The sequence below is a fragment of the Citrobacter sp. RHB25-C09 genome (genome assembly GCF_013836145.1).
Lineage (GTDB): Bacteria > Pseudomonadota > Gammaproteobacteria > Enterobacterales > Enterobacteriaceae > Citrobacter_A.
This window is the reverse complement of record NZ_CP057483.1, coordinates 2,647,472-2,704,643: the sequence shown is the minus strand read 5'-3', so window position 1 is coordinate 2,704,643 and position 57,172 is coordinate 2,647,472. Positions and strand designations below refer to the sequence as shown.

Below are 57,172 nucleotides of genomic sequence, written 5' to 3'. Positions count from 1 at the left end.
AAAAAGGAGAGAGTTCGGTAGACATCGACCGGATTAATCATCAGCGGGTGAATGTTGAGGCTATCAACTTCAGCCTGCCTGAGGGGAGGGGGTAAAAATGCGACCATTCCTGGCGAAACAGGCGCATACTTAAGATTATGGCTACTGCATTTTTTATCCGAGCGGCGTAGCATCTGTACCAAAGCCATGCCATTCCCCCGGGAATAATTCGAACTGGCTAAAACGAGTCAAAGCGCTATAATTCAGCAACCATTTTACAGGTGGATGAAATAATGATTAATTTGAAAGCAGTTATTCCGGTAGCGGGTTTGGGTATGCATATGTTGCCTGCCACCAAGGCAATTCCCAAAGAGATGCTGCCGATCGTCGACAAGCCGATGATTCAGTATATCGTCGACGAAATTGTGGCTGCAGGGATCAAAGAAATCCTTCTGGTAACTCATGCGTCCAAGAACGCCGTTGAGAACCACTTCGACACCTCCTATGAATTAGAGTCACTTCTCGAGCAGCGCGTTAAACGCCAACTGCTGGCGGAAGTGCAGTCCATTTGCCCTCCGGGCGTAACCATCATGAACGTGCGTCAGGCACAGCCGCTGGGTCTGGGCCATTCCATTCTTTGCGCTCGTCCTGTGATTGGCGATAATCCGTTTGTGGTTGTACTACCGGATATTATTATCGACACCGCCAGCGCTGATCCACTGCGCTATAACCTTGCCGCGATGGTGGCCCGCTTCGAAGAAACAGGGCGCAGTCAGGTTCTGGCGAAACGCATGCCAGGGGATCTCTCTGAGTATTCAGTTATTCAGACTAAAGAGCCGCTGGATAATGAAGGTAAAGTCAGCCGTATCATCGAGTTCATTGAAAAACCGGACCAGCCGCAGACGCTTGATTCCGATCTGATGGCGGTAGGGCGCTATGTCCTCTCCGCAGATATCTGGGCAGAGCTGGAAAGAACTGAGCCCGGTGCCTGGGGTCGCATCCAGTTGACAGATGCCATTGCCGCACTGGCGAAGAAACAGTCCGTTGACGCGATGCTGATGACCGGCGACAGCTATGACTGTGGTAAAAAAATGGGTTATATGCAGGCATTTGTGAAGTACGGACTGCGCAACCTGAAAGAAGGCGCTAAGTTCCGTAAAAGTATAGAGAAGATGCTTGGCGAGTAAGCTGAAAAAACGCCCAGTTTGATAAGCGTTAGTAAGATTAACGGCAGTTAACATTCGCGACAGTGATGTCGATAATACGAGAATGTTACTGCCGTTTTTGCATTTTAAAGAAAATCATTTTATTTCAATAAGTTAAAGAAAAAATTTTAGTGTGTATTTTGAAGGATTTCTTCTTGTTTCTGACATCAATTGGTAAGACAATTAGTATTTGAGTTTCGAGGCTTTGCGAAAGATTGCAGAGCTCAACACGCCTATGGATGATCGCAGTGCACTGGTAGCTGATGAGCCAGGGGCGGTAGCGTGTCCGAATGTGTATAATTTCTATTCTTAATCGGCAGCAAAATACCGATCTTGATACGTCATCTGGAATTATAAAGTGAAAATACTTGTTACTGGTGGTGCTGGTTTTATTGGATCTGCAGTAGTTCGAAATATTATAAATAATACTCAGGATAGCGTAGTTAATATCGATAAATTAACCTACGCCGGAAATCTTGAATCATTAAATGATATCGCTAATAGCGATCGCTATTATTTCGAACATGCTGATATTTGCGATTCCGGCGCAATGAAACGCATCTTTGAGACGCATAAGCCTGATGCGGTCATGCATCTTGCAGCAGAAAGTCATGTCGATCGATCCATTAGCGGCCCTGCCGCCTTTATTGAAACCAATATTGTGGGAACATACTGCCTCCTTGAAGCTGCACGCCAGTATTGGTTGACACTTGATAGTAATAAAAAAAGCGCTTTCCGCTTTCATCATATCTCTACAGATGAAGTATATGGAGATTTACCGCATCCGGACGAAGTAAAGTTAGGAGATAATCTTCCTCTCTTCACAGAAAGCACGGCTTATGCGCCTAGCAGCCCTTATTCAGCATCTAAAGCCTCAAGTGACCATCTTGTTCGCGCCTGGTTACGCACCTATGGCCTGCCGACGATCGTGACTAACTGCTCTAATAACTATGGCCCTTATCATTTCCCTGAGAAATTGATTCCGTTAGTTATTCTGAATGCTCTTGATGGTAAACCACTGCCAATTTATGGCAAAGGCGATCAGATCCGTGACTGGCTATATGTTGAAGACCACGCTCGGGCATTATATACCGTGGTGACAAAAGGGACTCCTGGTGAGACCTATAATATCGGCGGGCATAACGAGAAGAAAAATCTCGATGTCGTGCATACGATTTGCGATTTGCTGGATGAAATTGTCCCTAAAGCAGGTTCGTATCGCAGTCAAATCACCTATGTGGCCGACCGCCCCGGTCATGACCGTCGCTATGCTATTGATGCAGATAAAATCAGTCGTGAACTTGGTTGGAAACCCCAGGAAACGTTTGAGTCAGGTATCCGTAAAACGGTGGAATGGTATTTAGCCAATACCCACTGGGTCGAAAATATTAAAAGTGGCGCTTATCAAACCTGGATCGAGCAGAATTATGGGGAACGCAAGTAATGAACATTCTTCTGTTCGGTAAGACAGGGCAGGTAGGCTGGGAACTACAACGCGCATTAGCCCCATTGGGCAATCTCGTTGCTCTTGATGTTCATTCAACAGATTATTGTGGTGATTTTAGCAACCCGGAAGGTATTGCTGAAACTGTGCGACGTATCCGGCCTGATGTGATTGTTAACGCAGCAGCCCATACCGCAGTTGATAAAGCAGAGTCAGAAGTGGCATTGGCAGAACTGCTAAACGCAACAAGTGTTGAAGCCATTGCTAAAGCGGCAGCGGAAATCAATGCGTGGGTAATCCATTATTCCACGGATTATGTATTCCCTGGCTCTGGTGAGACACCCTGGCGCGAAACAGACGCAACTGCGCCACTGAATGTGTATGGAGCAACGAAACTTGCTGGTGAAAATGCGCTAAAAACGCATTGTGCCAAGCATTTAATCTTTCGTACCAGTTGGGTCTATGCAGGAAAGGGTAACAATTTCGCTAAGACGATGCTTCGCCTGGCAAAAGAACGTACTGAATTATCTGTCATCAATGATCAATATGGTGCACCTACTGGGGCGGAATTATTGGCTGATTGTACGGCGCACGCTATTCGTGTTGCGCTGAAAGATCCTGAAGTCGCTGGTCTTTACCATTTAGTCGCGGGTGGTACAACAACGTGGTATGACTATGCATCTCTGGTTTTTGATGAAGCCAGAAAGGCTGGTATTGAATTGAAGCTAAACAAGCTTAATGCCGTACCGGCAAGCGCATACGTGACGCCGGCACAACGTCCTGGCAACTCCCGGATGAATACAGAGAAATTCCAAAAGAATTTTGATTTGCTGTTGCCCCATTGGGAGAAAGGCGTAAAACGCATGCTGACAGAGTTGTTCACCACGACAGCAATTTGACACTCATATTAATGCCCGTGATAGGGCATTTTGTACTTAAAGAGATGATGTAATGAAAACGCGTAAAGGGATTATTCTGGCTGGCGGCTCTGGCACTCGTCTTTACCCTGTCACAATGGCAGTGAGTAAACAACTGTTGCCTATTTACGACAAGCCAATGATTTACTATCCACTCTCAACGCTTATGCTGGCCGGGATTAGGGATATCCTCATCATTAGTACCCCTCAGGACACTCCGCGCTTTGAACAATTGTTAGGAGATGGAAGCCAGTGGGGCTTAAATTTGCACTATAAAGTACAACCGAGTCCGGATGGTTTGGCACAAGCGTTTATTATCGGTGAGGAATTTATCGGTAATGATGATTGCGCTTTAGTTCTTGGCGATAACATCTTTTATGGTCATGATTTACCGAAGTTAATGGACACTGCCGTTAATAAAGAAAGCGGTGCGACAGTGTTTGCATATCATGTTAATGATCCTGAACGTTACGGCGTCGTTGAATTTGACAAGAGCGGGACAGCAATTAGCCTGGAAGAGAAACCACTGGAACCCAAAAGCAACTATGCGGTAACCGGTCTCTATTTTTACGACAACAGCGTTGTCGAGATGGCAAAAAACCTTAAGCCTTCTGCACGTGGTGAACTGGAAATCACAGATATTAACCGTATCTATATGGAGCAAGGACGTCTCTCTGTTGCCATGATGGGACGCGGTTATGCGTGGCTGGATACAGGGACGCATCAGAGCTTAATTGAGGCAAGCAATTTCATTTCAACAATTGAAGAGCGTCAGGGACTTAAGGTCTCCTGCCCAGAAGAAATAGCGTACCGTAAAGGTTTTATCAATGCAGAACAGGTTAAGTTGCTAGCTGAACCATTAAAAAAGAATGCCTATGGTCAATATTTGCTGAAAATGGTTAAAGGTTATTAATCGATGAATATTATAAGAACTGATATTCCAGATGTAATGATTATTGAGCCGAAGGTTTTTGGCGATGAACGTGGTTTTTTTTATGAAAGCTACAATCAAAAAGTTTTTGAGGAAGCAGTAGGTCGCAAAGTCGATTTCGTCCAGGACAATCATTCTAAGTCTGCTAAAGGCGTGCTCCGAGGCTTGCATTATCAGTTGGATCCCTTCGCGCAGGGGAAATTAGTTCGCTGTGTCGTTGGTGAGGTCTTTGATGTAGCCGTTGATATTCGAAAATCTTCCCCGACTTTTGGTCATTGGGTAGGCATTACTCTCTCCGCCGAAAACAAACGCCAACTTTGGATACCTGAAGGTTTTGCGCATGGGTTTCAGGTCCTGAGCGAAAGTGCTGAATTCCTTTATAAAACAACAAACTATTATAATCCAAAGAGCGAGATGGGCATTTTATGGAATGACCCCGATTTACAAATATCATGGCACGAGACGGGGAATGTTATCCTCTCGGAAAAAGATAAAATTTTGCCTTTGTTTAGCAGTCTTAGATAAGATTCAATGAAAATTCAATCAGTTAAAAGCGGTTTTATATGGAGCGCGATTGATCGTATTTTTACACAGGTAGTACAACTGAGTGTCATGCTGGTCTTAGCCAGGAGGCTAGGGCCAGAGGCGTTTGGCCTGGTTGGAATGTTAGCTATCTTCATTGCCCTCAGCCAGGTCTTTGTGGATAGTGGATTTAGCTCAGCGATTATCAGGAAAACCGACAGGAGTGAATCAGATTACTCGACGGTATTTATCTTTAACGGACTAATAGCGCTCCTGTGTTATGGCATTTTATGGATAACAGCACCGCTAATTGCCGAATTTTATAATAAGCCTGAGTTAAATTCCCTAGCCCGTTGGCTGGGTTTAGTTGTACCAATAAATTCATTGGGTGTAGTGCAAAGAGTAAGACTCAGTGTTTCACTCAATTTCAAAGCACAAGCAAAAGCATCAATAACTGCAGCCATGATAAGTGGTTTTTGTGCTATTATTTTAGCCTATCATTATAATTTTGGTGTCTGGGCTTTAGTATCTCAGACATTAATGCTTTCAATTATAAATGTAGTACTATTGAATGCCTTAGACCCGTGGTTGCCTAAGACAGGGTTTTCGGTAGATTCATTTAAGACACTTTTTAGTTTCGGATATAAATTATTACTCTCTTCATTGTTAGAGTCATTATATGCAAACATTTATCCGCTGATAATCGGCAAATGGTATGATGCAACCCGGTTAGGTTATTACACACAAGCAAATCAGTTATCAAGTGTTCCAGCAATGACCATGACAAACATTATACAACGTGTGTCATACCCAATGTTAAGTAATATACAACATAATATTCAAGAGCTTGAGAAGAAATATCTTAACATTATTCGTATATCTTGCCTTATTGTCTTTCCGGCAATGACAGTACTGTCAATTGTTGCTACACCGTTATTAGTTATTCTGGTGGGAGAAAAGTGGCAACCAGCAGGAGTGATGGTGTCGATACTATGTGCTGGATATTTACTGTATCCATTGCATGCAATAAATCTTAACTTACTTCAGGTCAAAGGGAGATCTGACTTATTTCTTAAGATCGAAATCATTAAGAAAATAATAACTACTATTATTTTGCTAATTACCTTGCCGCATGGTGTTACAGCACTATGTTATGGGATAGCGATCAATTCTTATTGCGCTCTCTTAATAAATTTATACTATACAGGAAAATTATCTAGCATTGGTTTTAGTGTTCAGTTGAGAGCATTGTTGCCGTCATGGTTGATAAGTGTATTTTTTATCTCAATACAAATTTTTATCAGCGATGAAGAATTACATTTAATAAATGTCATTACTCTTTTATGTGCCTTTGTTTTTATTTACATAATATATTTAGCTATTTATCAAAAAGAAAATATTAAAGCTATTATGTCTTTAAGAAAAGCATAGGTTCTGAATATTTAAATTATTGTCAGGAGTCATAATGTCAAAGCAAATTCCAGTAACAAAACCATTTTTACCTGAGCTGAATGAATTCGTGCCTTACCTTGAAAAAATCTGGGAAAATCAGTGGCTGACTAACAATGGTCCGTTCCATCAGCAACTCGAAGCAGAATTATGCAAGTATCTTGGGGTAAAATACATATCCTTATTTAACAATGCGACTATTGCGTTAGTTACTGCTCTGCAAGCCTTGCGGATTTCAGGTGAAGTTATCACTACGCCTTATTCATTCGTAGCAACAAGTCATTCGATCATCTGGAATTCGCTGAAGCCTGTTTTTGTTGATATTGATGAAAAAAATTTCAATATTGATCCAGAGAAAATTGAACAGGCAATAACTCCAGAGACTACTGCGATTATGCCAGTGCATTGTTACGGTAATCCATGTGATGTAGAGCGTATTCAGAAAATCGCTGATAACTATGGCTTACGTGTCATCTATGATGCAGCGCACGCATTTGGTATTAATTACAAGGGTGATAGTCTGCTGAATTTTGGCGACTTATCCATTCTAAGTTTCCATGCGACGAAAGTTTTCAATACTTTTGAAGGTGGCGCTATCATTTGCCATGACATCAAAACTAAAGAGAGAATCGATAGATTAAAAAACTTTGGTATCGCTGATGAAGTCACCGTCACCGCACCAGGTATAAATGGTAAAATGAGTGAAGTGAATGCCGCATTTGGGTTACTTCAATTAAAACATATTTCTGAAGCGATGACCGAACGCCATAAAATTGATACAAGATACCGTCGTGAACTTGCTGGCGTAAAGGGTATTAAAATTCCCGAATTATCCTCTCATTCGAATAGTAATCACTCCTATTTTCCAGTCATTGTCGAAGATGATTATCCAAAGTCCAGGGACGAACTTTACGCACATCTGAAGAATCATGGCGTATTATCCAGGAGATATTTCTATCCGTTAATCAGTAATATGCCAATGTATCGTGGAATAAAATCTTCTGCTGTACTGAATTTGCAAGTGGCAAACCATATTTCTGATCGCATACTTTGTCTGCCAATTTTTGCAAGTATGACCTCCGAAGAGCAAGATACTGTTATCGGTTTACTCAGAGGTTAATATGGGTTGCTATACCGATGCAGAACTTAAATCTTTAGGCTTTAAGGTATTAGGGAAAAATATCAAGGTTTCCAATAAGGCTTCATTTTATAATGCAGAAAATATTACTCTTGGGGATAATGTAAGAATAGATGATTTCTGTGTTTTGTCAGCCGGTTCTGGAGGTATAGAAGTTGGTAAAAACGTTCATATTGCAGTGTTCTCTTCACTGATTGGGGCTGGACGCATTGTTGTATCGGACTACTGTAATATCTCTTCTCGAGTATCTATTTACTCAAGTAGTGATGATTATTCTGGTGCGTTTATGTCTAACCCAACGATTCCCCCTGAATATACTAACGTTTATTCCGCGCCTGTATTACTTAAAGAGCATGTTCTCATTGGTTCTGGCAGTATCATTTTGCCTGGAATTACACTTGAAAAAGGCGTTGCGGTTGGCGCCTTATCTCTTGTGAAGAATGATATGCCTGAATTTGTAATATGTGCAGGTCAGCCCGCGAAAATTATTAAATCTCGGAAACGAGAACTCCTGAGTTTGCAGATGAAAATGAAAGCAAATGGCTAGTCTGAAAACCTTACATGTCGTTCCGGATGACAAATTTTCGAACATGGTCTTTCGTGATTTCGAAAGATTTGGAAAAAATAATAAGTATATTTGTTTTGACCAAACTGAAGACTTTAAATATATCAAGGGCTGGAAACCTGATCAGATACGGAAAAGAGAGCTAAATGCCTATATCCACAAACATGATATAAGCATAGTTATATTTCATTCTCTATTAGATAAATTTATCGTCACTACATTGCCCCGCAATCTTGTCGTTGTCTGGTGCGGATGGGGTTATGATTATTATCCATACCTACTCTCTACATATTATCCTCAGGGAATGATACTTCAACACACCAAGTCGGTGTTCGACGCAAGCCGTAAGAAAAAAAATATCACTGTAATGAACTTTTTGAGCGGGAGTTTTAGAGTTGCAAGGAGAAGTATTTTAAATAAAATCTATTCTCCTCAACGTATTACTGCCTGTATTGACTACTTTGTACCTGTAATTAACACCGAGTATGAACTTGTTTGTGAAGCTAACTCATGGTTTACATGCGAATATTTATCATGGAGTTATGGTACCTTAGAAGAAGACTACGCCACATGTAACGCTAGTGCTATTCACTCAGGTAATATACTTGTTGGCAACAGCGCAACCCCGGAAAATAATCATATTGAGGCATTTGAGTTTATTCATTCAAATGTTGATTGGCAGTCGCGAAAAATTTACTGCCCGTTGAGTTATGGCGATCTAAATTATGCTGAAAGCATAAAGGATGCTGGAATGAAGTTATTTGGGAATAACTTCATTCCATTAATGACTTTCTTGGGAAAATACGAATATAACGAAATATTATCATCTTGTGACTTGCTAATATTTAATCACATCAGGCAGCAAGCTTTAGGAAATATTATTTCGGGTCTTGCAATGGAGAAGGTGATTCTGCTTAACAAAAGGAATCCTCTATGCAGATGGCTAAATGAAAATAATATCAGTTACCTGACTCTGGATCAGGAAATCAATGCGGAAACTTTATCAATTATTGATAAAGCTAGTAACAAGAAAGAAATTTTAAGAGTTTGGTCAAAATCAGCGATTGCCGAGAAAACGCAAAAGCTAGTTGAGATAACTCACGATGCGGCAATGCGAAAGAAATAAAATCATGGAGACTGGAATGAATTTATCTGATAAGAAAATTGCTATTATTGGCCTGGGTTACGTGGGTTTACCATTGGCAGTTGAATTTGGAAAGTTATATGAAACAACTGGCTTTGATATCAATGATAATCGTGTTAATGAGCTGAAGAAATTTGTTGACGTCACAAAAGAATGTTCTTCCGAAGAACTCCAGGAAGCAGCCAAACTTACATTTACGACAGAGTTAGAAGATATCAAAGATGCTGATATCTACATTGTAACCGTACCAACTCCCGTAGACAGACATTTCAAACCTGATCTAACACCGTTGATTAAAGCAAGCCAAATGTTAGGCAAGGTAATCGTACCTGGGAATATAGTTATTTATGAGTCAACAGTATATCCAGGAGCGACCGAAGATGATTGTATCCCTGAAATAGAAAAAGTCTCCGGTCTTAAATATAATAAAGATTTCTTTGCTGGATACAGTCCAGAGAGAATTAATCCCGGGGATAAAGTTAATCGGTTAACGACAATTAAAAAAGTAACTTCAGGATCAACTGAGGAAATCGCAAAAGTTGTTGATGCACTTTATAAATCAATCATTCAAGCTGGAACTTTCCCTGCCGCATCCATACGAGTAGCAGAAGCGGCAAAGGTAATTGAAAATACCCAGCGAGATGTAAACATTGCATTGATGAACGAGTTTGCCATGATGTTCAATAAGATGAACATTAATACTTATGACGTTCTTGAGGCCGCTGGAACTAAATGGAATTTTATAAAGCTTCAGCCTGGTTTAGTGGGCGGGCATTGCATTGGAGTTGATCCGTACTATCTTTTACAAAAAGCGAATGAATATAATTATGCGCCTGATATGATGCGCTCTGCACGTGAAATAAACAACAGTATGGCTGGCTTTGTTTGTTCACAAATTATTGATAATATGGCAATGAATTCAATAGATGTTCCAAGATCAAAATTGCTCATTCTAGGGGCATCTTTTAAAGAAGATTGTCCTGATATAAGAAATACAAAGGTAGTTGAGCTTGTAAAAGCACTTCAGAAATATAATATCACCGTTGATATTTATGATCCTCTGATTGATGCCGATGAGTTCTTCGAAGAATATAATATTAATGTGCTTTCTTCTAAAACAGATGATATCTATGATGTCGTTGCTTTGATTGTTCCTCATAAAACATTCTTAAATGATAAGTCTTTGATCGAGAATATCAAACCTAATGGATTTGTCTATGATTTGAAATCAAAACTTGATGATTCCAATGGTATTAAGATAGTTACGCTGTAAGTTTTGTGATGCTATTCTTAGCAAAGAATAGCATCATTTTTTTGAGAGTTAAGATGATTAACATACTTTATATTCCTTATCGGGATCTGTATTTCTGGCAAGAATTTGGTTCTGCTGTTCGCGATCTCCAATTTCTTGAGATATTATCAGGTTTTGACGCAGTGAATGACATCACTGTGTTAAATAGGCCGGTCAGCATTTACGAAAGAGTTTTAAACAAAAGAACTAAAGTTAACAATTATCCGAATGTTAATGTTATTGATAAAACAAGCTTTGACTTGTTTGGTCCACTCAAAAAAAGAGCATGGACGGTAAATTGCTATACAAATAGCGTAAATGAATTTCTCAATAATTATTTGCGTGATCCTCATGCCTTACCACTACTCGTTATAGACTTTACACCTATGGCTATTATTCCAGTCGTCCAGGATAAGAAAGTCTATTACTGGTATGATATGATTGATAATTTTACAAAACATAATTGCTATAGCCCGCAAGATAAAAAATTTGTTGATGATAAATATAAATACGTAGCTGAGCATTACGATTTTTTGACTTCAGTAACTGATGTGGCTGGTAAAGCAATTACTAAGTATAATAATATTGAATCAGCAGTCATTACAAATGGTGTGTTTACTAGTCGATTTTCAGATAATGCTTCGAGTGTTATCCCTGGAAATTCGCTTTTCGATTTTGGATTCGTCGGATTTATAACGGATAAATTTGATGTGGAATTTATTCGAAAACTCGTGAGAAATTATTCTGTTGTGGTTTATGGTGAAGCCTATAATAAATCAATCGTTGATGAACTGTCTGCTTTAGGCGTAGTATTTCGTGGGAAATTTAAGTACTCAGAATTACCCAAGCTGATAAGTACTTTTAAAATCGGGCTTTTAACATATTTGTTGGAAAAAAGTCATGATGGCTCACCCCTTAAAATGTACGAATATCTGAAAAACGATAAGCCTTGTATCACATCTATTGATTATGAATTTTCATGTGAGTACGTTGTGAATTATAACTCTTCTGAAAATTTGCATGAAGACATAATGCATTTGCTCAAATGCTCGGGTGATAGCAATATTCATCAGACTTTACTAGCTGATAGTTTTCTGAAGTATAAAATATCATCCGCATTTGATCAGTTTCTAAAACGGCTAAATTAAATGGTAACCGTTCAAAAGATATACAGCTCGATTTTTCTTACGTGCTTTTTTATTTCGATAGCGGCTCCTATATTTCCGGGGGCAACTGGCGGAATGATGTATCATGTGTTGCTCATAAGTCTTTTGCCCGCAGTAATGTTACCGTGGGTGCTTAAGATGAAGATGCAATTTCTTTTAAGCTTTTTATTATCGATTTTTATTGTTTTGGTAATGACATGCGCTGCATTAGCAAATGAGGATGGCGTTAATATAGCCTCTTTTTCATCCTCATTGAAAATATTCTATTTTGGAATATATGTTTTAATGGGTTATGCGTATGTAACTTGTTCGAATCGTAGCGTGGAATTGTTTTATAATACATACTTTTGGTTAATTATGGTGTGTATTATTGTTGGTCTTATAGAGCTTACGGTACCCTCGATAAGTTACCTGCTCTATAAAAGAGAATCAATGGAAATTCTTGACGATAAGCTATCCTCTATCTTTAACACGACTTATCACCTGGCCTTTTTTCTTTTTTTTGGTTATTTATATTACCTTCAGGCTTTTGTTTCTTCCTTGCAGAATTCCAAAGGTAAATTGTTGCCTTGTTTTATAATGCTAATGGCGATAATATCTGTGATTCTCCTGACTCAAAGTCGCATGTTTGTAATGATGGCTGCGCTGATTGCGGTTTTTCTTTTCTGTGTTCTTATGCTGAAAAGGATAAATAAGCCCAACGTATTATTATCATTAACTGTAGTCGTCATTGTAGTTTGTGGGACCGTTATTGCTTTTTGGGATTCATTTTCAGCCAAATTCTATTATATTGTCTACGGCATAGATTTTTTATTGTCAGGTCAACTGGATTTTTCTGGAGATGGGATTGGTTCATTTAATACAAGAATTAACCAAATCATTTTTAGTATCGACCAAATACATAACAACCCATTTGTAGGTGTGGGGTCTGGTAAAGACATCTATCTTGAATCGTTGTACGCATATCTGCTTTATAAATACGCCGTTCCGGGATTAGTGTTTTATTTTGTTGCACTATACTTTCTAGTCAAAAAAATCAATAGCATTCTCCGTATGCGAATTTCGCTCAAAGAAGATGTTTTCTTTAAAGCATCTTATTGGTTCTTTTTATTATCGCCGCTTTATTTTTTAAGTGGCCCCTTATTTGAAGTTCCAAAGTTATCTTTGTTCTTTTTTGTATTAATTGGCATGGTTTATGGCTATGACAAATTGGAAAAATCAAATGGAAAAAATGACTAAGCCTAAATATGCAGTTGTCGGTGTCGTGGGTGTGCCAGCAAATTATGGTGGATTTGAAACATTAGTTGAAAATTTGGTATCTACCAGGGATAAGTCAATGAATGAGAATGCCGAAAAAGATTTTTTGGTTTTTTGTTCAAGTAAAGCATACGACCAAAAATTAAATTCGTATAAAAATGCAAAGCTAGCATATATACCAGTAAATGCTAACGGTATTCATAGTATTATTTATGATATCTTGTGTTTGATAATGTGTATTTTCTATCGACCTGCAACGATATTAGTACTGGGTGTTTCTGGCGCAATCTTCCTTCCGATGCTTAGACTGTTTTATCGGGGCAAGGTAGTCACAAACATTGATGGGCTGGAATGGCGGCGTGCAAAGTGGGGTAAGTTTGCAAAACGATTCCTAAAATTATCTGAAAGCATCGCTGTTAAGTATTCTGATGTTGTGATTTCTGATAATAAAGCTATTGCGGATTATGTGCGAGAGGAATATAGCAAAGAAAGTCAAGTTATTGCTTATGGTGGTGATCATGCGATTTCTGATTCCATCAACGATATTGAAGTAAAAGACTTTGCTTTTGCATTATGTCGCATTGAGCCAGAGAATAATGTCCATCTTATACTCGAGTCTTTCTCTCAAACAAACACCAAATTAACGTTTGTTGGTAACTGGAATTCTAGTGAATACGGGAAACTGTTGAAAAAGAAATATTCAACCTTCGATAATATCACTATTCTTGACCCAATTTACGATATTAATGCACTTTCTGTCCTCCGTAGCGAATGTCGTTTTTATGTTCATGGTCACTCAGCTGGAGGCACGAATCCCTCGTTGGTTGAAATGATGCATTTTTCCAAACCAATATTATGCTTTGACTGTGCGTATAATCGTGCAACAACTGAAGATCAGGCACTCTACTTTCAGGATGTTAACTCTCTTATTCAGATCATTTCTAATTCCCACTTCCCTGACGATATCGGCCAAAAAATGCTTGAAATTGCAACCAGACGCTATCAATGGAGCATTGTACGGCAGCAGTATCTGGATGCTATGAACTGAGTATCAGATATAAGTACATTTAAATGCTATCTATACACTGAGCTCATGAGTTAACATCTTCACCACATATCAAGCCGCGTATACGTCACGCGGTGACCACACCTGACAGGAGTATGTAATGTCCAAGCAACAGATCGGCGTCGTCGGTATGGCAGTGATGGGGCGCAACCTGGCGCTCAACATCGAAAGCCGTGGTTATACCGTCTCCGTTTTCAACCGCTCCCGTGAAAAGACCGAAGAAGTGATTGCCGAGAATCCAGGTAAGAAACTGGTTCCCTACTACACGGTTAAAGAGTTTGTTGAGTCCCTCGAAACGCCTCGCCGTATCCTGCTAATGGTGAAAGCGGGTGCGGGCACAGATGCTGCTATCGACTCGCTGAAGCCATACCTTGATAAGGGTGACATCATCATTGATGGTGGTAATACGTTCTTCCAGGACACTATCCGCCGTAATCGCGAGCTTTCTGCAGAAGGCTTTAACTTCATTGGGACGGGTGTCTCTGGCGGTGAAGAGGGGGCGCTAAAAGGGCCTTCTATCATGCCTGGTGGCCAGAAAGAAGCTTACGAACTGGTTGCGCCGATTCTGACGAAAATTGCCGCCGTTGCTGAAGACGGTGAACCGTGTGTGACCTATATTGGCGCAGATGGCGCAGGTCACTATGTGAAGATGGTTCACAACGGCATTGAATACGGCGACATGCAGCTCATTGCTGAAGCCTATTCCTTGCTGAAAGGTGGTCTTAACCTGAGCAATGAAGAACTGGCGAGCACGTTTACCGAGTGGAATAATGGTGAGCTGAGCAGCTATCTGATCGACATCACCAAAGACATCTTTACCAAAAAAGATGAAGAAGGTAAGTATCTCGTTGACGTTATTCTTGATGAGGCTGCCAACAAAGGCACCGGTAAGTGGACCAGCCAGAGCTCTCTGGACCTCGGCGAGCCGCTTTCCCTGATCACTGAATCCGTATTTGCGCGTTACATCTCCTCTCTGAAAGACCAGCGTGTTGCCGCGTCAAAAGTGCTGTCCGGCCCTAAAGCACAGCCAGCTGGTGACAAGAAGGCATTTATTGAGAAGGTTCGTCGCGCACTGTACCTCGGTAAAATCGTTTCTTATGCACAGGGCTTCTCACAGCTGCGCGCGGCATCTGATGAGTACAACTGGGATCTGAACTACGGTGAAATTGCGAAAATCTTCCGTGCGGGTTGCATTATTCGCGCCCAGTTCTTGCAGAAGATTACGGATGCCTACGCTCAGAATGCGGGCATTGCCAACCTTCTGCTGGATCCTTACTTCAAGAATATCGCTGATGAGTATCAGCAGGCGCTTCGTGATGTTGTCGCTTATGCGGTACAAAATGGTATCCCTGTACCGACATTCTCTGCAGCAGTCGCTTACTATGATAGCTATCGTGCGGCAGTTCTCCCTGCGAACCTGATCCAGGCGCAGCGTGACTACTTTGGTGCCCATACTTATAAACGTACTGATAAAGAAGGTGTTTTCCATACCGAATGGTTGGATTAATCCTTACTAAAACAATGAAAGCCCGGTTTTTTAACCGGGCTTTTTTTTATCCAAATTCTTATTGCTTTATTTTCATTGCTTAATATTAATTTAATATTGATTCGTTATCTTGCTAAAGAAAATCTGAATTGTTTTTACCTTCGTTGACCCGTATAAGCTGAAGAGTTAAAACTTTCATTTCTTATCAGGATGTAAAACATCATGATTCATAATTAAGTTAATTCTGAGAGCGTGAAATGAAAATCACCATTTCCGGTACTGGATATGTTGGCTTATCAAACGGCCTTCTAATCGCACAGCACCATGATGTCATCGCATTAGACATCGTACCAACACGTGTCGCAATGCTGAACGATCGGATATCTCCTATTGTTGATAAAGAAATTCAGCAATATCTCCAGTCAGATGGAATTAAATTCAGAGCAACGTTAGATAAAAACATTGCCTATGAAAATGCTGATTACGTCATTATCGCAACACCGACCGATTATGATCCTCATACCAATTATTTCAATACCTCAAGCGTTGAATCCGTCATACAGGATGTGCTGGACATTAACCCTCATGCGGTGATGGTCATCAAATCCACAGTGCCTGTCGGCTTTACCGCGGCAATGAGCGAAAAATTTAACACAAATAATATTATTTTCTCCCCCGAGTTTTTGCGAGAAGGAAAGGCGCTTTATGACAATTTGCATCCTTCCCGTATCGTCATTGGCGAGCGTTCCGAAAGAGCCGAGCGTTTTGCCGCGCTACTACAGGAAGGAGCGATAAAGCAAGAGATTCCTACACTGTTTACAGATTCGACCGAAGCAGAAGCCATTAAGTTGTTCGCGAATACTTACCTGGCAATGCGTGTTGCTTATTTTAATGAACTGGATAGTTACGCAGAAACGCTAGGTTTAAATACTCGCCAGATTATCGAAGGTGTCTGTCTGGATCCACGTATTGGCAATCACTATAACAATCCCTCATTTGGTTATGGTGGTTACTGTCTACCAAAGGATACCAAACAGTTGCTGGCGAATTACCAATCAGTACCAAACAACATTATTTCTGCGATTGTTGATGCCAACCGTACGCGCAAAGATTTTATTGCGGATGCGATTCTCGCAAAAAAACCGAAAGTTGTCGGGATTTACCGTCTTATTATGAAAAGCGGTTCGGATAACTTCCGCGCTTCCTCTATTCAAGGAATCATGAAACGCATTAAAGCAAAAGGCGTCGAAGTGGTAATTTATGAACCCGTCATGGAGGAAAAGACCTTTTTTAATTCACGAATTGAAAACAACCTGAATCAGTTTAAGCAACAAGCGGATGTCATTATTTCTAACCGCATGGCCGAAGAGTTACAGGATGTGGCCGAGAAAGTGTATACCCGCGACCTTTTTGGCAGCGATTAATTTGCCTTAAGCGGAATAGGGGAAGGGACTCCCAGGCTAAGCTATTAAAAAACCGTATATATCATGATAATTATATCAATTTTCCTATGGCATTAATCTTGATTATGGATACACTGTTGCGAGCGTAAGTCTTTTCTTAGTTAGGGTAGTGATGATAGTGGAAAATAATAGTGTATCCGTGCGTAACAACGACCCGGAACAGATTGATTTGATTGATGTTGTAATTCAGTTATGGCGCGGCAAGGCTACTATTGTTCTCAGTGTTGTTGTCGCTGTTCTGTTGGCTGTGGGTTATCTGACTGTAGCGAAAGAAAAATGGACTTCCACAGCAATAGTCACGCAACCTGATGCCGGTCAGTTAGCCAGTTATACTAACGCAATGAGTGTTTTATTTGGTTCAGAAGCGCCAAAAGTTAACGATGTCCAGGAAAGTGTCATTGGTCGCTTCAGTTCAGCTTTTTCCGCACTGTCTGAGACCCTGGATAACCAGGAAGAGCCCGAGAAATTAACCATCGATCCGTCAGTGAAGGGGCAACTACTACCATTAAAAGTGACCTATACCTCCACCACGGCGGAAGCAGCGCAGAAAACGCTGGCCCAGTACATTCAGAAAATTGACCAGGAAGTGGCGAAAGAGATCAATGTTGACCTTGCAAGAAGCATCTCTACGCGGGCGGCAGGTTTAGAACAATCCCTTGAAGCACAGGAAAAGGTTGCTAAAGAGCAGAAAGCACTCCGCATCGCGCAGATAAATGAGGCGCTGAAGATCGCTGAACAGTCTGGTATTAAACTGCCGCAGGTTCAGCAAGCCGATCAGGTCTCCCAGGACACCATGTTTATGCTGGGTAGTGACGCGCTCTCTTCAATTGTGAATAACGAAGCGACGCGCCCGTTAACCTTTTCAGACGATTACTACCTGACGCGTCAGAATCTGTTGGCCGTTAAAGCGTTGAAAGTGGTGCCAGACAGTATTCACTCTTACCGCTACGTCATGAAACCGACACTGCCGATTCGTCGCGACAGCCCGAAAAAGGCGATTGTCCTGGTGCTGGCGGTACTGCTGGGTGGGATAATTGGCGCGGGAGTGGTGCTGGGTCGTAACGCATTACGAGGCTACAGGCCGAAAGCGCAGTAATATGCATACATTGCGGGTGAGGTGGAAAACTCCTTAGCCGGTCTACAAATAACCGGGCTGTGTTTGCCCGGTTTTTTTACGCCTGAAGATCACTGATGGCGCTTGCGTAAATTCTCGATAACCGTTGTCAGATCGAGGTCCTGATCCTGCAACAGGATCAGCAGATGGTACATCAGATCCGAAGCTTCATTCGTCAGCTCAAAGCGGTCATGTACCGTTGCCGCCAGCGCGGTTTCAACACCTTCCTCTCCGACCTTTTGCGCAATGCGTTTGGTGCCGCTGGCATACAGTTTCGCAGTGTAAGAACTGGCCGGATCCGCCGTTTTGCGTTCTGCTAAAAGCTGTTCCAGTTGGTACAGAAACAGCCACTGGTGGCTGGTTTCACCAAAACAGCTACTGGTGCCTTTGTGGCAGGTAGGGCCGACAGGGTTCACCAGCGCCAGTAGCGTGTCGTTATCGCAGTCGGGGGCGATACTTACAACATTGAGAAAGTTTCCGGACGTCTCGCCTTTTGCCCAGAGGCGCTGTTTGGTGCGTGAATAAAAGGTGACTTTGCCGGTTTCAATGGTTTGCTCCAGCGCCTGGGGGTTCATATACCCCAACATCAACACTTCACCCGATACCGCATGCTGTACGACGACCGGCATGAGTCCGTCAGTTTTTTCCCAGTCCAGTTCGCGGCATTGTTGCTTGGTTAACATATCCTGATCTCCACGCCCTGTGTTGCCAGGTACGCTTTTAATTCGCCAATATTGATAATTTGCTTATGGAAGACTGACGCTGCCAGCGCGCCGTCGACGTCGGCATTGCGGAACGCTTCCAGGAAGTGTTCCATGGTGCCTGCACCACCGGAGGCAATCAGCGGTACGCGGCATACGTCACGTACTTTTTTTAATTGCGCCAGGTCGTAGCCGTTACGCACGCCGTCCTGGTTCATCATGTTAAGGACAATTTCCCCGGCACCGCGTTTCTGCACTTCCTGCACCCACTCCAGCGTTTCCCAGGTGGTGACGCGGGTACGACTTTCATCTCCGGTATATTGATTTACATGATATTTGCCGGTTTCGGCGTCATACCAGGTATCAATACCGACCACAATGCACTGTACGCCAAAGCGGTCTGCCAGACGGGTAATCAGCGTCGGATCGGCGAGCGCAGGTGAGTTTATGGATATTTTATCGGCGCCGAAGGAGAGAATTTTTGCTGCATCGTCGATCGATTTAATTCCACCCGCCACACAGAACGGAATGTCGATAACTTCCGCAACGCGGGACACCCAGCTTTTATCCACAACGCGACCGTCGCTGGAGGCGGTAATATCGTAGAACACCAGCTCGTCAGCGCCTTCATCAGCGTAGCGTTTAGCCAGCGGGACGATATCGCCGATGATTTCGTGATTACGAAACTGCACGCCTTTGACAACCTGTCCATCGCGAACGTCGAGGCAAGGGATTATGCGTTTTGCCAGCATTGGATTGCCTCCGTAACGGTGAATTTACCTTCCAGCAGCGCACGACCGACGATCACGCCGCGCACGCCAGTACCGCGCAAGGCGGCGACATCATCAATCCCACCAATACCGCCGGACGACTGAAAGGCGACCTGCGGATATTTTGCGCACACTTCTTCATATAAAGAGACGTTAGAGCCAGCCAGCGTGCCATCACGTGAGATATCGGTACAGAGCACATGCTTCAAACCGACCGGGAGATATGTCTCGACCAGTTCTTCAAGCGATACGCCGGAATCTTCTTGCCAGCCGCTGACCGCGACCTGTTTGTTACCGGTTTCATCAATGCGAACATCCAGTGCCAATACCAGTGCATCTGCGCCAAAACGTTCGAACCAGCGCTTCACTACCTCTGGTGATTTTACTGCAGTGGAGCCTACTACCACACGGGCAACTCCTGCCGCCAGTAATGCAGCAACATCCTCTTCGGTACGCACACCGCCGCCGACCTGCACAGGTACGTTGACGCCTGATACGAGGGTTTTAATCAGCGGGATCTGACGTTTCGCCGGATCTTTGGCGCCGGTTAAATCCACCAGATGTAATACTTCAGCGCCCTGGGCTGCGTAATCCTGTAAACGCGGCAGTGGATCGGTTCCATAATCACGTTGTTTGGCGTAATCACCCTGATGGAGACGCACCACGGTGCCGTCGATTAAATCTAAAGCGGGAATAATCATCACATCTCCAGAAAATTTTTCAGCAACTGTGCGCCAGCAGCACCTGAGCGTTCCGGATGGAACTGAACGCCAAAGAAATTATCTTTTTGCACGGCGGCGGTGAACGGTTCACCGTAATGACACTGCGCGATAGTCCACGGGTTTACCGGCATAGCATAGCTATGGACAAAGTAAAAATAAGCGCCGTCTTCAATACCCCGGAACAGTCGGTTCCCGGCCTGAGGGTAGACGCGGTTCCAGCCCATATGCGGTAGCGGCAGAGCAAAGTCAGTCATCTTCGGCACATCTTGCTCGATGATCCCTAGCAGATCGACACCGTGGGTTTCTTCACTGCGCCGTCCCAGAATCTGCATACCGAGGCAGATGCCCAGCACCGGCTGGGTACAGGCTTTAATCAGATCGATCAGCTCACGTTCACGCAGTTGGTCCATTGCCGCCTGCGCGGTGCCGACGCCAGGCAGGAAGAGCTTGTCAGCGCGCAGCACCACATCCGGGTCGCGGCTGACGACGGGGTCATACCCATGGCGCGCCACGGCGGACTTCACCGAATTCAAGTTGGCGCAGCCCGTATCCAGAATCACCACGTTCATCACAGCACTCCTTTGGAGGAGGGAAGGGTGTCACCCTCGACGCGAATCGCCTGACGCAGTGTACGGCCAAAGGCTTTAAACAGGCTTTCGACGCGGTGATGATCGTTCTTACCCTTGGTTTTCAGGTGTAGCGTCACGCCCATGGTGTAGCTGAGAGAGCGGAAGAAATGTTCGATCATCTCTGTGCTCAGATCGCCGACGCGTTGATAGGTAAACTCAGCACGGTATTCGAGGTGCGGACGACCGGAGATGTCGAGCGCACAGCGCGCTAGGCATTCGTCCATCGGCAGGACGAATCCAAATCGGCTGATGCCCCGCTTATCGCCGAGCGCTAGCTTCAGGGCTTCGCCCAGCGCCAGCCCGGTATCTTCAACGGTGTGGTGATCGTCGATATAAAGATCGCCTTTTACCGTTATCTCCATGCGAAAACCGCCGTGGGTGGCAATCTGGTCCAGCATATGATCGAAGAAGCCGACGCCGGTGTTAATTTTGCTGCCGCCTTCGCGGTCGAGCCACACCTTGACGTCAATCTGCGTCTCTTTGGTATTACGCTCAACGTGGGCGTAGCGATCGCGTTTGGTGAGCTGTTCGGCAATCGCCGTCCAGTTCAGCGTCTCGCGGTTGTAACGTAGCCCGGTAATACCCATATTTTCGGCAAGCTGGATATCCGTTGCGCGGTCGCCAATCACGTAGCTGTTAGCCTTATCCAGCGCCTGTTCTGCCAGGTAACCCTCAACCAGTTTGATTTTCGGCTTGCGACACTCGCATTCGTCTGCAGGCAGGTGCGGGCAGATCAGCACGTCATCAAACAGAACACCCTGAGAGGTGAAAATCTGCATCATCAGGTTATGCGGGCCGTCAAAGTCCGCCTGTGGGAAGCTCTGGGTACCCAGTCCGTCCTGGTTGGTGATCATGACCAGCTTAAAGCCCGCTTTTTGCAGTTTTAGCAGCACGGGGACAACATCCGGCTCGAAGGCGAGCTTATCAAAGCGGTCTACCTGAAAATCGCTCGGCGGCTCGGAAATCAGGGTTCCATCACGGTCGATAAAGAGATACTTCTGGCTCATACTTGCTCCGCACGTAAAGCGTCAATGACGCGCTGGCTTTCTTCACGGGTTCCGACAGTAATCCGCAGACAGCCGCTTAAAGAGGGTTGCTTGTTCTGATCACGTAAGATAATGCCCTGATCCCACAAAGATTTAAATACACTGCTTGAGGCGGTAAAGCGCGCCAGGATGTAATTCGTTTCGGAATTAAAAACCTGCTCAACACAGGGGATATCCTGAAGCGCTTTAACCAGAGACTGGCGCTCAACGAGAATTTGCGCCACGCGTTCGCGCATCGCATTAATACCCTGCGGGCTGAGCGCCTGGGCAGCAATGTCGGCGACAGGTGTGGAAAGTGGGTAGGGGGCGATCACCTTCAGCAGCAGGTTAATCACCTCTTCATTTGCCAACGTAAATCCACAGCGCAGTCCGGCCAGCGCAAAGGCTTTTGACAGCGTACGCAAGACCACCAGGTGCGGATACTCAGACAACCAGCCAACCAGTGTCGCCTGTGGGCAAAATTCGATATAGGCTTCATCAGCGACGACGATCGCTTTACCGCGCGTCAGCTCCAGCAACGTGCGCAGGTCCTGCGGGTTGATGAGCTGTCCGGTTGGGTTGTTCGGGCTGCATACATATACTACTTTCACGCCATCCAGCTTGTCGGAAATACCCTGCATATCAAGCTGCCAGTCGGCAAGCGTGGGGACAGTGCGACATTCAACGCCGATGGTTTCGGCACTGACGCTGTACATGCCGTAGGTTGGTGGGCAGAAAAGTATCGCGTCTTTACCCGGTTCGCAGAAGGCGCGAACGAGGAGTTCGATGCCTTCATCTGCACCACGACTTACCAGCACCTGCTCTGGCTTAACGCCCGCATACCGGGCGTAGTTTTCAATCACGGCTTTTGGCTGGCATTCCGGATAACGATTGAGCGTTTGTTGTGTCAGTTGAAATTCGACCGCAGTCGGGAATTCGTTGGCGTTTAACCAGACGTCGCCATTGCCACCCAACCGACGGGCAGACTGGTACGGCGTCAGTATGCGGACGTTTTCACGGGCCAGGTCGGTGACGCTGAACATCTTTTCAGTGCTCATGCTTGCTCCTTAAGGGCGTTTACGCGCAGGGTAACGGCATTTTTGTGAGCGGTCAGGCGTTCGGCCGCCGCCAGCGTTTCAATCGTCGAAGCCAGAGCGGAAAACCCCTCGCGGGACAGCTCCTGTACGGTCATTCGCTTCTGGAAGTCCGCCAGTCCAAGGCTGGAGCAGGTCGCCGTATAACCATAGGTCGGCAGCACGTGGTTTGTACCGGATGCATAATCACCCGCGGACTCCGGTGACCAGTCACCGAGAAATACCGATCCGGCGCTGGTTATACCATCCACCAAATCGCGTGCGTTACGGGTCTGAATAATCAGGTGCTCCGGACCGTACTGGTTAGAGATCTCAACACATTGAGCCAGATCGCGAGTGACAATCAGACGGCTGGCGCTCAGTGCCTGACGCGCCGTCTCCGCACGCGGCAGCTCAGCCAGCTGGCGTTCCACGGCTTCTGCTACCCGGCGGGCGATGTCTGCATCCGGTGTTAATAAAATCACCTGTGAATCCGGGCCATGCTCCGCCTGAGAAAGCAGGTCAGAGGCAACGAAATCTGGCGTTGCGCCGCTGTCGGCAATCACCAGCACTTCGGACGGTCCGGCTGGCATATCGATCGCCGCGCCGTCGAGACGCTGGCTGACCTGACGCTTTGCTTCAGTGACAAATGCATTACCCGGTCCGAATATTTTATCCACTTTGGGAACCGACTCGCTGCCAAACGCCAGTGCAGCAATCGCCTGAGCGCCGCCGACGTTAAAGACTTCCTGCACCCCACAAAGCTGTGCGGCATAGAGAATTTCATCGGCAATTGGCGGGGGGGAACAGAGCACCACTTTTTGACACCCGGCAATACGCGCCGGTGTGGCGAGCATCAGAACCGTAGAAAAGAGTGGGGCCGATCCGCCAGGGATATACAAACCTACGGATGAGACCGGCCGCGTGACCTGCTGGCAGCGCACGCCGGGCTGGGTTTCCACATCCACTGTGGGTAGCTTTTGCGCGTTGTGGAACGTCTCGATATTCTTTACCGCGACGGCCATGGCCTGTTTGAGTTCGTCGCTCAGTCGTGCGCTGGCTGCTGCAATTTCCTCTGTGGAAACCTTTAACGCAGCGACGTTCGTGTTATCAAACTTCGCGCTGTACTCGCGCAGGGCATCATCGCCGCGCGCTTTAACATTGTCGAGGATCTCCCTTACGGTGCGGGTAATGCTGTCCGAGGCGGAAATCGCCGGGCGCATCAGTAATTCACTTTGCTGCTCTACGGTACAGCTATTCCAGTCGATAATGGTGTTAAAGCTCATAATCGTCTTCCTTTTTTGCCGGGCGGCACATTGTTTATCCGGCCTACGGGTCTTGTAGGCCCGGTAAGCTAAGCGCCACCGGGCAGCATAAGTGGAATTATTCCATCATCTTCTCAATTGGCAGCACCAGAATAGAGCTTGCCCCGAGCGCTTTGAGTTTTTCCATGGTTTCCCAGAACAGAGTTTCGGAGCTGACCATGTGCATCGCCACACGCTGTTGATCGCCTGCCAGTGGCAGAATTGTCGGGCGCTCGGCGCCGGGCAGCAGGGCAATCACTTCTTCCAGACGCTCGCTCGGTGCATGCATCATGATGTATTTCGATTCGCGCGCCTGAATAACGCCCTGAATGCGGGTTAACAGTTTGTCGACAAGCTGCTGCTTGGCGTCGGCCATTTCGCCATCGCGTTGGATCAGACAGGCTTTGGAACGGTAGATAACTTCCACTTCGCGCAGGCCGTTGGCTTCAAGCGTAGCGCCTGTGGATACGAGATCGCAGATTGCATCCGCCAGACCAGCGCGCGGGGCAACTTCAACGGAACCATTAAGCAGACAGGATTTAAAAGAAACGCCTTTCTGGTCAAGATAGCGCTTTAGCAGATGCGGATAAGAGGTGGCGATGCGTTTGCCATCAAGCGCGGACGGGCCATCCCACGCTTCATCCACCGGCGTTGCCAGCGAGAGGCGGCAGCCGCCAAAGTCAAGACGACGCAGAGTGAAATAGCGCGGATCTTCGCCCTGAGCGCGACGGTTTAGTAGCTCTTCTTCCAGCACGTTTTCCCCGATAATCCCGAGGTCTACCACGCCGTCCATCACCAGACCGGGGATATCGTCGTCACGCACGCGCAGAATATCAATCGGCATGTTCTCTGCCATCGCAATCAGGCGCTGAGTGTGTAAATTGATTTTAATACCGCAGCGGGCCAGCAGTTCGCGTGAATCATCACTTAAACGGCCTGATTTCTGAATAGCTATGCGTAAACGGGTGTTATCTAACATTCTCTTTTCCTCATTATCCTGTCTGAACCGAACTGAAACGCGCACCAAAAAAAAGCCCCCGGAAGATGATCTTCCGGGGGCTTTCTCATGCGTTCATGCACCACTGGAAGATCTGAATGTCTTCCAGCACACATCGCCTGAAAGACTAGTCAGGATGATGGTGATGATGGTGGTTAAATTGAACGCGTGTCATAATTTTCTCGATGAATGCTTATTCATTTGATGACTGTTAACCTAAACCACTTTAGCGTCTTAAAGCAAGCGCTTTTTTTGTTTCGTATTTATAGTATGAATTGTTAGTAATAATATGCAGGCGTAACCTTATATAAACAGAACCGGAGTCAGGAGAAAACGGATGAAGAAGGTCGCAATTGTCGGTTTAGGTTGGTTGGGCATGCCGTTGGCAATGTCTCTCACCGCGCGAGGCTGGCAGGTGACGGGCAGCAAAACCACACTGGATGGCGTGGAGGCGGCTCGCATGAGCGGGATTGAGGGTTACCCATTGCGCCTTGAACCGGAACTGGTTTGTGAAGCGGACGATCTCGAAGCGCTGATGGATGTGGATGCGCTGGTGATTACGCTTCCCGCACGCCGAAGTGGCCCCGGAGAAGATTTTTATCTACAGGCCATGCAGGAACTGGTAGATAGCGCGTTGGCGTATCGTGTTCCGCGCATTATTTTTACCAGCTCAACATCGGTTTACGGCGATGTTCAGGGCACGGTGAAAGAGGGTACGCCCCGCAATCCGGTCACAGCCAGTGGGCGCGTATTAAAAGAGCTGGAGGACTGGTTGCACAACCTTCCGGGAACCTCGGTTGATATTTTGCGTCTGGCGGGTCTTGTCGGTCCTGGTCGTCATCCTGGACGCTTCTTCGCGGGGAAAACCGCGCCTGACGGCGAACATGGCGTGAATCTGGTTCATCTTGAAGATGTGATTGCCGCTATCACGCTTTTGTTACAGGCACCGAAAGGGGGACACATCTATAATATATGTGCGCCTGTACATCCCGCACGTAACGTCTTCTATCCGCAGATGGCGCGTCTGCTGGGTATGGAACCGCCTCAGTTTCGCGACGCGCCGGATAACGGCAAAGGTAAAATCATTGATGGTAGCCGGATTTGCAATGAACTTGGGTTTGAATACCAGTATCCCGATCCGCTGGTGATGCCATTGGAATAACGCATTCCGCCAGCAGGGCGTCGCCATACATCGCAAGGGGGCGAGTATGAAACCACTGCTGGATGTTCTCATCATTCTCGATGCCCTGGATAAAGAGGGCAGCTTCGCGGCGGCGTCGGCAAAACTGTACAAGACGCCCTCTGCGCTCAGCTATACCGTTCACCGTCTCGAAAGCGATCTCAATATTCAAATTCTCGATCGTAGCGGCCATCGCGCTCGCTTCACACGTACGGGACAAATGCTGCTGGAAAAAGGTCGGGAAGTGCTGCATACCGTGAGGGAGCTGGAAAAGCAGGCCGTCAAACTTCATCAGGGGTGGGAAAATGAACTGGTTATTGGCGTCGACGACACCTTCCCATTTTCACTACTCGCCCCCCTCATTGAATCTTTTTATCAGCATCACAGCGTTACGCGTCTGAAATTCATTAACGGTGTGCTGGGAGGATCGTGGGATGCGTTGACCCAGGGCAACGCCGACATCATCGTGGGTGCAATGCATGAACCGCCAGCATCGAGTGAGTACGGTTTTGTGCAACTGGGCTTTCTTGAACAGGTTTTTGCCGTCGCTTCCCATCATCCTCTGGCGCTTGAGAACGAACCGTTAAGTCGTAGCGTCATTAAGCGCTACCGCGCCATTGTGGTTGGCGATACTGCTCATCCCGCACATGCCTCAGGCTCGCAACTCCTGGATGACCAGGAAGCGATAACGGTTTTTGACTTTAAAACCAAGCTGGAACTGCAAATTAATGGGCTGGGATGCGGTTATCTGCCTCGCTACCTGGCACAACGTTTTCTGGACAGCGGGGCGCTGATCGAGAAAAAAGTGGCGGCACAGACGTTCTACGAGCCGGTCTGGATCGGCTGGAATGAACAGACTGCGGGCCTGGCCTGCGCCTGGTGGCGAGATGCCATTTTAGCAAATAATGCTATCGCCGGAGTCTATGAAAAAGCCTGCGCTGCCAAATCAAACGGTTAAGAAAAAATTTTTAATGACAGGGCTTTCATTCTCTTGTCATTTCTCCCCATTTTAGGGACAATGCGCCGCTTGCAAAAAATGACATTAACCGACGTTTTAATACGCGTCGGTTATTTTTTTGCATCAAACCGATCATTCATACAAAGAGGCCGGGCTTCGTACCGGATAGATATTTACCAAAAACCGACAGTTGTTGTCGCTGAGGAATCCTGAAAATGGGGCAATTTTTTGCTTACGCGACGGTGTTCGCCGTAAAGGGGAATGACCATGTCGCATAACGTTACTCCAAAAACCTCTCGCGTGGAATTACGTAAAACGCTTACGTTGATTCCGGTTGTCATGATGGGCCTGGCCTATATGCAGCCGATGACGCTGTTCGATACGTTTGGTATCGTGTCAGGTCTTACTGATGGTCACGTTGCAACGGCTTATGCCTTTGCACTGGTCGCTATTCTTTTTACTGCGCTGAGCTACGGTAAACTGGTACGTCGTTTCCCGTCCGCTGGCTCTGCGTATACCTATGCTCAGAAATCCATTAGCCCGACAGTTGGCTTTATGGTGGGCTGGTCATCTCTGCTGGACTATCTGTTCATGCCGATGATCAACATCCTGCTGGCAAAAATTTACTTTGAAGCCCTGGTACCGTCCGTGCCGTCGTGGATCTTTGTTGTGGCGCTGGTGGCCTTTATGACCATCTCTAACCTGCGCAGCATCAAGACCGTGGCGAACTTCAACACCCTGATTGTTATTCTGCAGATGGGGATTGTTGCGGTGATTGTGGGTCTGATCATTTACGGCGTTTCGCACGGTGAAGGCGCTGGTACACTGGTTAGCTCTCGTCCGTTCTGGTCTGAAGGCGCTCATGTTGTACCGATGATCACCGGTGCGACCATTTTGTGCTTCTCATTCCTCGGCTTCGACGGTATTTCTTCTCTGTCTGAAGAAACCAAAGACGCAGAGCGCGTGATTCCGAAAGCGATCTTCCTGACCGCACTGATTGGTGGGTTGATCTTTATCGGGGCGTCGTACTTCCTGCAGCTGTATTTCCCGGATATCTCGCGTTTTAAAGAGCCGGATGCGTCGCAGCCTGAAATCATGCTGTACGTTGCGGGTAAAACCTTCCAGTGGGGCGTGCTGATTTTCTCCAGCGTGACCGTACTGGCATCCGGTATGGCCGCCCATGCAGGCGTTTCTCGTCTGATGTACGTCATGGGCCGTGACGGCGTTTTCCCGACGCGCTTCTTCGGTTACATTCATCCGAAATGGCGTACTCCGGCATGGAACGTGCTGTTGGTTGGCGCTATTGCTCTGCTGGCGATCAACTTTGACCTGGTGACAGCGACTGCGCTAATCAACTTCGGTGCGCTGGTGGCGTTTACCTTCGTGAACCTGTCTGTTATTTCACAGTTCTGGATCCGCGAAAAACGTAACAAGACGCTGAAAGACCACTTCAATTACCTGATTCTGCCGGTATGTGGCGCGCTGACGGTAGGCGCACTGTGGATCAACCTGGAAGAGAGCTCAATGGTCCTGGGTCTGATCTGGGCAGGTATCGGTCTGGTCTATCTGGCTTGCGTAACCAAAAGCTTCCGCAACCCGGTGCCACAGTACGAAGACGTCGCGTAATGACTTGCCGGGGGGCACTAACGCTTACCCGGCCTAAAAACGACAAACCCGTAGGCTCGCGTAAGCGAAGCGCCATCGGGCAAAAAAAACCGGAGACCATCGCCTCCGGTTTTTTTATATCTCACATTCAGACTATCTCTTGCGCGTACTGGAACAGGGCTTTTAGCAATGCCTGCTTCTCCGCATCCCCTTGATACTCGTTATAAAGTTGTTCAAGTTCTTCGGCGTAGCGTTGCAAATACTCTGGGGTAAAGACCTGACGACGGTGTTCAAGCCAGCGCTGTTGTTCCGCCTCATCCAACGTTCCCGGGAAGTTACGCGCCCGATAGTTGAATAACAGCTTTTCGATACGCGGATCGGCAAACGTGATATCCAGTGCTGGCAGATTCTGCGGCGTCGTTTCAAGAATAATTTTCATCGCCGCGCGGTCCGCGTCGCTGAAAAAGCCGTTATAGAGCTGGGCGTCCACATTATCCGACGGCGTAAACGGCTCCGCCTCTGCAAATATAGCGACGACTTTGTCGCGAACCTGCGGGTTTGCACGCAGAACTTTCAGATTATCAAGGCACTGCTGGCGATTGATCCCCAGCCGCTCGGCATCTTCCGGACGCAGGGTATTCCCCGGTGCCAGTACCGGGCATTTATTGATATGCACCAGTTTCACCGGTACCGCTGCGTTATCGCCAAGGTCAGCTTTGGCGGTATAGAGGCGCTGGCGCAGCGTGTCGCTATCAAGTTCGAGTAGGGGGGAGATGTCACCGGCAAGGTCTACCATAATGACCGCGTTACGATTCTCCGGATGCCAGGCCAGCGGCGCAACCCAACTGGTATTGCCACGCCATGCACCAAACATGCCGGAGATATGCACCAGCGGCTTCATCTGCGGTACGTCGATCAGCGCCGCCAGCTTATGCTTGTTACGGTGGCTGAAGAGATAGTCAAAAAGACGCGGCTGCCGTGACTTGACCAACTGCGCCATCGCAATGGTGGCATAGACATCTGCCATGGCATCGTGAGCGTTGCTGTGTTCAATCCCGTTGGCTTTAGTCAGGTGCTCAAGGCGAAAACTGGGTAATCCGTCGTCATTTTCCGGCCAGTTGATGCCTTCCGGTCGCAACGCGTAGCAGGCGCGCATCACGTCCAGCAGATCCCAGCGCGAATTGTCATGCTGCCAGCTCCAGGCGTAAGGATCGTAGAAATTACGGTACAACAGGTTACGCGTCACTTCATCGTCGAAACGCACGTTGTTATAACCGATGATGCAGGTCTTCGGGACGGTAAACAGCGCATGGATGCGCGCGGCAAACGCCGCTTCGTTTTCACCTTTCTCTCGTGCTTCCTGTGGGGTGATGCCGGTGACCATTACGGCTCCCGGTTGCGGGAGATAGTCGTCCGCAGGTTTGCAGTAAAACACTTCCGGTTCGCCAGTGATGTTGAAATCGCTGTCGGTTCGGATGGCAGCAAACTGCGCAGGTCTGTCGAGCGCCGGATGAGTGCCGAAGGTTTCGTAATCGTGGAAGAGAAAGGTGGGATGCTGCTTGCCGTCATTCATAAATTAAATTGATTCCCTGACTTCTGTTTTGTGCGCGGCCTGATGACACAGAGTACCAAAGTTCAACATGGTTATCAGCACAGTGGGCTTAGAGAAGTGAATAAACCCGCAGATTATGATTTAGGAAGCCTGGGTGGAGCCCTAAGTAACTCAATCACGTCACATTTCCTTGCAATTAATCCCTGCTTGTTTATCAGAATTTCCGTAAAAAGGACGGCTCTTTTGAAACGTCCGAGGATATGCTGTTGAAACGCCGTCTGTTTATTGCTGCTTCTTTACTCGCTGTATATATTTCCCCTGCATTCTCTGCCACAACCGTAAGCTTCGCGCCTTCTTCTCCCGACATCGAAGCCGGCTCGTGGGTGCTTATGGACTACACGACGGGGCAGATCCTGACCGCCGGAAATGAACATCAGCAGCGTAACCCGGCAAGTCTGACGAAGCTTATGACTGGCTATGTCGTTGATCGGGCGATTGACAGTCATCGTATCTCGCCGGATGACATCGTGACGGTGGGGCGCGATGCCTGGGCAAAAGACAACCCTGTCTTTGTCGGATCCTCACTGATGTTTCTTAAGCAAGGTGACCGCGTTTCGGTGCGCGATTTAAGCCGGGGGCTGATCGTCGATTCGGGCAACGATGCCTGCGTGGCGCTGGCGGACTATATTGCCGGTGGTCAACCTCAGTTTGTCGGCATGATGAACCACTATGTTAAGACGCTCAATTTACAGGACACGCATTTTGAGACGGTTCACGGTCTGGATGCCCCAGGACAGCACAGTTCTGCTTATGACCTGGCAGTGCTTTCACGCGCCATTATTCATGGTGAGCCTGAGTTCTATCACATGTACAGCGAGAAAAGTCTCACCTGGAACGGGATCACCCAGCATAACCGTAATGGCTTGCTGTGGGATAAAACCTTGAATGTGGATGGCCTGAAAACCGGGCATACATCTGGCGCGGGCTTTAACCTGATTGCCTCAGCAGTGGACGGTCAGCGTCGTCTTATCGCTGTGGTGATGGGGGCAAACAGCCCAAAGGGACGCGAAGAGCAGGCACGGAAGCTACTGCATTGGGGACAACAAAATTTCGATACGGTGCAGATTCTGCGTCGTGGGAAACAGGTGGGTACGGAGCGTATCTGGTTCGGTGACAAAGAGAAAATTGCACTCGGCACCGGCCAGGATTTCTGGATGGCACTGCCTAAAGCAGAAGTTGCTAATATCAAAGCGAAATATGTATTGGATAAGCAGGGGTTGGACGCGCCAATTGCAGCAAATCAGCGGGTTGGGGAAATAGAACTCTACGACCGCGATAAGCTCGTTGCTCACTGGCCATTGGTTACCCTCGAAGCGGTGGGGAAAGGTGGTGTATTCTCGCGTCTCAGCGACTTTTTCCACCATAAAGTGTAGCGATAACTGGCAGGAGGATGGCAGGATTTTGGTTCTGCTCACATAATAGTCACAATTTTCTTGTGACTGTTATGTAGCGTTATTACACTGTATATAAATACAGTGTAATAACGGAGGCTATATGAATTACGAGATCAAACTTACCGACAAGCGCACCGTTGCCGGTTTCCATCTGGTGGGTCCCTGGGAGCAGAAAGTTAAGCAGGGTTTTGAGCAACTCATGCTGTGGGTAGACAATAAGCAAGTTGTCACGCATGAATGGATCGCGGTTTATTACGATAATCCAGAAGAAGTTCCTGCAGAAAAACTGCGCTGTGGTACGGTTGTGACAGTTCCGGCTGATTTTAAGATCCCGGAAAACAGCGAAGGCGTCATCCTGACTGAAATTGAAGGCGGGCAGTGTGCAACGGCAGTGGCACGCGTTGAAAATTATGATTTTTCGACCCCGTGGTATCAGTTTTTCAATGTCCTGATGAAGGACAAAGACTGGGAGATGGCCTGTAAGCCCTGCTACGAAGTCTACCTGAATGATGGCGCAAAAGACGGGTACTGGGATATTGAGATGTGTGTACCGGTACGTCCAGTAACGAAGTAAGCTATAAACCAGGCGGACTGGCACTGAGAGGCTACGCTTAGTGAGAAGTCCTGTCCGCTACGGTGAATTTTTTCAGTGTAAAAGCGGGTACAATCCATTTTTGTCATTTTGTGACGGAGTGCCGGAGTGCGTGCCGACAAATCACTGACCCCATTCGAAATCCGCCTGTATCGCCATTACCGTATTGTGCATGGCATTCGCATTGCGCTGGCGTTTATTCTGACCTTTTTGCTCGTTCGCTTGCTTTCTATTCCGGAAGGGACGTGGCCCTTGATAACGCTGGTGGTGATCATGGGCCCCATCTCGTTTTGGGGAAACGTGATGTCTCGCGCCCTGGAGCGAATAGGCGGCACTATACTCGGTTCCGTACTTGGGTTGGTGGCGCTTTGGCTGGAGCTATTTTCTTTACCGTTGATGTTAATCTGGTGTGCTGCTGCAATGTACCTCTGTGGCTGGCTCGCGTTGGGCAAAAAACCGTATCAGGCACTGTTGCTTGGCGTTACGCTGGCCGTGGTTGTTGGGGCACCCGCGGGGGACATGAACACAGCACTGTGGCGGGCCGGGGATGTGATTATCGGCTCACTGCTCGCCATGCTATTTACCGGAATCTGGCCGCAACGTGCGTTTATCCACTGGCGTATTCAACTGGCGCAATGTGTCACCGCGTATAACCGTGTCTATCAGGCCGCGCTGTCGCCGAATTTACTGGAAAAACCCCATCTGGACAAATATCTGCACCAGCTGTTAAGCGATGTAGTAAAGATGCGCGCACTTATTGCACCTGCAAGCAAAGAAACACATATCCCGAAAGGCATTTTTGAAGCGATCCAGACCGTTAACCGGAACCTGGTTTGTATGCTTGAGCTGCAAATTAATGCCCTCTGGGCGACGCGCGCCAGTCACTTTGTCATGCTCAATGCGCAATCGTTGCGTGAAACGCAGCAAATGACCCAAGAGGCGTTATTGACCATTACACACGCACTTTTCGAGGGGAACCCGCAGCCGGTTCTCGCCAATACAGAAAAGCTGAATGACACTGTCAATGAACTGCGTGCGCTAATACGTGAGCAAGACGCGAGTAACGTCACGGAAACGCCGATTCACGGTTACGTCTGGCTCAGTCTGGAAACCGCCCGCCAACTGGAGCTGTTATCGCATCTCATCTGCCGGGCGCTTCGCAAATAATCAACTATTACGGGTGTTAGCGCGGCTGCTGCTTCGATTCAGCAAGGAATGAGGGTATGATAGTCACAGGGATGAAGTGATTGTTATTTGTGACTGTGAAAAGTAATGTAAGCCCTATAGTTTAAACGAATCCGAATCTCACATTATCAGGGGAGTAAAAATGGAAACTACCAAACCTTCTTTCCAGGACGTGCTGGAATTTGTCCGTCTGTTTCGTCGTAAAAACAAGCTACAACGTGAAATTCAGGACGTTGAGAAAAAGATCCGTGATAACCAGAAACGCGTTCTGCTGCTGGACAACCTGAGCGATTACATCAAGCCGGGAATGAGCGTAGAAGCTATTCAGGGCATCATTGCCAGCATGAAAAGCGACTATGAAGATCGCGTTGATGACTACATCATCAAAAATGCTGAAATTTCTAAAGAACGTCGCGATATCTCTAAAAAACTGAAAGCGATGGGCGAAATGAAAAACGGCGATGCGAAAGCAGAGTAATTTTTCATCTCAGTAAGGGGCATTTTTGTCCCTTACTGCCGCTCGACACCGCCCGCAACCATCCGCAATAAATGCTGTACTGGCCAATGCGCCGTCAACTTTTTCTCCTCCAGCCTCCAGGTAATGTAATCAACATCATGCTGCTTTCTGTCCAGCATAAGCCCTACAACGCTACCGCTGTGCGCGACATTCACACCGTACAGACAGCATTCCTCCACCAGGGATAACAAAGAATCGAACTCGGGCTTAGGTAACAGTGTCTGGCTGGCGATAGCACTGAGCGTGGCTGCTTCTCCCAGGCGCCAGGGGTTACGTTCAGCACAAGCCTCCTGAACCTTTTCCCAGGCTCGCTTAAGCGCAGGTGCCCCGGCATCTAATCCTGCCTGTCTGGGAATGCGATGATAATCCGCTGTGCGTAAGGTTTGCGGGCTTTCCAGTACCAGCAGGTCAAGCTCTGGCTGTGTTCCGCAGGCCACTTGCGTTGACGCATCGTTGTGATCAAACAGAGTGAGTTGGCGAAATACGGTGCTGTCAGTGGGCTCCAGCGACACGCAAAGCTGGGCCAGGGTCGATTCATTGAGATCGTGCCCCAGATGCTGCGCGGTTGCTACGGCTGTTGCGGCAATATCGGCTGTACTGCTTGCCATCCCTTTGGCGACCGGAATAGTGGAGTGGATATCAATACGAATGCCCTGGCTCAGATGAGCAGGATAACCCCAGTGGGCAAGAAGTCGATTCACCATGGCTCGAGAGAGAGGGCGTTCATTCACCCGCGGAGGGCCGGCACTCACTTCAACCGTGCTGTACCAGTCAACGGGGCAGGAAACCAACTTTTCGCTGCCCATAATCCAGCCCTGAATGAGTTCGCCGCACGATGCGGGGCATTGCGCAACAGCCATGTATCCACCTTTCTGGTCAGCAATCACTGGCGCATACTGTCACGGCAATTGCGCTATTACCATGATTTACCGCAATATGCCCACAGCGATTCAGGCAGAAACGGCCAGTGATTCCTCGTTTGCGAGGGCAATTCGCATCACGTCCTGGGCGATCATCAGCTCTTCGTTGGTGTTGATCACGGCCACTTTGACCATCGCATTTTCACCCTGAATAAAGGTGGCATTACGCTGGTTTTTCTCTTCATCAAGGTTCAGACCGAGGAAGTGCAAATTATGGCAAATCGCAGCCCGCGCACGGGCAGAATTCTCGCCAATGCCGCCAGTAAATACCAGTGCATCCAGCCCACCCATCTGCATAATATAGCTGCCGATCGTCGCCCGAATGCGTTCAGCAAAAAGCGTCAGCGCGAGCGCAGCACGCGCGTTACCGGCATCTGCAGCTTGCTCAACATCCCGGTAATCATGCGATATACCGGAAACGCCCAGCAGCCCGGACTCATTATTTAGCAACTGATTAAGCTGCTGCGGCGTTTTGTCTACTCGTTGGGCGATCCAGGGCAAAATCGACGGGTCTATATCACCACTGCGCGTACCCATCATCACGCCTGACTGTGGAGTGAATCCCATGGAGGTATTTACCGATTTACCGCCTTTGATGGCGCAAACGCTGCTGCCGTTGCCGAGATGGCAGCACACAACGCGTAGCGCACTTAACGGAACACCGAGTTTCTCAGCTAACGCAGCGCTAACATATTTGTGGCTGGTACCGTGAAAACCATAGCGGCGGATGCCAAACTCTTCGTAATAGCGCCACGGAAGCGGATAGATATAAGCCGGTTCATCCAGCGTTTGGTGAAACGCGGTATCAAACACCGCGACGGCAGGTACCTCGGGCAGCAGTTGACGAAACACGGTAATGCCCAGCAGGTTGACCGGATTGTGCAGCGGAGCAAGTTCAGCCAGGCGGGCAATCTCTGCGAGGGAATCCTCTGTAACCCGCACGGAATCTTTAAACAATTCTCCACCGTGCGCCACACGATGACCCACGCCGTCAATATCCTGCAGGCTGGCAATAATGCCGTAACCGATCAGCATTTCGAGAAGCAGAGTCACGGCCTCCCGATGATCGGCAACCGGCGTGGTTTGCTGCCATTTTTGCTCTGACGATTTAAGCGTAATTCGGGCATCCGGCAAACCGATACGTTCAATCAAGCCCTGACACAGCAGGCTACCCTGCGGCATATCTAACAACTGAAATTTTAGCGATGAGCTTCCCGCATTGATCGCCATTATTTTGTAAGGCATGAAGATTCCTTTTGATTTAAAAAGGCAAAAAGTTCAGCGAGTCCGCTATTGTCCACGGCGCTGGTCACAAATACGCGCTGTGCCCCGGACATGTCCAACCAACAGGTGACACGCGCAATCTGCTGCGGAGTCGCTAAATCCGATTTGGTGATGATGCCAATGGTTGGTCTGTTCATCGGCACGGTAAAGCCAGGTGAGAAGGGCGACCACTCCGCATTGCTGTTGAGCACCAGCGCGATAATGTTCGCCTCACAGGCGCTTGCCAGCAGCGCGCTGTACAAACAGCGGTTTTCCAGATACTCCCCGGGCGTGTCGATGGCTTCAGCCGTCCAGACAATGGCCTGGGTTTTCTGATACTGGAGGGACTCGCCGCGCAGACATTGCGTCAATGACGTTTTACCGCACTGGCTGGGGCCGATTAGCATCATGCGTTTCATGGCGTTATGTCCGGGTGATGGGGCAGGCCGTAAAGCGCATCATTTCACCCAGCGTCCGCGTAACCTGCTTCAGGGCGTATTCCACCGCTGACACATCGCCGGTTAAGACCACCGCACCGGTAAAGCGGTCGAGAAAGCCGATCTCAACTGCTCCGGATTTCGTGGCAATATCACAGGCGATAATGGAGGCTTCACTCGGGGTGATGGTCAGAATGCCAATCGCTGAAACGCTGTCCTGCAACCCGAGTTTTTTAAACAAATCTTTACCCGGGTTTGCGATCAAATGCGCCAGAGTGACCTGTTTACCCGGCACGTACTCCTGGATCATTCGATCCGTTGTCGGTTGTCTTTCCATCATCCCTCCACCATCTGTCGCCACATCGCTTCGTGCGGACGTGGGATCACTGAGCGATATACCAGCAGACCTTTTTCACCCGCACTTTCACTGGCGACCGTGACCGCATTGTTGACGTCAGAGACGTCGCCTGCGACCACCATGTAACATTTACCGCCAATACCGAACGCCATATGAACGCGTACCAGCGTTACGTTAGAGGCCTTAATCGCCCGGTCAGCAGCGCTGATACAGGCTGCTACGCTCCAGGTTTCCACAATCCCCACGGCCTGACGCTGTTCTACGCTGTTCAGACCACCGATCGCGGGGAGTACGCTGGCATGAATATTTGGCAATACCAGACTGTCGACGAGCATCTCTCCGGCGAGCGAGCTTCCGGTTGCTATGGCCTGCTGTACCGCGCCAACGTCGCCGCCCAGCATGAGCAGAAATTTCCCTGGGCAGAGGGTTTTACTGACCAGCAGATCCACATTGGCGCTTTTCAGCATGGCATCGCCCGTTTCCATTCCCTTAGCAATGCTGGTGAGTTCTAAAATACCTATGGCCTGAGACATGGTTATCCTCTTACAACGGTGATAGCGCTCTCTGTAATGTCACAGACAGTGCCGTCAATGCTGGCGTGAACAGGCGCACCGAGCGCACCTTGTGGAATGTCGGCAACGCACTGGCCGCGCACAACGCGATCGCCTTTTTGAACGCAGGGAACCGCGCTGGCGCCAATATGCTGGCGTAGCAGCAGCGTCGTTTTTTCAACAACCGGTTCGTTTTCAGTCAGCGGCGCTTCTTGATACCACGGCGTCAACCCGAGTTTGGCGATCAGCCGTTTGACCGGAACCAGTCGGTATTTTGCCATCTCATCGGCCGGGTTGAGCGCGCCTTCATAGCGCTGGTTTTGAGCGCGTAGCTCCCGTTTAAGCATCCGGTTAATGCGCATCGGCGAAATACCGACCGGACAAGCCACGCTTTCACAGACGTTACACTCGGAGCAGGTGAGCGCGCTGAGCAGCAGTTGGGGCGTGGCGGCCTGATGAAAATTGACGGCACGAACCAGCAGGTGGGGAGAGAGTTCGTGTCCGATAAGGTGTCTGGGACAAAGGTCAGTGCATAAACGGCATTGTTCGCAGACGGTTCGCGCTACCGAAAGCACCGTGCGCTCATCCTGCATCCGACGCTGAATTAGCGGGTGGGAAGTTGGCAGCACCAAAAGACCACCGGTCGTTTTTGTCACCGGCGTATCCAGAGAGGCGATCAGGCTGCCCATCATTGGGCCGCCGTTGATAAATCCGGGTTCGTCCACGGTTGCGCCACCAGCCAGTTCTAACACTTCACGTAACGATGTGCCGATCGGAACCGTTAAGGTCTGCGGATGAGCAACTGCACCGTTTACGGTAAGCGTTCGGCGCGTGACCGGATATTGCTGTTCAACAGCGCGAGCGATATTCAGCACAGTCTGCACGTTATTAACTACCACGCCGACGCTGACAGGGAGCGCGGCGGGAGGAACGCGGCGACCTGTCGCCATCCAGATCGTGAGCACCTCATCCCCGGCCGGATAGACATCAGGCAGGATATGCAGTCTGACCGCTGGCGGTAATAGCGGCGTCAAGGCTGCGATGGCTGGATGATATTTTTCCTTGAGGGCGATAATCCCCTCACGGGCTCCGGTTGCCTTCATCGCATACTGCAGACCGCGAACCAGGCGCGCGGCCTGTCGTGCCATCAGTTGCTGATCGACTTTCAGCATGGGTTCACACTCTGCGGCGTTAACGAGGAAAATTTCCACCTGCCCCTGCAGTTTTACATGGGTGGGAAAACCTGCGCCGCCAGCCCCAACAATTCCCGCAGTACGCACGCGTTCGACAATCGTTAGCGCATCGACGGTATGCAAATCGTCTTTCGGCGCGGTATTCATAACAACTCCTCCAGCAGTTCCTGAATGGCATTGCTATCCGCTGTTCTTGGGTTGGTTTTCAGCGTCACGTCAGCAAGGGCGGCCTGAACCATACCCGGGATACGTAGTGTCCAGTTCTGTCTGGCGTCTTTCAGCGCAACAGTGAACGAAGGGAGCTCACAGGCTTTTTTGAGCTGCTCAATATGCTGCACCAGCGCATTCACACTTGCCGTATCGTTAGCGCTGTCTGCACATAAATGGCAGGCTTTGGCAAATCGGGCATAGCGTTTTGCAGCTCGTGGGTCGTGAGCATTAAAGCGGATCACCGCCGTGAGCAGCAGCGCATTTGCCAGACCGTGTGGCAGATGAAACTGGCCGCCTAACTGGTGCGCAATGGCGTGATTAAGCCCCAGTCCTGCCTGGCTGAAGGCCATTCCCGCAAGGGTTGAGGCATTATGCATTTTGCCTCGCGTGGCCAGACAATCGCCTTTGCGTACCGCAACCGGTAAATACTGGAAAACGATCTGCGCTGCTTTCTCCGCGAGTGCGTCGGTAAAGTCACTGGCGCGTGTTGAAACATAAGCTTCCAGCGCATGCGTCAGCACGTCCATCCCGGTATTAGCGGTAATAGCGGGCGGTACGCTGACCACCAGCATGGGGTCAAGAATGGCCATATCCGGATAGAGATCATTGTTGAATAACGGATACTTAATGCCTTTCTCTGGATCGCTAATGACGCAGGCGCTGGTCACCTCAGAGCCGGTACCGCTGGTAGTCGGAATGGCAACACAGGTTTCTATTTCGATAGAAAACTGGCGGCTAAACCAGACAATCGCTTTTGCGGCATCCAGCGCGGAACCGCCGCCGAAGCCAATCACCACGTCTGGCCTCAGAGTGTGCATTTGTGATATCCCCTGAACTACGGTACCGATTGTGGGATCAGGGGTTATCTCGCTGAAAACGCTAATGCGGTTATCTGAAGGTATCGCGTCACGCAGCCTGTCAATCAGCGGCGATCGCGCCAAAAAGCCGTCGCAAATTATCCAGATGTGCTTGTTCGAAAAGCGACCAAGCACCTTCAGGCTCCCGGGACCACTGTATAAGCGGGTTTGCAGTGAAAAGGTTTTCATCACGACCTCGTTAGCGAATGGAGAAACCGTTCGTCAGCACACAGCGGCGGGAACGGGCAAAGGTCCGCGCTGACGTTGTGCCTTCCCCCGTTGGCGTGGCGATGGTGAAGGTGGTAAATCCTTCACCGCCGACACCAATCCCGGCATAGGACGGACCGTTTTTCACAAAAATAGAGGTCTGCAAGGTACGCGCCGCAAGATTCAGGCGTGATACGTTTTGCGAGTGCATGATGGCGGTATGGTGTAATCCTTCTTCCACCTTCAGCGCCAGTGATAATGCGGCGTCGAAATCGCTGACTGCCACAATGGGTAACATTGGCATCAGCTGTTCGCTGGTGACCCAACTGTCCTCTGCGCTCACGACGCCAATCAGCAGGCGTGGCGCTTTCGCAGGAACGGGGATGCCGGCAGCCTCAAGCATTGCCACCGGGCTTTTGCCGACCAGTTTTTTATTAGCGACTCCGTCTGGCAGACACGCGCTGCGCAGCTTCTCAGTGTCTGCCGGGCTGAGCAGCAGAGCGCCAAAACTTTGCATTTGCTGAATGAGTTGTTCCGCTACCGACTCAACGACGATCACGCTTTTTTCTGCGATACAGGGCAGGTTGTAGTCAAAAGACGCGCCGTTGATAATATCTTCAGCCGCCTTCACGATATCGGCAGTTTCATCGACGATGCACGGTGGATTACCCGCACCCGCGCCAATAACTTTTTTACCGCTTTTCATGCCCATCGCGACAATGCCAGGGCCGCCGGTGATAGCCAGTACCGCAATTTTCGGGTGTGCCATCATTTGTTGAGTGGCTTCAAAGGTAGGCTCGCCAACGGTGACCACCAGATTGCGGATCCCACAGCTGCGAAACGCAATATCCTCAATCATGGCAATGAGCTTGAGTGAAACCGCCTTCGCGCCTGGATGCGGGCTGAAATAGACGCTGTTGCCCGCAGCCAGCATACTGATGCTGTTGTTAATAATGGTTTCCGTCGGGTTGGTGCTGGGGGCAACGGAGCCAATGACGCCAAACGGCGAGTACTCAAACAACACCATGCCGCCGTCGCCAGTCAGCGCTGTGGTCGTCAGGTCTTCAATTCCCGGCGTGTTATCCAGAGCAGCTTTATTTTTAAGGAATTTATCCTCTTTGTTACCCATTCCGGTTTCCGCTGCACTTTCAGCGGCCAGCGCAGGAAGATGTGGCGTCAGTTCTTCCCGAATCGCATTGATGATGGCGCTGCGTGTTTTCAGCGGTGATTGCTGGTAACGCAAGAATGCCTGATGTGCAGCATCAACCGCTTCACCAACGGACTGAAAGATACCGTTCCCTTTGATTTCCGTTTTTGTCGGTACCATTTGTTCCGTTAAAATGGTGCGGATGAGGGTTTCCAGTTCTGAAGTATTCATTGATGTGTTCTCACGTTAATAGCCGCAATCGCAACCTGTGCAATATCCATGTCCTGTTCAACGCTGCCGCCGCTGATGCCAAGGCCCCCAACAAGTTTTCCGTCACGCCACAGCGCATAGCCGCCGCCAAACGTGACCACTTTGCCTTGCATATGACTTTCTAGTCCGTACAGCGATGCGCCAGGCTGCACCGCAGAGGCGAGTTCATGCGTGGCAGTTTTCATGGCGACAGCCGTCCAGGCTTTTTTCGGTGCCAGCTCGCTGCTCACCAGCAGTGCATCAGGCATGCGCCAGGTGACGGTTTCTGTACCGTTGGCATCAACAATGCTGATGACCACCGGGATATTTAATTCTTGTGCCCGCGTAACGGCAGAACGGGTCAACTGATGAAGATCGCTAAAAGAGAGCGACATTGTGGATTCCTTTTCGGCAGGGGAGAGGCCCGCGGCCAGATAGCGCTTTGTCACTTCCCGTATAATGGCGCTCTGGTGAGCATCATGATCTTCCGCGCGCGCCAGCGCATATAAGCAATCCGACAGGCGGTTGATGTAGCGCATCAGCACGTGCCTGATGGTGACATCAGTGGCCAGCTCCACCAGACGACGTTCTGCCCGACGAGCCAGCGTTCGCGCAAAATGCAGGCGGGCAGCGGCCTCACAACGCCCGGGTAAGATAAAGCTGCGCAACGGCGCGACGCGTCCCATTGCGGTGTCAATTGCTGCTTCCAGTGCGGCGATTTCTTCTGTGCTGATATAGCGCTGCGATGCGGATGGCTGCTCGCTTTCGCTGGCAAGCTCTGCGCTGAACCAGAAAATTTGCTGCTGAATAGCTTCCAGCAAAGTGCGATGTTGCTCGCTATGCATTGCGCAGATACACAGGCTAAGCGCAGCGTTAAGCTCATCCAGCGTGCCGTAAGCTTCGACACGCGGATGTGTTTTACTCACGCGCTGCCCGGTAAAAAGCGCGGTTGAACCTGCGTCACCCGTACGGGTATAAATCGCCATTGCGCCCCCTTAGCGAGAAAGCGTGTCGACAATGCCGACAATCGCCAGATCAATGGCCTCATTGGGCCCGGAAAAAACGTGTCTGGCGCTGGAACCACTGCTCAGGAGTACCAGTTCGCCAACGCCAGCCCCCACGGAGTCAACGGCAACTTCGTCACCCGCCGTCGGCGATGCCGGTAGCTCCCCGTCGGCGCTGACCCGGCGTACCAGCAGAAGTTTTTTGCCGACTAAAGAAGCCGATTTTTGCGTGGATACCACCGCGCCTGTTACGCGTGCCAGATGCATGGTTCACTCCTGCTTAATGAATTGAATATTGCGTGAGCTCGCCGCCTCGCGAGCCAGCGCGGTAACGACACATTTGCGATGCAGCACCAGCAGCCCCTCGGGCAACGGGGCAACATCGGCATAACTGACGAGTCGACCAGGGTGCAGCAGGACGCGTTGACCTTGTTCGTCACGCAGCACCAGCGGCAACCGGGCCAGTTTTTTTACGGGCACCGCGGGCAGTAATCGTCGCTGCAGCGAAAGTTGCACATGCAGCCCGAATGCCAGCGCTTGATGAATCATGACGGCGGCTTCATCTACTGTGTTGTGTTCGGCGATCTGCTCCAGCAGGGGCAGATCGGCCTGCAAAATATGCAGGGCGGAATGCTGACAAAACAGCGCGCGGGAAGAGGCCTCCCGCAGTTGCGCGACGCTTAGCGTGATCGTGCTTTCGGCACGACGCTGCAGGCGGGAAACAACCTCCGCGACGATTCGCTGCAACTGTTCGCCGTTCATTGCGGCGTCACCAGCGTGGCAAACGCGTCAGGGCTGTCAGCCACTGCGGCATTGGCTTCGTCGGTATCAATATGCATTTCCAGACGCATATCGGGAGAGACGCGCACCGCAACGTTATCGAAGATCAGCCGACGTTCCGTCCCCTCAATGGCAACGCAGACGCTATCGCCATGCGCAACGCGTAGAATCAACGCATCCAGTGGTGACATATGAATGTGGCGTTGGGCGACGATGACGCCAGCAGCGAGTTCGATCTCGGCAAAAGGGCTAACCAGACGGATACCCGGGGTACCTTTAAGATTTCCTGACATCCGTAGCGGCGCGCTAATGCCCAGCGTTCTCGCATCTGTGCGTGAAATTTCCACCTGGCTGGCGCTGCGTAACGGCCCCAGCAGGCGGACATTTTTAAGCTGACCTTTAGGACCGACTAACGTTACGGTCTGTTCAGCCGCATACTGCCCAGGTTGCAGAAGCCCTTTTTTCTCGCTAATTGGCTGGCCTGGAAAAAGACGGGCATAGTCTTCCGCGCTAAGGTGGATATGACGGTTGGAAACGCCCAAAGGAATAGGGCGTTCCCGCATTTCATCCAGCACTTTGCTGACGGTTGTTTCCAGTAGTTGTTTATCCATACGCTTAACCTTTCAAAGCTGAATGCAGGCAGAGTGAGCGCGGTTCGCCTTTCTGGCGGGTACAGGCTGGATCCAGACACAGATTGCAGCTAATGATCCCGTCCACAGGCGCTGTTTCCGCGACAGACTCTTTTGCAACGACTTCAGTTTTCGGTTCTTCGATGGGGGCGGGCACAGGCGCGGTTGTGGAAACCGTCGCACGAGAAAGAATGCCCTCACCAGGTCTTGCAATCACTTTGTGAGCGACCAGACCATCTTGCTGTTCGGCAAAGTGAGCTCCGGTGATGATGGCGGACTGCACTGAGGCCACATCACCGGTCACTTTGATCACCGTCCAGCCTGAACCGTTGGTTTTTTCAAGGCCAACCAGCGTGATGGAAGCGGCTTTCGCCATAGCATCTGCACAACTAATGGCTAATGCCAGTCCACTAACTTCGAGTAATCCCAGTGATTGCTTCACGCTGTGCTCCTTTTCGCCAGTACTCAGGCAGATTTCGGTAAAATGGCCTCAACGTCGCTGTGCGGACGTGGGATAACGTGGCAGGATTTCACCTCGCCCACGGCGCTTGCTGCGGCGCTACCGGCATCCACGGCTGCTTTAACGGCACCTACGTCACCACGAACCATGACGGTTACCAGGCCGGAGCCGATCTTCTCGTAGCCGACCAGTTGTACGTTGGCGGATTTCACCATGGCATCTGCGGCTTCAATCGCGCCGACCAACCCTTTTGTTTCAACCAGTCCCAGTGCATTATTCATACTGCGATTCTCCTGTGGATTAAGCATTGAGATCCCGGAAAGGGATCCCTTTGACTAACCTTGCCGCGTTATTTCCAGTGCTCCGGCGGTCAAGGCTGTTTTGGTGATACGTCAGCGTGAACAGCGGCGCTGAAGTGGGTAAATTCTTGTAATGCACGACCAGCGTTTGCTGGTCACAGGCAATGCCGACGAGCAGCGGTGACTGGCGTGCGGCCTGCCATGCGCTCTGAACGACTTCCCCGGCGCTTTGGTGCTGAATGACAAACGGGATGCCTTCTTCTTCAATGCCAAGCAGGACGTCGTTCCAGGTGGAAAGGCAGTCGCCGATTGTCGAAATCACAATGGCCGGGGTATTCACGTTACCGTCCATGGGCAAACTCCTTCTGCCAGGAGAGGATCAGACCGGTAGCGACAGCGTTACGTGGGCCTTCGGTTCCGCGAATGTTTCCGCGTCCGGCCACCAGGCGATAATGCGCCAGCGCGTCAGTCACCAGTTGCGGGACTTCGAAGTCCAGCGACGAGCCGCCGACCAGCACGACAAAGGGAATGTCGCGAATATTGCCTGTCGGGCTGACCTGCCGCAGTGCGCGCAAGGCGTTAGTGACGAACACGCGCTCTTTGGCGCTACGTCGAATGGCGCGTACTTTTTCCAGGGCCAGATCGCCGGGCAGGGGAACCAGTTCGTCCGGTTTCACCACGCAGACGCGGGCGAATACGGTTGGCGGTAGCGGGGTAGGGAAGAACTGAACGCTGCCGTCCTCATGGCGCAGATGAAACAGGCTCTCCACCTTAGCTAGCGGATACTTTTTGATCTCCTCCGCCAGATAGCGATCGTCCAGTCCCAGTTCACGGGCGATGATCATCGTGACCATATCGCCTGCTCCGGCAAGATGCGTCGCGATGATTTCACCTTTGGGGTTGATAATGGAGGCGTCGGTAGAACCCGCGCCCAAATCGAGAATTGCCAGTGGGCGCGTGGTACCCGGTGTGGTGAGCGCACCAAGAATGGCCGCTTCGGCTTCTGCGCCGCCCACCTGAACGTCCACGTTGAGCTTTTCTTTGATCTCACTGGCGATCATCGCCATTTGCAGACGGTCGGACTTCACCATTGAAGCAATGCCGACGGCCTGTTCCAGCGAAAACTCGCCGGCCAGTCCACCTGTGACGCTGACCGGCACCGACGTGTCGACAGCCAGTAGATCCTGAATAAAGATTTCGTTGCTTGGTTTGTTGGTCAGTTCCGCCATGGTCTGGCGAACATGCTCCAGCATACCGCCGATATTAGTACCGGCTTCACCGGTGACGTTATCCAGCTTCGGGCATTCACCGACCGCTTTCATAATTGCGTCAGCCCCGGCGGCGACGTCTACACGCAGCGTGCGGCCCAGCGTCTGAAGTTCGATATTTCCGGCGGGAATAGCACGCGCTTTAACATCGCCTGAGGGGGTCTTCACCACCACCGCTGAACGGTTGCCAATCAGAGCACGAGCCATGGGGACGATGTTTTTCGTCTCCTCCGCATTCAGGTTAAACACCGTAGCGATGCCGTACGGGTTCGACAGTGTTTCAATCACCTTTCCGGGAACAGCAACCTCAATCGCTGCCAGCATGCCAAGGGGAATTCGGTCGATGTACAGCACTTCATCCACAATGGGCAACGGTTTTTCCAGTCGGTTGCTGACCAGTACGCCGTCATCCTGCTGCAAAATCACACCTGCTAATTGGTATCCGGCGCGAACAGAAGCGTTAACCATGGTGGCAACGTCTGCGAAATCAAATGCCGATGACACCACCAGAATAAAAGGAGTATCCGCCGGTCGGGTGAGTAACTCCTCCGGCGTGATAGTGATGCCTACGCCAAGACCAACACCCCCCGGCGTTTTCGGGTTATGACCGATCATGGTGGATTCGGTGATGATGGTTTCCGTAATGGTTTCCATCGCCACGTCCCCAATCACCGGTGTGGCTTCATTGATGCGGATAAGCGAAATATCGCTGACTTTGATGCCTGCATTGTTTGCCGCAAGCGCAAGCGCCTCCTGAATACCAAACACATTACGCAATGTGCCTTTAATTCCGGTGGTTTCTGCCAGTGCGCTACCCGTAATGGTGAGCGCGCCTGTCTCATCAAGACGCGCCAGCGCGACTTCGGTTGATGAGTTGCCAATATCAATGCCAGCGATATATTTCATGACCGCTCCTTAATCGTCGCCTTTGAGTTTCTTGCGTTCGACGTACAGCGTTGCGGCTTCACGGACGAAAGCGGCGCAGATTTTTGCCTGATAACGGTTTTCAAGATCGTCCGCGATCGCCATCAGCTCTTCTTTCGTCGAGCGGTAAGGACGCAGGGCGTTGTAGATCTCGAGAATGCGGTCATCAGGGACAGCGGTCAGTTCAGCCGCGCGCTCAAAGTTCATCGCCAGGCGGTCACGTCCGGCATCTTTGGCGATCGCCGCCTGAATGCGCAGGGTTTCCGGTGTGATACGCATATCCTGCGCCGTCACTTTGTTACTCAGGACGTTTTCGAGGGTGAACTCATCCAGCGTTTTGTTGGTGGCGGTTTTCACCCACTCTGGATGTTTATTCGCCAGCGGATAGTCGCTGACTTTTGCGGAATGCATTGAACTGCTTGCAGGTGCAGCCTGGGCAGGTGCGTCGCCCTGCAGGCTGTTCATGCGGCTCAACACATCCCGAACCATCGATTCAATTGCATCGGTATTCATAAAGGGATCCTTATTAAAGCGCCACGCGCAGTTCCTGCGGGTTTTTGCCCGTCACGACGTACTTCGTCTCTTTGATGTGCAAAATGGCAGACTTAGCCTGATATTTCGGGCGCGCCATCTGGTCGTTCAGCGTTGGCACCGGTTGAGGTGACTCACGCTTGGCATAACGCGCGGCGTTTTTACCAATCTGACGATAGGTCGCCAGCGTCAGCAGCGGTGCCTGCGGGAACAGCTCCAGGTTCGACAGCGGCGGCAACCCTTGCTGGTGAATCACGGTGGTGCCTTTTGACTGGATGCCGATAGAGATCCCGGAACCACTCAGGCGATTGCCCTCAACGGCCACGAATGCCACATCGGATGACTTAAAGCAGCGAATCACGCGGGCTTTGATGCCTTCTTCTTCGATACCCGCAATCACTTCACGCAAAATGCTTTTATGCGATAAACCGACAATGTTGACGGTCTGAGAGAGGCCAAATGCCGGACCGACAGCAATGATCACTTCATCCTGCTGAGTGCCTTGCTTCGCTTCGCCAATCTCTGTCAGGAAGCTTTCCCCTGCTGGTGCCGTCGGTGTGGCTGCCGTACCCGGAGCGCGAAAGGAGACGGGCTTATCGCTCCCTTGCATTTCGGACAGCACGTCCTCAATAATCTGGCGCAGCAGTTTTTCATTAATTTCCATTGTTCACCCCTTAGCCGAGCTCGTTGGGATCAAGTGCGCCAGGGATGTTTTTAATCTCTTCCCAGCGTTCGCCCTGCAGGCGATAACCTGTTGCCGGACCGGCATAATCGTTGACGTCATTGACCGCAGAGAGCACTTGACCGTCGCCGACGATAATGGCGGAGGTATGCAGATAGTCTCCGGTTAGCTTGGCTTTCTGGATGTTGAGCATGTCCTGAGCGACGTCGGTAAAACCGCCCTGCGCCAGTGCTTTCACCACTTCCAGACCGTTGCGATTCTTATTGATGATCTCCTGGGCGAACTTGATGTCTTCGACGATGTTACGTTCAGGCATATCTTTCGAACCGTGTGCATACGTTGCCGCTTCGACTTCTTCATCCGTAATTGGCGGCAGCCCCATCCCGGCGAAAACCGCCTGTAGTGCGCGGGCCGCTTTGTTACGAATAGCAATAACGTCTTCTTCGCGAACCGGGCGCAGACCGCCGTCGACCTTCAGGTCGCGCTGGATGACGTTGTAATCATCAAAGTCTTCAGCGTCTTCGTTGGAACCCGCGAACATGTTGTCGTAGTTGGGAACGGCGGAATAACCGGAGGAGATAAAGTCGGTCCCTGGCAGAAACTGCATCAGCAGACGTGCGGTACGACGCATATCAGAGTGGGTGAAGGTCTGGTCGTTACTGGAGGCGCATTCCAGATCCAGTGATGAACAAATCAGGTTTTCAGCCAGTACGGCGCGGATCCCTGACGGAACCGCAGACGGTACGCCGATGCAACTGACGGAGCCGTTTTGCAGCCCCTGCACGCCCGCGGCCTTGGTGATATAAATACAGCGCGCTTCCAGATACAGCATGGATTTGCCTTCGGCATAGCCCATCTGCACTTCAGAACCAGAGCCGGAGGTGAAACGCATCTTTAAACCACGAGAAGCGTAGGAAGAGGCGAGGAAACCTTTTGACCATGGAGTGTCATCACCGTCGGTGAATACTGGTTCGGTACCGTAGACGGAGATGGTTTCGGCGTAGCAGGTATGGCCCAGCATCCCGAGTTTCAGCTCGGTTGCCTCTTCCAGCGAGCATTGAGTTAATACCCCAGGACGACCGACCTGTGAACCCACCAACAGCGCAATAGCGTTAAACGGGGCATAGCGCGCCACGGCCACCGTCGTCTCTTGCTCATCGAACCCGCGCCATGCGCCTTCAGCGGCATCGGCAGCGATCTGCACCGGGTTATCTTTGACGTTAGTAACGTGTGCCTGCTGAGATGGGGTACGACGCGCGCGCATTTTTTGCATCGCCATCATCATCTCAACCACGTTCATGTGCGAAACCACTTCGACGATTTTCGCCGGCGTCATCGCCGTCGTCAGCGGCACGATGTCGCGACGCTTCACGTTAGGGTCGCACAGCATATTGGCGAGCTTAACGGAGTCCATCGCCATCACTTCTTCGGCACGCGCCAGGTTGATGCCGTAGCGGGCAATGAAGTGGTCGATCAGGTCAAACTGGCTGACGGATTTACCATCAAGTTCCGTCACCGCGCCGTTGACGATTTTAATCGACGGTTTGGGATCGTTCGGGCTTTCCATCGCAATGAAGCCTTCTTCGATCCACTCCTTAACGAAGCCGTCCTGATTGACAGGGCGTTTCGCCAGTGCTTCAAATCTTTTCGATCTCATGAATGAGCCTCACGGATATCAGATATAGGACGGGCGATCGTTTGTCGGTGTCGCGCCGAGCGTCGAAAGCACGGTTTTGCCGATTTCGCGCGCGGAAATGACCGCCTGACGGACTGCGCCGGAATCGCCGGAAATCACCAGTATGGCTTCGTTACTGAAGCTGGTGCCATGCGCTGGCGAGCTGTAAGCCACGACCTCGACATTTGCGGATTTCAGCGCGGTATCGGCCATCAGAACGCCGACAGAGGCGGGAGCGCCGACAATCACACCACATGCGCGACCCACGGGGGCACCAAAAGCTTTCTCCAGCGCGTAGCTGGCGCGCGCGGTGTATTGCAGCTCGATGTGTCCAGCTTCGTTGGCATAGACGTCGCCAAAGGTGCGGTCGAGTTCTTTGAGCGCCACTTCGATCCCGCGCTTCACATCAGACACGTCGTTACCGCCTAAAATGATCAGTGAACCGTGACCAGCACCGCCTTTGGTGTCGCGCGGCAGTTCAATACTGACCACTTCGGTATTGGTAGCTTTAACCGCTTCGTCTGCCGCCATGATGTGCGGACCAGCACCGGTTCGTGCACCAAGAATGCCAATGGAGCGATAGCGCTTCTCAAGCTTCATGGCTTCCAGTAAGGCACTGTCGACGTTTGCAATCACCAGACCTACGGTGTCGCCAATCGCGGTGCCAACAAATTCCGTTAAACTGCAGCTCTTCTCTGCCATAGCCGTCTCTCGTTTTGGATGGGTTTTATCAGGGATGCCCGATTGCTCAGGTGTTGCCACACGGGCAATAACCTGCGCCATGATCTGTTCAACCAGCTCATTGCTACTCATGGGTTAATTCCCTTCGGTAAGATTTTTTCTACATCGGTATGCGGACGTGGAATCACGTGTACGGCTTTCACTTCCCCCACGTTCCGCGCAGCGGCTGCACCGGCATCGGTTGCCGCTTTCACAGCCCCGACATCACCGCGAACAATGACGGTGACCAGTCCTGAGCCAATTTTTTCGTAGCCAACCAGCATGACATTTGCCGATTTCACCATGGCGTCTGCGGCCTCGATGGCGGCAGTCAAGCCTTTGGTTTCTACCATTCCTAACGCTTCTTGTTGCATAAAGACCTCGCCTGGGTTTGTCCCGATAATTACGACTATAAAAAGAAGCGAGGAAAAAGAATGGCTGACTTGAAAGTCAGGATGATAAATTAATGGAGTGCGGATGTGATAAAATTGCTGGGTGGTATTTTATCTGATTGTAATGAAAGGATAAAATGGAAATAAATATTGTGATATTTTGGCTTTCGCTATTCCAGATTTACATTTTTGTGAGTGACAGGGTTAATTTCATTTGCTATGGCGCGAAAACAATCAGATTTGAATTTGTGAGCTTGATTGAAAAAAGAAGATAATAGAAAAGCAAGAAATTACTATTGCAAAATACGGTGATTAATAGCGCGGTTGTCCATCACATGCACCAGACGAAATAAGGGGGTAGCAAGAAATTGCTATCGCAGCACGATTTTTCTAAGAATCTGCAGGACAGGTTGCCAACAATTTTTAGCCGCCAGTTTTTATAGTAAGCGTTGTTGTACTCTACGGTCAGCAAGGGTCCGCTGGCCAGGACACAAACGCTTCTAAGAAGGTGTCACAATGAATGATTCACTGAAAGCGCAATGCATTGCCGAGTTTTTGGGCACCGGGCTGTTTCTGTTTTTTGGTATTGGCTGCCTTAGCGCGTTGAAAGTCGCAGGTGCCAGCCTTGGCCTTTGGGAGATTTGTATCATCTGGGGTCTTGGTATTTCTCTGGCCGTTTATCTGACGGCGGGCATTTCAGGGGGACACCTGAACCCGGCGGTCACCGTTGCGCTATGGCTGTTCGCCTGTTTCCCGGGACGCAAAGTATTGCCTTACTCGCTGGCACAACTGGCAGGGGCGTTCGGCGGCGCAGCTCTGGCTTACCTGCTTTATGGCAACTTGTTCATCGAATATGAAGCAGCGAATAGCATGGTGCGCGGCAGCGTTGAGAGCCTGTACCTGGCCAGTATTTTCAGTACTTACCCCGCCGCTGCGCTGAGCGTGTGGCAAGCCGGACTGGTGGAAGTAGTGATTACTTCTATCCTCATGGGGCTTATCATGGCGCTTACCGATGACGGTAACGGCGTGCCGAAAGGACCACTAGCCCCGTTGCTGATTGGTATTCTGGTAGCGGTTATCGGTGCATCAACAGGTCCGCTCACCGGGTTTGCCATGAACCCCGCACGTGATTTTGGACCTAAACTGTTTGCATGGTTCGCAGGGTGGGGGGATATCGCCATGACTGGTGGTCGCGATATCCCATACTTTATTGTACCGATTATTGCTCCACTGATTGGCGCTTGCGCAGGTGCAGCTATTTACCGCTATTTTATTGGTAAAAATTTACCCTGTAATACCTGTAAGATTGAAGAAACGGACGCCTAATCAAGGAACGAACGGGTATTAATCGGGCGCAAAAAACTATTTCGTGATCTGCTTTCACGAACTGACTAAAAAGTCTCCCCACACTGGGAGACTTTTGTTATTGTCCAGGTACTTGCTGTCATTTACAGGGATATGAGATGACAGAGTAAATGTTAAAATTTTGTTCTTAATATAACAACGGATTAACTGAGGGATTTTATCATGATTTCTGCGAGCGCCCTTAACTCAGAACTCATTAATAAAATCGCTCAGGATTTTGCGCAAGCTACCAGTCTGGCAGTTGTGGTTGTCAATATTCATGGTGATGAGATTTCTGAGCTCTTTAATTTCACGCCTTTTTGTCAACTGATGCGTCAGCACCCTCAGCACAGCACCCGCTGCCGGATGAGCGATCGCTGTGGAGGACTGGAAGCGTCAAAGTCAGACCAGCCGTGCATTTACCGCTGTCACGCTGGGTTAACCGACTTCTCCATTCCTCTGGTAATCGCAGGCCATCTGGTTGGGTTCGTCTTGTGCGGTCAGGTGCGTTTACGTGATGACAGCGATGTCGCGCTGGTGGATATTCTCAATGTCGACGATCGCTGGCAGGCTGACCCTGAACTGCTCAATGAATTTCGTAACGTCCCGGAAATGGACTACTCCCGGGTTATGGCGTCTGCGGATCTACTGAAGCTGATCGTAGAAAACTGTCTCAAAAAGCAGCTCAATTTTGTAGTGATCAAAGACAGCACGCAGCCCACCGAACCTGCGCGGCCGAATCGTGCTGCCAGCCCACATGACAGTAAGATGAAAAAAGCGCTGCGCTACATTGATGCGCACTTGTCTGACGATCTACGCCTGGAAGATGTGGCTTCTCATGTTTATCTCAGCCCTTATTATTTCAGTAAGTTATTCAAAAAATATCAGGGCATCGGTTTCAATGCATGGGTGAATCAGCAGCGCATGGCCAGTGCCAGAGAACTGCTCTGCCACAGCGACTGGAGTATTGCCAGCATTGCACGTAATTTAGGTTTTTCGCAGACCAGTTATTTCTGCAAAGTTTTTCGTCAAACTTATCAGGTCACCCCGCAGGCCTACAGGCAAAAAATAAACGATGATTTGCCCACTGAATCGGTATAAATAGCAATATTTTGCTATTGCCGATTTTTGATATTCTCGCGTAACTCAGTTATGGATAATGTTTTTTTTATTTTGCATGGCAATAATTTGTCATAGCACAATAAAATAACGCTTTTTAAGGAAAAAACTTCACCAGTTTTTATTTTTGTGATGGGATACAGTGTCATTGTGAAGGGCATTTATTATTCTCTGCCCTGACATTGAGTTCAAAATAGTTTCAGTGTGGCATTGTTTGAAGTGAAAAGAGAATGCCCCATTTATTAGTATTTTCATTATGAACAGGTGTCATTCTGTTCATAATCTAAGCCGACAGGTTTGACACATTTGTGTCTGGGAAGGGGGTGAAAATCCCCCGCAGCCCCCGCTGCTGTGATGCTGACAACCCCGTAAACACCACTGATCGCAAGATTGGGAAGGACGGGCGAGGATGACGCTAAGCCAGAAGACCAGCCTCTCGGATATAACCAACAACTTCGGTGGGAAGTGGGTTGTTTTGATACATAGGTCGAAAGACTGGGTTTAGAACCTATCCCAGTAGGCGTAATTGTTGCAGCCAGTTTGAACACGGACAGCGCGGAAGAACCGGAACGTACACGCAGTACGTGAGGATTCTGAGCACTGCCCAGGTTCAAAATGGCAAATGAAATAGCCTAATGGGATAGGTTCTTACTCACTCTATTGCACCTTGCAGGGTAATGGCTTTCCTGCAACCTGACGTAGTCAGAGGATATGTATCTGGACCCTTACCACCCTGAACAGGATCAGGGTTATGGCGGCGAAGCAGTACGCGTTTGTTCTGGCGGGCACCGGTAGCGGTTGTGGTAAAACCACGGTGACGCTGGGCTTGCTGAGTCTGTTAAAACAGCGGGGTCTTCGCGTCCAACCTTGTAAGGTCGGTCCTGACTATCTGGATACCGCCTGGCATACGGCAATCTACGGCACCCCATCCTGCAATCTCGACAGCTTCATGCTTCCCGAATCCATCCTTAATGCGCTGTTTTCTGAACGGATGCAACAGGCGGATATTGCCGTTATCGAAGGTGTGATGGGGCTGTATGACGGCTATGGCACCGATCCGGACTATTGCAGTACCGCCGCGATGGCGAAGCAACTGGCTTGCCCGGTCATTCTGCTGGTCGACGGGAAGGCGGTATCCACCTCCATCGCCGCCACGGTGATGGGCTTTCAGCATTTTGATCCTTCCCTGAATATCGCTGGCGTGATTGTTAATCGCGTCAATAGCGACTCGCATTTTCAGCTCCTCAAAACCGCGATTGCGCATTACTGCGCTATTCCTGTCCTCGGCTATGTGCCTCATGTGCCCGGCGTTGCGCTTCCAGAACGCCATCTGGGCCTGGTTACCGCGCGTGAATCCGTGATTAATCAGCAGCCGTGGCAGGATTTCGCCGCCATGCTTGAGCAAACGTTAGATATTGATCTGTTGCTGGGGTTAAGCCAACGGGAGACGTTGCCCCAGGGCGCATGGCCTGAGCTCCCTGCCGCCAATGCCGGGGAAGGGCTAACCATCGCAATTGCCGATGATGAAGCGTTTAATTTTTATTATCCCGATAACCTGACGCTGCTGGCGCGCACCGGCCTGAATATCGCCCGCTTTAGCCCTCTGCACGATCGTACACTGCCTGAGTGTCAGATGGTCTGGCTGGGGGGGGGATATCCCGAATTGCATGCAGCGGCGCTGGCGGCGAATACCTCAATGCTGGAGAGCCTGCGTGACGCACATCGGCGCGGCGTTGCTATCTACGCCGAGTGTGGGGGGCTGATGTATCTCAGCACGCTTCTGGAAGATGCTGAAGGCGAGGTTCATCGAATGGCGAATATCATTCCCGGTCGCAGCAAAATGGGGAAACGATTGACCCGCTTTGGCTATTGTGAGGCGCAGGCGAACCAGCCAACGCTGCTGGCTGCGAAAGGTGAAGTGCTGCGCGGCCATGAATTCCACTACTCTGATTTTTCTCCCGAAACGCCCGCCGTGCTGGATTGTTGCAAAGTGCGTGACGGTCACGTCATGCGGACGTGGTCCGGCGGCTGGCAGGTCGGCAATACGTTTGCCAGTTATCTTCATGTTCATTTTGCTCAGCGTCCCACGATGTTAACCCACTGGCTAAACGCCGCCCGGGAGGCCCTATGACGCTGCTGGCATGGTGTGTGGCCTGGATCCTTGACCTCCTGATTGGCGACCCACAGAACTGGCCGCATCCGGTGCGCTGGATTGGCAATTTCATCTCTCTTGCACAGCAAATGATTCGCCGCCACTGCCACAGCGACCGGGCGTTGCGCATTGGCGGTGGCGTGCTGTGGCTGGTGGTGGTGGGGATGACGTGGGCGATTGCCTGGGGCGCGTTGGCGCTTGCGCGAACGATCCACCCGTGGCTGGGCTGGATTGTTGAGGTCTGGATGATCTTTACCGTCCTTGCGGGACGCAGTCTGGCGACCGCGGCGCAGGACGTGGAGCGCCCTCTGCGTGCCGGGGATCTTGAAGAAAGCCGTAACAAACTGTCATGGATTGTGGGACGCGACACTTCACAGCTTGCACCTGAACAAATTAACCGGGCGGTAGTGGAAACCGTCGCAGAAAACACGGTCGACGGCATTATTGCGCCGTTGTTTTACCTGCTGCTAGGCGGGGCACCGCTGGCGATGGCCTACAAGGCAGTGAATACCCTCGATTCCATGGTCGGTTACAAGCATGAGAAATACCGGGCAATTGGCATGGTCAGCGCCCGACTGGATGACGTGGCAAATTTTATTCCCGCCCGTCTTAGCTGGCTTCTGCTAAGCGTAGCTGCGGTGCTGTGCGGTAACGATGGTGCTCGCGCGTTGCGCGTTGGCTGGCGCGATCGCTACAACCACAGCAGTCCAAACTGCGCATGGGCAGAAGCCCCGGTTGCCGGGGCATTGGGGATCCGCCTCGGTGGGCCGAATGATTATTTTGGCGAGCGGGTTGAAAAACCGTGGATTGGTGATGCGACGCGTAACGTCACGGTAGACGACATTTCCCGCACAATTCGACTGATGTGGGTTGCTTCAACGCTGGTTCTGGTGCTGTTCCTCGTGACGCGCTGGCTGGTGGTTGGCGTAGCCTGAGGATAAAAGAAAATGCAATACATCCAGCAACCCATGGCGATTGAGGCCAAAAGTTTCGACATCATTGGCGAGATCATCGCTGAGACGCGCCCGGAATATCGGTTTGCCAGTCCGCTGCACGAGGCGATTGTAAAACGAGCGATTCATACCACGGCTGACTTTGACTGGCTGGATATTCTTTGGTTTTCGGATGATGTGCTCGACGCCCTTTGTGCGGCACTGAGTCGCCCGTCAGTGATCTATACCGATACCACCATGGCGCTTTCGGGGATTAACAAAACCTTGCTGGCAAGGTCTGGCGGCGAATGCCGCTGTTACATCAGCGATCCCCGGGTTGTCGCACAGGCGCGGGCGCAGGGAATCACCCGATCTATGGCTGCCGTGGACATCGCGGTCACTGAAATGGGGGAAAAGGTGTTTGTGTTTGGCAACGCACCCACCGCGTTATTTCGTCTGCTTGAACAT

60 protein-coding genes, 1 pseudogene, 1 riboswitch and 1 other annotated feature (2 of these 63 cut by a window edge) are annotated in these 57,172 nt (G+C 49.7%); of the genes and pseudogenes, 30 read left to right on the top strand and 31 right to left on the bottom strand.

Features of this window, described 5'->3' with window-relative positions; translation table 11 throughout:
• The 17 genes from wcaM to wzzB form a co-directional block, all read left to right on the top strand.
• Positions 1-95, top strand: partial view of a colanic acid biosynthesis protein WcaM gene (wcaM, locus tag HVY19_RS12720; RefSeq protein ID WP_181680941.1) — the final stretch only. It extends 1,309 nt beyond the left edge of the window; the window shows 95 of its 1,404 coding nt (coding positions 1,310-1,404); the start codon falls outside the window, past its left edge; the stop codon is at positions 93-95.
• A 177-nt stretch (positions 96-272) separates the two neighbouring features.
• On the top strand, positions 273-1,166 hold the full coding sequence (gene galF, locus HVY19_RS12715) for a GalU regulator GalF (protein WP_181680940.1): 894 nt from the start codon (positions 273-275) through the stop codon (positions 1,164-1,166).
• Positions 1,167-1,542: 376 nt separating this feature from the next.
• Positions 1,543-2,628: a dTDP-glucose 4,6-dehydratase gene (rfbB, locus tag HVY19_RS12710; RefSeq protein ID WP_181680939.1), complete on the top strand. Its 1,086-nt coding sequence runs from the start codon at positions 1,543-1,545 to the stop codon at positions 2,626-2,628.
• Positions 2,628-3,527 (top strand): dTDP-4-dehydrorhamnose reductase, encoded by a 900-nt coding sequence (rfbD, locus tag HVY19_RS12705; RefSeq protein ID WP_181680938.1) that lies wholly within the window; start codon positions 2,628-2,630, stop codon positions 3,525-3,527. The genes rfbB and rfbD overlap by 1 nt, the downstream gene beginning before the upstream one ends.
• Positions 3,528-3,579: 52 nt before the next feature.
• A complete protein-coding gene (gene rfbA, locus HVY19_RS12700; protein ID WP_181680937.1) occupies positions 3,580-4,458 on the top strand; it encodes a glucose-1-phosphate thymidylyltransferase RfbA in 879 nt (292 codons plus the stop codon).
• Between the two features lie 3 nt (positions 4,459-4,461).
• Positions 4,462-5,001 (top strand): dTDP-4-dehydrorhamnose 3,5-epimerase, encoded by a 540-nt coding sequence (gene rfbC / locus HVY19_RS12695; protein ID WP_181680936.1) that lies wholly within the window; start codon positions 4,462-4,464, stop codon positions 4,999-5,001.
• 6 nt (positions 5,002-5,007) lie between these two features.
• Positions 5,008-6,429, top strand: coding sequence for a lipopolysaccharide biosynthesis protein (locus tag HVY19_RS12690; protein WP_181680935.1), 1,422 nt, complete (start codon positions 5,008-5,010; stop codon positions 6,427-6,429).
• Positions 6,430-6,463: 34 nt separating this feature from the next.
• Complete coding sequence (vioA, locus tag HVY19_RS12685; RefSeq protein WP_181680934.1) at positions 6,464-7,567, top strand: dTDP-4-amino-4,6-dideoxy-D-glucose aminotransferase VioA; 1,104 nt, start codon at positions 6,464-6,466, stop codon at positions 7,565-7,567.
• A gap of 1 nt (position 7,568) precedes the next feature.
• Positions 7,569-8,132, top strand: coding sequence for an acyltransferase (locus tag HVY19_RS12680; RefSeq protein WP_181680933.1), 564 nt, complete (start codon positions 7,569-7,571; stop codon positions 8,130-8,132).
• Positions 8,125-9,276, top strand: coding sequence for a TDP-N-acetylfucosamine:lipid II N-acetylfucosaminyltransferase (locus HVY19_RS12675; RefSeq protein ID WP_181680932.1), 1,152 nt, complete (start codon positions 8,125-8,127; stop codon positions 9,274-9,276). The genes HVY19_RS12680 and HVY19_RS12675 overlap by 8 nt, the downstream gene beginning before the upstream one ends.
• Positions 9,277-9,292: 16 nt before the next feature.
• The gene (locus HVY19_RS12670; RefSeq protein ID WP_181680931.1) at positions 9,293-10,567 is read left to right on the top strand and encodes a nucleotide sugar dehydrogenase; all 1,275 of its coding nucleotides are present in this window, start codon (positions 9,293-9,295) and stop codon (positions 10,565-10,567) included.
• 53 nt (positions 10,568-10,620) lie between these two features.
• Positions 10,621-11,733, top strand: coding sequence for a hypothetical protein (locus tag HVY19_RS12665; protein WP_181680930.1), 1,113 nt, complete (start codon positions 10,621-10,623; stop codon positions 11,731-11,733).
• Positions 11,734-12,990, top strand: coding sequence for an O-antigen ligase family protein (locus tag HVY19_RS12660; protein WP_181680929.1), 1,257 nt, complete (start codon positions 11,734-11,736; stop codon positions 12,988-12,990). It begins immediately after the preceding gene.
• The gene (locus tag HVY19_RS12655) at positions 12,953-14,056 is read left to right on the top strand and encodes a DUF1972 domain-containing protein (RefSeq protein ID WP_249419079.1); all 1,104 of its coding nucleotides are present in this window, start codon (positions 12,953-12,955) and stop codon (positions 14,054-14,056) included. Before HVY19_RS12660 ends, HVY19_RS12655 begins: the two co-directional genes overlap by 38 nt.
• A 118-nt stretch (positions 14,057-14,174) precedes the next feature.
• Positions 14,175-15,581 carry an NADP-dependent phosphogluconate dehydrogenase gene (gene gndA, locus HVY19_RS12650; protein WP_181680928.1) on the top strand — a complete coding sequence of 469 codons (1,407 nt, stop codon included), beginning with the start codon at positions 14,175-14,177 and terminating at the stop codon, positions 15,579-15,581.
• Between the two features lie 236 nt (positions 15,582-15,817).
• On the top strand, positions 15,818-16,984 hold the full coding sequence (gene ugd / locus HVY19_RS12645) for a UDP-glucose 6-dehydrogenase (protein WP_181680927.1): 1,167 nt from the start codon (positions 15,818-15,820) through the stop codon (positions 16,982-16,984).
• A 151-nt stretch (positions 16,985-17,135) separates the two neighbouring features.
• Positions 17,136-18,119 carry an LPS O-antigen chain length determinant protein WzzB gene (gene wzzB, locus HVY19_RS12640; protein ID WP_181680926.1) on the top strand — a complete coding sequence of 328 codons (984 nt, stop codon included), beginning with the start codon at positions 17,136-17,138 and terminating at the stop codon, positions 18,117-18,119.
• An 89-nt stretch (positions 18,120-18,208) separates the two neighbouring features.
• Here the strand turns inward: wzzB and hisIE are convergent, their stop codons facing one another.
• From hisIE to hisL, 9 genes are all read right to left on the bottom strand, one after another.
• A complete protein-coding gene (gene hisIE / locus HVY19_RS12635) occupies positions 18,209-18,820 on the bottom strand; it encodes a bifunctional phosphoribosyl-AMP cyclohydrolase/phosphoribosyl-ATP diphosphatase HisIE (RefSeq protein ID WP_181680925.1) in 612 nt (203 codons plus the stop codon).
• Entirely contained in the window at positions 18,814-19,590 is a 777-nt protein-coding gene (gene hisF, locus HVY19_RS12630) for an imidazole glycerol phosphate synthase subunit HisF (protein ID WP_181680924.1), read from the bottom strand. The genes hisIE and hisF overlap by 7 nt, the downstream gene beginning before the upstream one ends.
• Positions 19,572-20,309, bottom strand: a complete 738-nt coding sequence (hisA, locus tag HVY19_RS12625; protein ID WP_181680923.1) for a 1-(5-phosphoribosyl)-5-[(5-phosphoribosylamino)methylideneamino]imidazole-4-carboxamide isomerase — start codon at positions 20,307-20,309, stop codon at positions 19,572-19,574. The genes hisF and hisA overlap by 19 nt, the downstream gene beginning before the upstream one ends.
• A complete protein-coding gene (gene hisH / locus HVY19_RS12620) occupies positions 20,309-20,899 on the bottom strand; it encodes an imidazole glycerol phosphate synthase subunit HisH (protein WP_181680922.1) in 591 nt (196 codons plus the stop codon). The genes hisA and hisH overlap by 1 nt, the downstream gene beginning before the upstream one ends.
• Positions 20,899-21,966: a bifunctional histidinol-phosphatase/imidazoleglycerol-phosphate dehydratase HisB gene (gene hisB, locus HVY19_RS12615; protein ID WP_181680921.1), complete on the bottom strand. Its 1,068-nt coding sequence runs from the start codon at positions 21,964-21,966 to the stop codon at positions 20,899-20,901. The genes hisH and hisB overlap by 1 nt, the downstream gene beginning before the upstream one ends.
• Positions 21,963-23,042 (bottom strand): histidinol-phosphate transaminase, encoded by a 1,080-nt coding sequence (gene hisC, locus HVY19_RS12610; RefSeq protein ID WP_181680920.1) that lies wholly within the window; start codon positions 23,040-23,042, stop codon positions 21,963-21,965. The genes hisB and hisC overlap by 4 nt, the downstream gene beginning before the upstream one ends.
• Positions 23,039-24,343, bottom strand: a complete 1,305-nt coding sequence (hisD, locus tag HVY19_RS12605; protein WP_181680919.1) for a histidinol dehydrogenase — start codon at positions 24,341-24,343, stop codon at positions 23,039-23,041. The genes hisC and hisD overlap by 4 nt, the downstream gene beginning before the upstream one ends.
• Before the next feature lie 97 nt (positions 24,344-24,440).
• Positions 24,441-25,340 carry an ATP phosphoribosyltransferase gene (hisG, locus tag HVY19_RS12600; RefSeq protein WP_181680918.1) on the bottom strand — a complete coding sequence of 300 codons (900 nt, stop codon included), beginning with the start codon at positions 25,338-25,340 and terminating at the stop codon, positions 24,441-24,443.
• 46 nt (positions 25,341-25,386) lie between these two features.
• Positions 25,387-25,510 (bottom strand) — a sequence feature (His leader region).
• Positions 25,486-25,533, bottom strand: coding sequence for a his operon leader peptide (gene hisL, locus HVY19_RS12595; protein WP_100396937.1), 48 nt, complete (start codon positions 25,531-25,533; stop codon positions 25,486-25,488). It overlaps the preceding feature by 25 nt.
• 162 nt (positions 25,534-25,695) lie before the next feature.
• Between hisL and HVY19_RS12590 the strand changes: the two genes are divergently transcribed.
• The 4 genes and pseudogenes from HVY19_RS12590 to HVY19_RS12575 all read left to right on the top strand — a co-directional run bounded on the left by HVY19_RS12590 (position 25,696) and on the right by HVY19_RS12575 (position 29,122).
• Positions 25,696-26,520 (top strand): SDR family oxidoreductase, encoded by an 825-nt coding sequence (locus HVY19_RS12590; protein ID WP_181680917.1) that lies wholly within the window; start codon positions 25,696-25,698, stop codon positions 26,518-26,520.
• Positions 26,521-26,566: 46 nt separating this feature from the next.
• Positions 26,567-27,551: pseudogene (locus HVY19_RS12585) on the top strand (LysR substrate-binding domain-containing protein).
• Positions 27,552-27,711: 160 nt separating this feature from the next.
• A complete protein-coding gene (yoeI, locus tag HVY19_RS12580; protein WP_181684280.1) occupies positions 27,712-27,774 on the top strand; it encodes a membrane protein YoeI in 63 nt (20 codons plus the stop codon).
• Entirely contained in the window at positions 27,764-29,122 is a 1,359-nt protein-coding gene (locus tag HVY19_RS12575) for an APC family permease (RefSeq protein ID WP_181680915.1), read from the top strand. The genes yoeI and HVY19_RS12575 overlap by 11 nt, the downstream gene beginning before the upstream one ends.
• Positions 29,123-29,249: 127 nt before the next feature.
• On the opposite strand, the gene sbcB is transcribed toward HVY19_RS12575, so the two are convergent.
• A complete protein-coding gene (gene sbcB, locus HVY19_RS12570) occupies positions 29,250-30,674 on the bottom strand; it encodes an exodeoxyribonuclease I (protein ID WP_181680914.1) in 1,425 nt (474 codons plus the stop codon).
• 239 nt (positions 30,675-30,913) lie between these two features.
• Between sbcB and dacD the strand changes: the two genes are divergently transcribed.
• The 4 genes from dacD (at position 30,914) to HVY19_RS12550 (ending at position 34,362) form a co-directional block, all read left to right on the top strand.
• Positions 30,914-32,086: a serine-type D-Ala-D-Ala carboxypeptidase DacD gene (dacD, locus tag HVY19_RS12565; RefSeq protein WP_181680913.1), complete on the top strand. Its 1,173-nt coding sequence runs from the start codon at positions 30,914-30,916 to the stop codon at positions 32,084-32,086.
• A gap of 121 nt (positions 32,087-32,207) precedes the next feature.
• Positions 32,208-32,681, top strand: a complete 474-nt coding sequence (sbmC, locus tag HVY19_RS12560; protein WP_181680912.1) for a DNA gyrase inhibitor SbmC — start codon at positions 32,208-32,210, stop codon at positions 32,679-32,681.
• A gap of 126 nt (positions 32,682-32,807) precedes the next feature.
• Positions 32,808-33,866: an FUSC family protein gene (locus HVY19_RS12555; RefSeq protein ID WP_181680911.1), complete on the top strand. Its 1,059-nt coding sequence runs from the start codon at positions 32,808-32,810 to the stop codon at positions 33,864-33,866.
• A gap of 160 nt (positions 33,867-34,026) precedes the next feature.
• Positions 34,027-34,362, top strand: coding sequence for a DUF496 family protein (locus HVY19_RS12550; RefSeq protein WP_042318175.1), 336 nt, complete (start codon positions 34,027-34,029; stop codon positions 34,360-34,362).
• A 32-nt stretch (positions 34,363-34,394) separates the two neighbouring features.
• Here the strand turns inward: HVY19_RS12550 and HVY19_RS12545 are convergent, their stop codons facing one another.
• The 21 genes from HVY19_RS12545 to pduA all read right to left on the bottom strand — a co-directional run bounded on the left by HVY19_RS12545 (position 34,395) and on the right by pduA (position 51,139).
• Positions 34,395-35,261, bottom strand: coding sequence for an L-threonine kinase (locus HVY19_RS12545; protein ID WP_181680910.1), 867 nt, complete (start codon positions 35,259-35,261; stop codon positions 34,395-34,397).
• Positions 35,262-35,351: 90 nt separating this feature from the next.
• Complete coding sequence (locus HVY19_RS12540) at positions 35,352-36,566, bottom strand: acetate/propionate family kinase (RefSeq protein ID WP_181680909.1); 1,215 nt, start codon at positions 36,564-36,566, stop codon at positions 35,352-35,354.
• The gene (gene pduV, locus HVY19_RS12535; RefSeq protein WP_181680908.1) at positions 36,551-37,003 is read right to left on the bottom strand and encodes a propanediol utilization protein PduV; all 453 of its coding nucleotides are present in this window, start codon (positions 37,001-37,003) and stop codon (positions 36,551-36,553) included. Before pduV ends, HVY19_RS12540 begins: the two co-directional genes overlap by 16 nt.
• A gap of 4 nt (positions 37,004-37,007) precedes the next feature.
• Positions 37,008-37,358, bottom strand: coding sequence for a propanediol utilization microcompartment protein PduU (gene pduU / locus HVY19_RS12530; protein ID WP_032939586.1), 351 nt, complete (start codon positions 37,356-37,358; stop codon positions 37,008-37,010).
• Positions 37,358-37,912 carry a propanediol utilization microcompartment protein PduT gene (gene pduT / locus HVY19_RS12525; protein WP_181680907.1) on the bottom strand — a complete coding sequence of 185 codons (555 nt, stop codon included), beginning with the start codon at positions 37,910-37,912 and terminating at the stop codon, positions 37,358-37,360. Before pduT ends, pduU begins: the two co-directional genes overlap by 1 nt.
• Positions 37,913-37,914: 2 nt before the next feature.
• Entirely contained in the window at positions 37,915-39,270 is a 1,356-nt protein-coding gene (locus HVY19_RS12520) for a 4Fe-4S dicluster domain-containing protein (RefSeq protein ID WP_181680906.1), read from the bottom strand.
• Positions 39,267-40,379 carry a 1-propanol dehydrogenase PduQ gene (locus HVY19_RS12515; protein ID WP_181680905.1) on the bottom strand — a complete coding sequence of 371 codons (1,113 nt, stop codon included), beginning with the start codon at positions 40,377-40,379 and terminating at the stop codon, positions 39,267-39,269. The genes HVY19_RS12520 and HVY19_RS12515 overlap by 4 nt, the downstream gene beginning before the upstream one ends.
• 10 nt (positions 40,380-40,389) lie before the next feature.
• Positions 40,390-41,775, bottom strand: a complete 1,386-nt coding sequence (gene pduP, locus HVY19_RS12510) for a CoA-acylating propionaldehyde dehydrogenase PduP (RefSeq protein WP_181680904.1) — start codon at positions 41,773-41,775, stop codon at positions 40,390-40,392.
• Positions 41,772-42,779 (bottom strand): two-domain cob(I)yrinic acid a,c-diamide adenosyltransferase PduO, encoded by a 1,008-nt coding sequence (gene pduO / locus HVY19_RS12505; RefSeq protein WP_181680903.1) that lies wholly within the window; start codon positions 42,777-42,779, stop codon positions 41,772-41,774. The genes pduP and pduO overlap by 4 nt, the downstream gene beginning before the upstream one ends.
• Before the next feature lie 9 nt (positions 42,780-42,788).
• The gene (pduN, locus tag HVY19_RS12500; RefSeq protein WP_181680902.1) at positions 42,789-43,064 is read right to left on the bottom strand and encodes a propanediol utilization microcompartment protein PduN; all 276 of its coding nucleotides are present in this window, start codon (positions 43,062-43,064) and stop codon (positions 42,789-42,791) included.
• 3 nt (positions 43,065-43,067) lie between these two features.
• Positions 43,068-43,559 (bottom strand): microcompartment protein PduM, encoded by a 492-nt coding sequence (pduM, locus tag HVY19_RS12495; RefSeq protein WP_181680901.1) that lies wholly within the window; start codon positions 43,557-43,559, stop codon positions 43,068-43,070.
• Complete coding sequence (locus HVY19_RS12490; RefSeq protein WP_181680900.1) at positions 43,556-44,188, bottom strand: phosphate propanoyltransferase; 633 nt, start codon at positions 44,186-44,188, stop codon at positions 43,556-43,558. Before HVY19_RS12490 ends, pduM begins: the two co-directional genes overlap by 4 nt.
• Positions 44,189-44,192: 4 nt before the next feature.
• Positions 44,193-44,648: a BMC domain-containing protein gene (locus HVY19_RS12485; protein WP_181680899.1), complete on the bottom strand. Its 456-nt coding sequence runs from the start codon at positions 44,646-44,648 to the stop codon at positions 44,193-44,195.
• Positions 44,649-44,671: 23 nt separating this feature from the next.
• Positions 44,672-44,947 carry a propanediol utilization microcompartment protein PduJ gene (pduJ, locus tag HVY19_RS12480; RefSeq protein WP_004853788.1) on the bottom strand — a complete coding sequence of 92 codons (276 nt, stop codon included), beginning with the start codon at positions 44,945-44,947 and terminating at the stop codon, positions 44,672-44,674.
• A gap of 19 nt (positions 44,948-44,966) precedes the next feature.
• Positions 44,967-45,317 (bottom strand): glycerol dehydratase reactivase beta/small subunit family protein, encoded by a 351-nt coding sequence (locus HVY19_RS12475; protein ID WP_181680898.1) that lies wholly within the window; start codon positions 45,315-45,317, stop codon positions 44,967-44,969.
• Complete coding sequence (locus HVY19_RS12470; protein ID WP_181680897.1) at positions 45,307-47,139, bottom strand: diol dehydratase reactivase subunit alpha; 1,833 nt, start codon at positions 47,137-47,139, stop codon at positions 45,307-45,309. The genes HVY19_RS12475 and HVY19_RS12470 overlap by 11 nt, the downstream gene beginning before the upstream one ends.
• Before the next feature lie 9 nt (positions 47,140-47,148).
• The gene (pduE, locus tag HVY19_RS12465; RefSeq protein WP_181680896.1) at positions 47,149-47,670 is read right to left on the bottom strand and encodes a propanediol dehydratase small subunit PduE; all 522 of its coding nucleotides are present in this window, start codon (positions 47,668-47,670) and stop codon (positions 47,149-47,151) included.
• A 13-nt stretch (positions 47,671-47,683) separates the two neighbouring features.
• On the bottom strand, positions 47,684-48,352 hold the full coding sequence (gene pduD, locus HVY19_RS12460) for a propanediol dehydratase medium subunit PduD (protein WP_181680895.1): 669 nt from the start codon (positions 48,350-48,352) through the stop codon (positions 47,684-47,686).
• A gap of 10 nt (positions 48,353-48,362) precedes the next feature.
• On the bottom strand, positions 48,363-50,027 hold the full coding sequence (gene pduC, locus HVY19_RS12455; protein ID WP_042318193.1) for a propanediol dehydratase large subunit PduC: 1,665 nt from the start codon (positions 50,025-50,027) through the stop codon (positions 48,363-48,365).
• An 18-nt stretch (positions 50,028-50,045) separates the two neighbouring features.
• Entirely contained in the window at positions 50,046-50,858 is an 813-nt protein-coding gene (gene pduB, locus HVY19_RS12450; RefSeq protein WP_181680894.1) for a propanediol utilization microcompartment protein PduB, read from the bottom strand.
• Positions 50,855-51,139: a propanediol utilization microcompartment protein PduA gene (gene pduA / locus HVY19_RS12445; RefSeq protein ID WP_012906330.1), complete on the bottom strand. Its 285-nt coding sequence runs from the start codon at positions 51,137-51,139 to the stop codon at positions 50,855-50,857. Before pduA ends, pduB begins: the two co-directional genes overlap by 4 nt.
• Positions 51,140-51,673: 534 nt before the next feature.
• Between pduA and pduF the strand changes: the two genes are divergently transcribed.
• From pduF to HVY19_RS12420, 5 genes are all read left to right on the top strand, one after another.
• On the top strand, positions 51,674-52,483 hold the full coding sequence (gene pduF / locus HVY19_RS12440; protein WP_181680893.1) for a propanediol diffusion facilitator PduF: 810 nt from the start codon (positions 51,674-51,676) through the stop codon (positions 52,481-52,483).
• A gap of 201 nt (positions 52,484-52,684) precedes the next feature.
• Positions 52,685-53,602 (top strand): regulatory protein PocR, encoded by a 918-nt coding sequence (pocR, locus tag HVY19_RS12435; RefSeq protein ID WP_181680892.1) that lies wholly within the window; start codon positions 52,685-52,687, stop codon positions 53,600-53,602.
• Between the two features lie 294 nt (positions 53,603-53,896).
• Positions 53,897-54,072, top strand: a riboswitch (cobalamin riboswitch).
• Between the two features lie 299 nt (positions 54,073-54,371).
• A complete protein-coding gene (locus HVY19_RS12430; RefSeq protein WP_181680891.1) occupies positions 54,372-55,751 on the top strand; it encodes a cobyrinate a,c-diamide synthase in 1,380 nt (459 codons plus the stop codon).
• A complete protein-coding gene (cbiB, locus tag HVY19_RS12425) occupies positions 55,748-56,707 on the top strand; it encodes an adenosylcobinamide-phosphate synthase CbiB (protein ID WP_181680890.1) in 960 nt (319 codons plus the stop codon). Before HVY19_RS12430 ends, cbiB begins: the two co-directional genes overlap by 4 nt.
• Before the next feature lie 12 nt (positions 56,708-56,719).
• Positions 56,720-57,172: the 5' portion of a cobalt-precorrin-8 methylmutase gene (locus HVY19_RS12420; protein WP_181680889.1), read on the top strand. It continues 180 nt past the right edge of the window; the window shows 453 of its 633 coding nt (coding positions 1-453); the start codon lies at positions 56,720-56,722; its stop codon lies off the right edge, out of view.

Coding starts and splice junctions, on each gene's coding strand:
- HVY19_RS12655 (WP_249419079.1), top strand. CDS start 12,953: ATGACAAATTGGAAAAATCAAATGGAAAAAATGACTAAGCCTAAATAT.
- vioA (WP_181680934.1), top strand. CDS start 6,464: ATGTCAAAGCAAATTCCAGTAACAAAACCATTTTTACCTGAGCTGAAT.
- HVY19_RS12490 (WP_181680900.1), bottom strand. CDS start 44,188: ATGGATAAACAACTACTGGAAACAACCGTCAGCAAAGTGCTGGATGAA.
- HVY19_RS12470 (WP_181680897.1), bottom strand. CDS start 47,139: ATGAAATATATCGCTGGCATTGATATTGGCAACTCATCAACCGAAGTC.
- galF (WP_181680940.1), top strand. CDS start 273: ATGATTAATTTGAAAGCAGTTATTCCGGTAGCGGGTTTGGGTATGCAT.
- HVY19_RS12515 (WP_181680905.1), bottom strand. CDS start 40,379: ATGAAAACCTTTTCACTGCAAACCCGCTTATACAGTGGTCCCGGGAGC.
- hisH (WP_181680922.1), bottom strand. CDS start 20,899: ATGAACGTGGTGATTCTGGATACGGGCTGCGCCAACTTGAATTCGGTG.
- hisG (WP_181680918.1), bottom strand. CDS start 25,340: ATGTTAGATAACACCCGTTTACGCATAGCTATTCAGAAATCAGGCCGT.
- dacD (WP_181680913.1), top strand. CDS start 30,914: ATGCTGTTGAAACGCCGTCTGTTTATTGCTGCTTCTTTACTCGCTGTA.
- HVY19_RS12680 (WP_181680933.1), top strand. CDS start 7,569: ATGGGTTGCTATACCGATGCAGAACTTAAATCTTTAGGCTTTAAGGTA.
- hisC (WP_181680920.1), bottom strand. CDS start 23,042: ATGAGCACTGAAAAGATGTTCAGCGTCACCGACCTGGCCCGTGAAAAC.
- pduM (WP_181680901.1), bottom strand. CDS start 43,559: ATGAACGGCGAACAGTTGCAGCGAATCGTCGCGGAGGTTGTTTCCCGC.
- HVY19_RS12675 (WP_181680932.1), top strand. CDS start 8,125: ATGGCTAGTCTGAAAACCTTACATGTCGTTCCGGATGACAAATTTTCG.
- hisB (WP_181680921.1), bottom strand. CDS start 21,966: ATGAGCCAGAAGTATCTCTTTATCGACCGTGATGGAACCCTGATTTCC.
- hisF (WP_181680924.1), bottom strand. CDS start 19,590: ATGCTGGCAAAACGCATAATCCCTTGCCTCGACGTTCGCGATGGACAG.
- HVY19_RS12590 (WP_181680917.1), top strand. CDS start 25,696: ATGAAGAAGGTCGCAATTGTCGGTTTAGGTTGGTTGGGCATGCCGTTG.
- pocR (WP_181680892.1), top strand. CDS start 52,685: ATGATTTCTGCGAGCGCCCTTAACTCAGAACTCATTAATAAAATCGCT.
- hisD (WP_181680919.1), bottom strand. CDS start 24,343: ATGAGCTTTAACACCATTATCGACTGGAATAGCTGTACCGTAGAGCAG.
- cbiB (WP_181680890.1), top strand. CDS start 55,748: ATGACGCTGCTGGCATGGTGTGTGGCCTGGATCCTTGACCTCCTGATT.
- ugd (WP_181680927.1), top strand. CDS start 15,818: ATGAAAATCACCATTTCCGGTACTGGATATGTTGGCTTATCAAACGGC.
- sbcB (WP_181680914.1), bottom strand. CDS start 30,674: ATGAATGACGGCAAGCAGCATCCCACCTTTCTCTTCCACGATTACGAA.
- rfbA (WP_181680937.1), top strand. CDS start 3,580: ATGAAAACGCGTAAAGGGATTATTCTGGCTGGCGGCTCTGGCACTCGT.
- pduP (WP_181680904.1), bottom strand. CDS start 41,775: ATGAATACTTCAGAACTGGAAACCCTCATCCGCACCATTTTAACGGAA.
- HVY19_RS12475 (WP_181680898.1), bottom strand. CDS start 45,317: ATGGACGGTAACGTGAATACCCCGGCCATTGTGATTTCGACAATCGGC.
- hisIE (WP_181680925.1), bottom strand. CDS start 18,820: ATGTTAACCAAGCAACAATGCCGCGAACTGGACTGGGAAAAAACTGAC.
- HVY19_RS12575 (WP_181680915.1), top strand. CDS start 27,764: ATGTCGCATAACGTTACTCCAAAAACCTCTCGCGTGGAATTACGTAAA.
- HVY19_RS12550 (WP_042318175.1), top strand. CDS start 34,027: ATGGAAACTACCAAACCTTCTTTCCAGGACGTGCTGGAATTTGTCCGT.
- pduB (WP_181680894.1), bottom strand. CDS start 50,858: ATGAGTAGCAATGAGCTGGTTGAACAGATCATGGCGCAGGTTATTGCC.
- sbmC (WP_181680912.1), top strand. CDS start 32,208: ATGAATTACGAGATCAAACTTACCGACAAGCGCACCGTTGCCGGTTTC.
- pduU (WP_032939586.1), bottom strand. CDS start 37,358: ATGGAAAGACAACCGACAACGGATCGAATGATCCAGGAGTACGTGCCG.
- HVY19_RS12670 (WP_181680931.1), top strand. CDS start 9,293: ATGAATTTATCTGATAAGAAAATTGCTATTATTGGCCTGGGTTACGTG.
- pduA (WP_012906330.1), bottom strand. CDS start 51,139: ATGCAACAAGAAGCGTTAGGAATGGTAGAAACCAAAGGCTTGACTGCC.
- hisA (WP_181680923.1), bottom strand. CDS start 20,309: ATGATTATTCCCGCTTTAGATTTAATCGACGGCACCGTGGTGCGTCTC.
- rfbC (WP_181680936.1), top strand. CDS start 4,462: ATGAATATTATAAGAACTGATATTCCAGATGTAATGATTATTGAGCCG.
- HVY19_RS12540 (WP_181680909.1), bottom strand. CDS start 36,566: ATGCCTTACAAAATAATGGCGATCAATGCGGGAAGCTCATCGCTAAAA.
- HVY19_RS12430 (WP_181680891.1), top strand. CDS start 54,372: ATGGCGGCGAAGCAGTACGCGTTTGTTCTGGCGGGCACCGGTAGCGGT.
- pduJ (WP_004853788.1), bottom strand. CDS start 44,947: ATGAATAATGCACTGGGACTGGTTGAAACAAAAGGGTTGGTCGGCGCG.
- HVY19_RS12660 (WP_181680929.1), top strand. CDS start 11,734: ATGGTAACCGTTCAAAAGATATACAGCTCGATTTTTCTTACGTGCTTT.
- pduO (WP_181680903.1), bottom strand. CDS start 42,779: ATGGCGATTTATACCCGTACGGGTGACGCAGGTTCAACCGCGCTTTTT.
- rfbD (WP_181680938.1), top strand. CDS start 2,628: ATGAACATTCTTCTGTTCGGTAAGACAGGGCAGGTAGGCTGGGAACTA.
- pduT (WP_181680907.1), bottom strand. CDS start 37,912: ATGTCTCAGGCCATAGGTATTTTAGAACTCACCAGCATTGCTAAGGGA.
- HVY19_RS12545 (WP_181680910.1), bottom strand. CDS start 35,261: ATGGCTGTTGCGCAATGCCCCGCATCGTGCGGCGAACTCATTCAGGGC.
- HVY19_RS12665 (WP_181680930.1), top strand. CDS start 10,621: ATGATTAACATACTTTATATTCCTTATCGGGATCTGTATTTCTGGCAA.
- pduV (WP_181680908.1), bottom strand. CDS start 37,003: ATGAAACGCATGATGCTAATCGGCCCCAGCCAGTGCGGTAAAACGTCA.
- pduD (WP_181680895.1), bottom strand. CDS start 48,352: ATGGAAATTAATGAAAAACTGCTGCGCCAGATTATTGAGGACGTGCTG.
- pduN (WP_181680902.1), bottom strand. CDS start 43,064: ATGCATCTGGCACGCGTAACAGGCGCGGTGGTATCCACGCAAAAATCG.
- HVY19_RS12690 (WP_181680935.1), top strand. CDS start 5,008: ATGAAAATTCAATCAGTTAAAAGCGGTTTTATATGGAGCGCGATTGAT.
- wzzB (WP_181680926.1), top strand. CDS start 17,136: ATGATAGTGGAAAATAATAGTGTATCCGTGCGTAACAACGACCCGGAA.
- HVY19_RS12520 (WP_181680906.1), bottom strand. CDS start 39,270: ATGAATACCGCGCCGAAAGACGATTTGCATACCGTCGATGCGCTAACG.
- pduF (WP_181680893.1), top strand. CDS start 51,674: ATGAATGATTCACTGAAAGCGCAATGCATTGCCGAGTTTTTGGGCACC.
- pduE (WP_181680896.1), bottom strand. CDS start 47,670: ATGAATACCGATGCAATTGAATCGATGGTTCGGGATGTGTTGAGCCGC.
- pduC (WP_042318193.1), bottom strand. CDS start 50,027: ATGAGATCGAAAAGATTTGAAGCACTGGCGAAACGCCCTGTCAATCAG.
- gndA (WP_181680928.1), top strand. CDS start 14,175: ATGTCCAAGCAACAGATCGGCGTCGTCGGTATGGCAGTGATGGGGCGC.